The organism is Paucidesulfovibrio longus DSM 6739 (genome assembly GCF_000420485.1).
In the GTDB taxonomy this organism is placed as follows: Bacteria; Desulfobacterota; Desulfovibrionia; order Desulfovibrionales; family Desulfovibrionaceae; genus Paucidesulfovibrio; species Paucidesulfovibrio longus.
Genome location: NZ_ATVA01000017.1, coordinates 1 through 57,671, shown reverse-complemented (window position 1 = coordinate 57,671; position 57,671 = coordinate 1). Strand labels below are relative to the sequence as shown.

The 57,671-nt window shown below is 64.8% G+C and carries 48 protein-coding genes; 25 read left to right on the top strand and 23 right to left on the bottom strand.

Annotation, left to right across the window (positions count from 1 at the left end):
- The first annotated feature begins 114 nt into the window (after nt 1–114).
- From G452_RS0114685 to G452_RS0114675, 3 genes are all read left to right on the top strand, one after another.
- Nucleotides 115–966 (top strand): substrate-binding periplasmic protein, encoded by an 852-nt coding sequence (locus G452_RS0114685; RefSeq protein WP_022663017.1) that lies wholly within the window; start codon nt 115–117, stop codon nt 964–966.
- A 171-nt stretch (nt 967–1,137) separates the two neighbouring features.
- Complete coding sequence (locus tag G452_RS0114680; RefSeq protein ID WP_022663016.1) at nt 1,138–1,965, top strand: substrate-binding periplasmic protein; 828 nt, start codon at nt 1,138–1,140, stop codon at nt 1,963–1,965.
- 443 nt (nt 1,966–2,408) lie between these two features.
- Nucleotides 2,409–3,053 carry a substrate-binding periplasmic protein gene (locus G452_RS0114675; protein ID WP_162141313.1) on the top strand — a complete coding sequence of 215 codons (645 nt, stop codon included), beginning with the start codon at nt 2,409–2,411 and terminating at the stop codon, nt 3,051–3,053.
- On the opposite strand, the gene msrB is transcribed toward G452_RS0114675, so the two are convergent.
- Nucleotides 3,046–4,158 (bottom strand): peptide-methionine (R)-S-oxide reductase MsrB, encoded by a 1,113-nt coding sequence (msrB, locus tag G452_RS0114670; protein WP_022663014.1) that lies wholly within the window; start codon nt 4,156–4,158, stop codon nt 3,046–3,048. The genes G452_RS0114675 and msrB overlap by 8 nt on opposite strands.
- 321 nt (nt 4,159–4,479) lie before the next feature.
- On the opposite strand from msrB, the gene G452_RS0114665 reads away from it, so the two are divergent.
- Nucleotides 4,480–5,100, top strand: a complete 621-nt coding sequence (locus G452_RS0114665; protein ID WP_022663013.1) for a single stranded DNA-binding domain-containing protein — start codon at nt 4,480–4,482, stop codon at nt 5,098–5,100.
- 229 nt (nt 5,101–5,329) lie between these two features.
- Here G452_RS0114665 and G452_RS21570 read toward each other — a convergent pair whose 3' ends face one another.
- From G452_RS21570 to G452_RS20770, 5 genes are all read right to left on the bottom strand, one after another.
- A complete protein-coding gene (locus G452_RS21570; RefSeq protein ID WP_155887760.1) occupies nt 5,330–6,832 on the bottom strand; it encodes a P-loop ATPase, Sll1717 family in 1,503 nt (500 codons plus the stop codon).
- Between the two features lie 30 nt (nt 6,833–6,862).
- The gene (locus tag G452_RS0114655; RefSeq protein WP_022663012.1) at nt 6,863–8,404 is read right to left on the bottom strand and encodes a YifB family Mg chelatase-like AAA ATPase; all 1,542 of its coding nucleotides are present in this window, start codon (nt 8,402–8,404) and stop codon (nt 6,863–6,865) included.
- Nucleotides 8,405–8,520: 116 nt separating this feature from the next.
- Nucleotides 8,521–9,378, bottom strand: coding sequence for a DMT family transporter (locus G452_RS19740; RefSeq protein WP_022663011.1), 858 nt, complete (start codon nt 9,376–9,378; stop codon nt 8,521–8,523).
- Nucleotides 9,379–9,465: 87 nt separating this feature from the next.
- Complete coding sequence (locus G452_RS20775; protein WP_022663010.1) at nt 9,466–10,389, bottom strand: formylglycine-generating enzyme family protein; 924 nt, start codon at nt 10,387–10,389, stop codon at nt 9,466–9,468.
- A gap of 116 nt (nt 10,390–10,505) precedes the next feature.
- A complete protein-coding gene (locus tag G452_RS20770) occupies nt 10,506–11,882 on the bottom strand; it encodes a sensor domain-containing diguanylate cyclase (protein WP_022663009.1) in 1,377 nt (458 codons plus the stop codon).
- A 144-nt stretch (nt 11,883–12,026) separates the two neighbouring features.
- Between G452_RS20770 and G452_RS0114635 the strand changes: the two genes are divergently transcribed.
- Entirely contained in the window at nt 12,027–12,503 is a 477-nt protein-coding gene (locus tag G452_RS0114635; RefSeq protein WP_022663008.1) for an L-2-amino-thiazoline-4-carboxylic acid hydrolase, read from the top strand.
- Between the two features lie 107 nt (nt 12,504–12,610).
- Here G452_RS0114635 and lepB read toward each other — a convergent pair whose 3' ends face one another.
- From lepB to G452_RS0114600, 7 genes are all read right to left on the bottom strand, one after another.
- Nucleotides 12,611–13,240, bottom strand: a complete 630-nt coding sequence (gene lepB, locus G452_RS0114630) for a signal peptidase I (RefSeq protein WP_022663007.1) — start codon at nt 13,238–13,240, stop codon at nt 12,611–12,613.
- A 28-nt stretch (nt 13,241–13,268) separates the two neighbouring features.
- Nucleotides 13,269–15,071, bottom strand: coding sequence for a translation elongation factor 4 (gene lepA / locus G452_RS0114625; RefSeq protein ID WP_022663006.1), 1,803 nt, complete (start codon nt 15,069–15,071; stop codon nt 13,269–13,271).
- A gap of 168 nt (nt 15,072–15,239) precedes the next feature.
- Nucleotides 15,240–15,770: a hypothetical protein gene (locus tag G452_RS0114620; RefSeq protein WP_022663005.1), complete on the bottom strand. Its 531-nt coding sequence runs from the start codon at nt 15,768–15,770 to the stop codon at nt 15,240–15,242.
- A 94-nt stretch (nt 15,771–15,864) separates the two neighbouring features.
- Nucleotides 15,865–18,717, bottom strand: coding sequence for an ATP-binding protein (locus G452_RS20765; RefSeq protein ID WP_022663004.1), 2,853 nt, complete (start codon nt 18,715–18,717; stop codon nt 15,865–15,867).
- Between the two features lie 113 nt (nt 18,718–18,830).
- Nucleotides 18,831–21,020 carry a hybrid sensor histidine kinase/response regulator gene (locus tag G452_RS19720; RefSeq protein WP_022663003.1) on the bottom strand — a complete coding sequence of 730 codons (2,190 nt, stop codon included), beginning with the start codon at nt 21,018–21,020 and terminating at the stop codon, nt 18,831–18,833.
- A gap of 106 nt (nt 21,021–21,126) precedes the next feature.
- Entirely contained in the window at nt 21,127–23,034 is a 1,908-nt protein-coding gene (gene acs / locus G452_RS0114605) for an acetate--CoA ligase (RefSeq protein WP_022663002.1), read from the bottom strand.
- Between the two features lie 144 nt (nt 23,035–23,178).
- Nucleotides 23,179–24,045 (bottom strand): LytR/AlgR family response regulator transcription factor, encoded by an 867-nt coding sequence (locus G452_RS0114600; RefSeq protein ID WP_022663001.1) that lies wholly within the window; start codon nt 24,043–24,045, stop codon nt 23,179–23,181.
- A gap of 251 nt (nt 24,046–24,296) precedes the next feature.
- Between G452_RS0114600 and G452_RS0114595 the strand changes: the two genes are divergently transcribed.
- The 5 genes from G452_RS0114595 to G452_RS0114575 all read left to right on the top strand — a co-directional run bounded on the left by G452_RS0114595 (nt 24,297) and on the right by G452_RS0114575 (nt 32,951).
- A complete protein-coding gene (locus G452_RS0114595; RefSeq protein WP_022663000.1) occupies nt 24,297–25,175 on the top strand; it encodes a methylenetetrahydrofolate reductase in 879 nt (292 codons plus the stop codon).
- Nucleotides 25,176–25,264: 89 nt separating this feature from the next.
- A complete protein-coding gene (locus G452_RS0114590; RefSeq protein ID WP_022662999.1) occupies nt 25,265–26,011 on the top strand; it encodes a metallophosphoesterase family protein in 747 nt (248 codons plus the stop codon).
- Between the two features lie 7 nt (nt 26,012–26,018).
- Nucleotides 26,019–27,419 (top strand): protein kinase domain-containing protein, encoded by a 1,401-nt coding sequence (locus tag G452_RS0114585; protein ID WP_022662998.1) that lies wholly within the window; start codon nt 26,019–26,021, stop codon nt 27,417–27,419.
- Nucleotides 27,420–27,424: 5 nt separating this feature from the next.
- The gene (locus G452_RS19715) at nt 27,425–30,091 is read left to right on the top strand and encodes a cobyric acid synthase (protein WP_022662997.1); all 2,667 of its coding nucleotides are present in this window, start codon (nt 27,425–27,427) and stop codon (nt 30,089–30,091) included.
- 151 nt (nt 30,092–30,242) lie between these two features.
- Complete coding sequence (locus G452_RS0114575; protein WP_022662996.1) at nt 30,243–32,951, top strand: carboxypeptidase-like regulatory domain-containing protein; 2,709 nt, start codon at nt 30,243–30,245, stop codon at nt 32,949–32,951.
- A 97-nt stretch (nt 32,952–33,048) separates the two neighbouring features.
- On the opposite strand, the gene G452_RS19710 is transcribed toward G452_RS0114575, so the two are convergent.
- Both G452_RS19710 and G452_RS0114565 read right to left on the bottom strand, forming a co-directional pair.
- On the bottom strand, nt 33,049–33,831 hold the full coding sequence (locus G452_RS19710; RefSeq protein WP_022662995.1) for a hypothetical protein: 783 nt from the start codon (nt 33,829–33,831) through the stop codon (nt 33,049–33,051).
- Nucleotides 33,832–34,119: 288 nt separating this feature from the next.
- Nucleotides 34,120–34,980: a TatD family hydrolase gene (locus tag G452_RS0114565; RefSeq protein WP_022662994.1), complete on the bottom strand. Its 861-nt coding sequence runs from the start codon at nt 34,978–34,980 to the stop codon at nt 34,120–34,122.
- A 258-nt stretch (nt 34,981–35,238) separates the two neighbouring features.
- On the opposite strand from G452_RS0114565, the gene G452_RS0114560 reads away from it, so the two are divergent.
- From G452_RS0114560 to nhaB, 12 genes are all read left to right on the top strand, one after another.
- Nucleotides 35,239–35,628, top strand: coding sequence for a response regulator (locus G452_RS0114560; protein WP_022662993.1), 390 nt, complete (start codon nt 35,239–35,241; stop codon nt 35,626–35,628).
- Nucleotides 35,618–37,339, top strand: a complete 1,722-nt coding sequence (locus G452_RS0114555; protein WP_022662992.1) for a sensor histidine kinase — start codon at nt 35,618–35,620, stop codon at nt 37,337–37,339. The genes G452_RS0114560 and G452_RS0114555 overlap by 11 nt, the downstream gene beginning before the upstream one ends.
- A gap of 75 nt (nt 37,340–37,414) precedes the next feature.
- Nucleotides 37,415–37,849, top strand: a complete 435-nt coding sequence (locus G452_RS0114550; protein ID WP_022662991.1) for a response regulator — start codon at nt 37,415–37,417, stop codon at nt 37,847–37,849.
- Between the two features lie 28 nt (nt 37,850–37,877).
- The gene (locus G452_RS0114545) at nt 37,878–38,255 is read left to right on the top strand and encodes a response regulator (protein WP_022662990.1); all 378 of its coding nucleotides are present in this window, start codon (nt 37,878–37,880) and stop codon (nt 38,253–38,255) included.
- 7 nt (nt 38,256–38,262) lie between these two features.
- The gene (locus G452_RS0114540; protein ID WP_022662989.1) at nt 38,263–38,709 is read left to right on the top strand and encodes a response regulator; all 447 of its coding nucleotides are present in this window, start codon (nt 38,263–38,265) and stop codon (nt 38,707–38,709) included.
- A gap of 55 nt (nt 38,710–38,764) precedes the next feature.
- On the top strand, nt 38,765–40,021 hold the full coding sequence (locus tag G452_RS0114535; RefSeq protein WP_022662988.1) for a sulfite exporter TauE/SafE family protein: 1,257 nt from the start codon (nt 38,765–38,767) through the stop codon (nt 40,019–40,021).
- A 3-nt stretch (nt 40,022–40,024) separates the two neighbouring features.
- A complete protein-coding gene (locus G452_RS0114530) occupies nt 40,025–40,732 on the top strand; it encodes a hypothetical protein (protein WP_022662987.1) in 708 nt (235 codons plus the stop codon).
- 12 nt (nt 40,733–40,744) lie between these two features.
- On the top strand, nt 40,745–43,372 hold the full coding sequence (locus G452_RS0114525; RefSeq protein WP_022662986.1) for a PEP/pyruvate-binding domain-containing protein: 2,628 nt from the start codon (nt 40,745–40,747) through the stop codon (nt 43,370–43,372).
- 535 nt (nt 43,373–43,907) lie between these two features.
- On the top strand, nt 43,908–44,459 hold the full coding sequence (locus G452_RS0114520; RefSeq protein WP_027189294.1) for a CBS domain-containing protein: 552 nt from the start codon (nt 43,908–43,910) through the stop codon (nt 44,457–44,459).
- A 53-nt stretch (nt 44,460–44,512) separates the two neighbouring features.
- Entirely contained in the window at nt 44,513–46,009 is a 1,497-nt protein-coding gene (locus G452_RS0114515) for an SLC13 family permease (RefSeq protein WP_022662984.1), read from the top strand.
- A gap of 98 nt (nt 46,010–46,107) precedes the next feature.
- Nucleotides 46,108–47,547, top strand: a complete 1,440-nt coding sequence (locus tag G452_RS0114510; protein ID WP_040368749.1) for a transferase — start codon at nt 46,108–46,110, stop codon at nt 47,545–47,547.
- Between the two features lie 151 nt (nt 47,548–47,698).
- Entirely contained in the window at nt 47,699–49,366 is a 1,668-nt protein-coding gene (nhaB, locus tag G452_RS19705) for a sodium/proton antiporter NhaB (RefSeq protein WP_022662982.1), read from the top strand.
- Nucleotides 49,367–49,498: 132 nt separating this feature from the next.
- Here nhaB and G452_RS19700 read toward each other — a convergent pair whose 3' ends face one another.
- The 7 genes from G452_RS19700 to G452_RS21870 all read right to left on the bottom strand — a co-directional run bounded on the left by G452_RS19700 (nt 49,499) and on the right by G452_RS21870 (nt 55,307).
- The gene (locus G452_RS19700) at nt 49,499–49,855 is read right to left on the bottom strand and encodes a DUF4911 domain-containing protein (RefSeq protein WP_022662981.1); all 357 of its coding nucleotides are present in this window, start codon (nt 49,853–49,855) and stop codon (nt 49,499–49,501) included.
- Nucleotides 49,856–51,214: 1,359 nt separating this feature from the next.
- Nucleotides 51,215–52,147 carry a DMT family transporter gene (locus tag G452_RS19695; RefSeq protein ID WP_022662980.1) on the bottom strand — a complete coding sequence of 311 codons (933 nt, stop codon included), beginning with the start codon at nt 52,145–52,147 and terminating at the stop codon, nt 51,215–51,217.
- A gap of 33 nt (nt 52,148–52,180) precedes the next feature.
- Nucleotides 52,181–52,345, bottom strand: coding sequence for a hypothetical protein (locus G452_RS21565; protein ID WP_022662979.1), 165 nt, complete (start codon nt 52,343–52,345; stop codon nt 52,181–52,183).
- Between the two features lie 68 nt (nt 52,346–52,413).
- Nucleotides 52,414–53,292, bottom strand: a complete 879-nt coding sequence (hisG, locus tag G452_RS0114485; protein ID WP_022662978.1) for an ATP phosphoribosyltransferase — start codon at nt 53,290–53,292, stop codon at nt 52,414–52,416.
- Nucleotides 53,289–53,663: a phosphoribosyl-AMP cyclohydrolase gene (gene hisI / locus G452_RS0114480; RefSeq protein ID WP_040368753.1), complete on the bottom strand. Its 375-nt coding sequence runs from the start codon at nt 53,661–53,663 to the stop codon at nt 53,289–53,291. The genes hisG and hisI overlap by 4 nt, the downstream gene beginning before the upstream one ends.
- Before the next feature lie 331 nt (nt 53,664–53,994).
- Nucleotides 53,995–54,735, bottom strand: coding sequence for a peptidoglycan editing factor PgeF (gene pgeF, locus G452_RS0114475; protein WP_022662976.1), 741 nt, complete (start codon nt 54,733–54,735; stop codon nt 53,995–53,997).
- The gene (locus G452_RS21870; RefSeq protein WP_022662975.1) at nt 54,723–55,307 is read right to left on the bottom strand and encodes a 5-formyltetrahydrofolate cyclo-ligase; all 585 of its coding nucleotides are present in this window, start codon (nt 55,305–55,307) and stop codon (nt 54,723–54,725) included. Before G452_RS21870 ends, pgeF begins: the two co-directional genes overlap by 13 nt.
- 117 nt (nt 55,308–55,424) lie before the next feature.
- On the opposite strand from G452_RS21870, the gene G452_RS0114465 reads away from it, so the two are divergent.
- The 3 genes from G452_RS0114465 (at nt 55,425) to G452_RS0114455 (ending at nt 56,856) form a co-directional block, all read left to right on the top strand.
- Nucleotides 55,425–56,096, top strand: a complete 672-nt coding sequence (locus tag G452_RS0114465; protein WP_022662974.1) for a metallophosphoesterase — start codon at nt 55,425–55,427, stop codon at nt 56,094–56,096.
- Between the two features lie 2 nt (nt 56,097–56,098).
- Nucleotides 56,099–56,566, top strand: a complete 468-nt coding sequence (locus G452_RS0114460) for a 23S rRNA (pseudouridine(1915)-N(3))-methyltransferase RlmH (RefSeq protein WP_022662973.1) — start codon at nt 56,099–56,101, stop codon at nt 56,564–56,566.
- A 77-nt stretch (nt 56,567–56,643) separates the two neighbouring features.
- A complete protein-coding gene (locus G452_RS0114455) occupies nt 56,644–56,856 on the top strand; it encodes a hypothetical protein (RefSeq protein WP_022662972.1) in 213 nt (70 codons plus the stop codon).
- Between the two features lie 33 nt (nt 56,857–56,889).
- On the opposite strand, the gene G452_RS0114450 is transcribed toward G452_RS0114455, so the two are convergent.
- Entirely contained in the window at nt 56,890–57,600 is a 711-nt protein-coding gene (locus tag G452_RS0114450; RefSeq protein ID WP_022662971.1) for a DUF6125 family protein, read from the bottom strand.
- Between the last annotated feature and the right edge of the window lie 71 nt (nt 57,601–57,671).

Here is a 57,671-nt window from a genome sequence, read left to right as displayed (position 1 = left end):
TGGTGGCTTCAAAGTCAAGCAGAGAGTATACAGACCGTAGCCGCGATTGCAACCGATGCGGAATTGCCCGGCGGGAGCGGCGGGTACGCTGGGCGAAGACGGAACAGGAGGCGCATGGTGCAAGACGAAGCGGGCGGGCAAACGCCCGGAAGGGTCCGGACAGATGCGGGAGGCGCTGTGCGCCGGCTCGCCAAGGTCTGCATCCTGGCCGTGCTGCTTCTTTTGCCTTGCGCGGCTGTTTCCGCCGCTTCGGACGCCGCCGAAAGCGCTCCCCCGCTCATGGTCTACACCGAGGAAAGCGCCGTCACCCGGCTGGCGGACGGCCGCATTGCCGGGTTTTTCGTCGAGCTGGTGCGCGAGATGCTGCGGCGCGCGCATCTGAACGCGGAAATCCAGGTCGTCCCCTGGAAAAGGGCATATGTCGAAGCCCAGGACCGGCCGAACGTGCTGCTGTTTCCCACGGCCTACATCCCGGAGCGCAAGGATCTGTTTCATTGGCTGGATCCGGTGTTCCGGGTGCGCTGGATCTTCTATTCCAAGCATGGCGACGCGCTCCGCGTCCGATCCCTGGACGACGCCCGGCTGGCGAAGGGCATCGCGGTCTACCGCGAGGATGTCCGCCACCAGTACCTGCGCTGGCTCGGCTTCAGCAACCTCGTGGTGGTGGACAGCACGGCCCAGGGCTGGCGGATGCTGCTCCAGGGGCGCGTGGCCCTGCTCGCGGCCAGCGACGCCTCCGTGAGCGAGACGGACTACGCCGAGCGCCTGGACCGGAGCACCCTCGACCCCGCCCTGACCCTCTCCGAATCCGTGCTGCATCCGGTTCTTTCCCTGGATTCGGACCCCGCCCTGGTCCGGGCCTGCGACAAGGCCCTCAAGTCGATGTTCGCCGACGGCACCTACGAGCGCATCTTCCGGCGCTGGTACGCCGCGCGCGACTACGCCCCCCAGAAGCCGAAGCCATAGCGCGCCGCCGAAGCGGCGAAACCATGCGGACGCGGACGCAACGCTTGTCTGGTTCGCCGCTGCTGTATCAGTTTCGGGTTGATCTGCGCGGAAAAATGTTGCATAGCCCTGGGGCTTCAATGCAGTCCGACGACGCTCCGCCTGTTGCATCAACGCCCCGAGAGGCCATGAATGTTCTTTTTTCGCGCACGGTTCATACGCTTCGTCCCGGAAAACGCCGTTACGCTTCGCTTTGCCGTTTACGCCCTGCTGTGTATCAATTTTGCTGTTCATGTCCCGCTCGCGCGGGCGGAGAGCCTTCCGCGACTGACCGTCTACACCGAGCAGAGCGCCGTGGTGCGGGATGCGAAGGGCGCGCCCTCCGGCTTTCTCGTGGAGCTGATGCGCGAGATGCTGCGCCGGGCGCACGTGGCCGGAAAGGTCGAGGTCGTTCCCTGGAAGCGCGCCTACCAGGTCGCCCTGGAAAAACCGAACGTGCTGCTGTTTCCGACGTCCTTCCTCCGGGACCGGGAAGACCGCTTCCACTGGCTCGCCCCGATCTTCAAGGTCCGCTGGGTGCTCTTCAAGAAACGCGGCTCGCCCCTGGCCATCGAAAGCCTGGACGACGCCCGCCGCGTGGAGCGCATCGCGGTCTATCGCGGGGATGCGCGCCACCAATTCCTGGCGCGGCAGGGCTTCGCCAATCTTGAAGTGGTCAGCAATCCCTGCCTGGGGCGAAACATGCTCGTTTCCGGCCGGGTGGACCTGCTCGTGGGCAGCGATCTGCCTCCCGAGCAGACAGGCTTCGCGGAGCAGGCTGCGCTTGCGGGCGAACTGGAAACCGCCCTGGAACTGCGCACCATCAAGCTCTATCCCGTGCTCTCCAAGGGCACGGATTCCGCCGTGGTCGAAGCCTGCGCCAAAGCCCTGGAGAGCATGCTTTCGGACGGAACCTACGCCGAGCTGTATCGCACGTGGTACGCCTCCCCGGCCTACGCGGCGATTCCCGTGACCCGCTGAGTCCAAGGATCCTTCTTCCGCGTTTCCTCGATGCCGGGCGCATGCCGCTCTGCGGCAGCGCGGGGCGGCTGCGCCCCGGCGTCCGCATCCCTCCTCAGCGTGCCGCGACTTCCTGATGCGATAATATGGAAGGAAGTCGGATGCTTCATCCTTGTCATATGAGCACCGTGGCGTACTGCGGCACGCATGCAGGACGATAAACGTTGTTAATCTTGAAAACGTCGGCTAAAAATACGCGAATGAACCAAAGAGCATTTTCCGGCATGCTTGGCCGGAAACGCGGCATGGCGCGACGTTTTGGCGGCCGATTTCGGGCGGCGGCCCTCTGTTTGGCGCTTTGTCTGGTCCTGCCGGCGGTTTTCGAAGCATCGGGCGCATGGGCCGGGCCTCTGCGTCTTTATACGGAAAAAGGCCGCCCGTTCCAGATCGACGAAACCGGCGCCATGAGCGGGTTCATGGTGGAACTCGTGCAGGAGGCCCTGCGCCGGACCGGGGGCCAGGGGACGATCAAGCTGCTGCCCTGGATACGCGGCTACATGGAAGCGAAAACCGATCCGGATTCCGCGATTTTCCCCGTGTACCGCATTGCCGAGCGCGAGCAGGACTTCCTCTGGAGCGAGCCGCTCCTCAAGGCGAAATGGATTCTCTACAGGCGCAAAGGCTCGCTGATCCGGCTCTCCAGCCTGGAGGACGCCAGGGGCCTCGACAGAATCGCGGTGTCCGGCGGGGACGCGCGCATGGTCTACATGGAAAGCCGGGGCTTCTCCAATCTCCAGGTGGTGCCCGTGGACGTCTTCGGCTGGAAAATGCTGGTGGACGGCCGGGTCGATCTCGTGGCCGGGTCCAACCTCTCCTCCCTTATCCTGGATCCGGAGTATACCGTCCTGATGCCCAAGGTGGAGCCCGCCCTGGTCATGGACGAATACACGCTCAACATCGCCTTCTGCGCCAAGGCGGATCCGGAGCTGGTCCGGTCCTGGAACGCCGTCCTGCGCGGCATGGTCCGGGACGGGACCTATGCCGCGCTCTACCGCCGATATTTCCAAACGGACGAATTCTCGCCCTATCCTCTGCCTCCGGTCAATTGAACAGTTCCAGATACTTGCCGTAGCCCTGCTTTTCCAGCTCCGCCTTGGGCACGAAGCGCAGCGCCGCCGAGTTCATGCAGTAGCGCAGGCCTGTGGGCGCGGGACCGTCGTCGAAGACGTGTCCGAGATGGTTGTCTCCCTGCCTGCTGCGCACCTCGGTGCGCACGGAGAAGAGCTTGCGGTCCTCGCGGGTGACGATGTTGTCCGGTTCCAGGGGCCTCGTGAAGCTCGGCCAGCCCGTGCCGGAGTCGAACTTGTCCGTGGAGCTGAACAGCGGCTCGCCCGAGAGCAGGTCCACGTAGATGCCTTGCTCATGGTTGTCCCAATAGGCGTTGTCAAAGGGCTTTTCCGTGCCTTCCTCCTGCGTGACCCTGTATTGCAGCGGGGTCAGCATCTTGCGCAGTTCAGCCTCGCCCGGCTTGACGTATCCCTCGGAAAGCACCGGGGAGAGGCTGTCCTTGCGGTCGCCCCAGGTCGTGTCCAGGAAGTCGTCCCGCCCGGAACGGTAGCGGTAGAATTCGTACTTCAGGGAGTGCTCCTTGTGGTAGTCCTGGTGGTAGTCCTCGGCTTCGTAGAACGTGCCGAGCGGCAGAATGGGCGTGACCACGGGCTTGGACAATACTCCGGACGCCTCCAGGCGGGCCTTGGATTCCTCGGCCAGGCGCTTCTGCTCCGCATCCGCGTAGAAGATGGCCGAGGCGTACTGCTCGCCCCGGTCCACGAACGATCCTCCGGCGTCCGTGGGATCCACGTGCCGCCAGAACCAGTCCAGCAGGAATTCGTAGCCGACCTTGTCCGGATCATACCAGACCTGGATGGACTCGAGATGTCCCGTGTCGCCGGAGGAGACCTGGCCGTAGCTGGGGTTCTTCACTTGACCGCCGGTGTATCCGGAAATGACCTCGACCACGCCGGGCACCTTTTCGAAATCGGATTCCGTGCACCAGAAGCAGCCTCCGGCGAATACGGCTGTCTTGAGCCTGTCGCGGTTCGGAATCCTGTCGGCGACTCCGGCCATGGCCCGGCCGGTCCGGAAACCGCCGGGAGCCAAGGCTCCTATGGCCAGCGCGCCCAGTGCGAGCGTCAGAATGAGGGTCGTCTTCATGTTCCACCTCCCAGGTGGGGATTGTTTTCTATCCTTAACATAGGAATCATTCTTAGAAAAGTAAAGGGGGAAACAAACAGGACGAAACAAAGGCTTCTTCCGGGGACCGGTCAGAGCATGGAGGGCCTTCCCCGTCCGTCCGCATTGGCAGCATTGCGCAAATATCGTAGTCTGGTTCATCCTCTGCATTATGCGACTTCGGAGAAAGCCATGAATAAAATATCGTTGCCTTTGCTTTTCGTACTCTTGTGCTGTGTTTCCGGCTGCGTTGTTTCCGCAGAATCGAAGTTTTCATATCTCGATTCCACGGCAGCGGAACCGTTGCAACCCGGCGTCGTGGTCCTGGACAACGAAGTCGTGACGCTGCTGGAGACGCCGCAAGGGCTGGAGTACGTCAAGGAGCAATGGCCCGAGGCGCCGAGCCGCGGAAGCTTGCGGACGCTGGACGTCGGCAGCGGCATGTATCTGTTGCAGATGCGGCAGGAGGGAAGGAACGGCTATTGCTTTATGCGTCCGCTGCCCGGCGGGTTCGTTTTTTGCGAAACGCCCCGCAGCAAGTCCCGGCCGTACGAGAAGGCCGTGAAGCGGGCCGAGACGCAGGAGCAGTTCCGGGAGGCCATGCAGGCGCTCATCGATTTCATGCTGCGCGAGGCGCAGGAGGAGTCGGAATACGTGTTCCGCTACGTGGACGAGGAAACGGCGCTGGCGCGGCTGCCCGGCAGGACGCGGCTGGTTTCCTGCCTCTACCGCGGGGAAAGCGTGCTCCGCGACGGCGCGCGCCTGGCCCACGGCCGGGGCGAGGCCTGGCTTCCGGACGGGTCGCGGCGCGTGCTCGGCGAATTCGTGGACGGCGTGGCCGAGGGCGACCGCGTGGAGATTGAAAACGGCGTGGCGCGGGAGTGGCGCGGCGGGGTCGTGACCGTGTACGCGGCCAAGCCGTGATCCGGAGCGCTGTCCTCAGCCGTCGTGGCGGTCCAGGGTCCGGTAGTTGATGGCTTCGGCGAGCTGGGGCGTTGTGGCAAGAAAATAAGATATAACCGCAGCGAATAGGGGGTATTGTGTTTATAAATAAGTTTGAGCGGTAACTATGAAGACATTGAGGACATCGAACTATGACATATTATTGTATAAATCTATAATGGCATAAGGTATACAAAGTGGCATGCTTTTACTAAGCATGGAATCGATCTTTTTGAATATCTAAAAGGAATGAACGAAAAGCAGGGTGAATATCCCACGATAGAGTCTGTTGCAATTGGTTAAGACGGGAACGATTGACTAGGTATGGGTCATCGAAAAAGGTGATGTGATTGTAGCCTCGTGGCATAGAGTTATCTTTGACACGCGGATTAATAAAGCCAGATTCGTGTAAAAGAGCTAATAAAGTAAAAAAGTCATTATCACGATCATTGCCAAGGGTAATTCCTCGTATTGTGAGACTGAATCTGGAGGGCATCGAGGAGAGGTGTTTTTTTAATTTTTCAAAAGGAATAGAGAAGGTATCTAGGTCTGCGAAGGATCTAATCACCTCCATAAAATTGTTACAATCGGTTCCAACTTCGCCAACTAAATATCGTGCAGCCCCAGTGGAATATTGCACCAATGAAGATTCGATCGTTGCATCAGAAATATGTGAGTGTCCAATGCTCAAAGCTGTCTTTGCTAAGAAATGCACAAGCTGTATTGCATCTCTTGGCCTTTGTCTTGCCGATTTGATAATGAAGTTCCCCCATTTTCGGGTTTCCTTACTTTTTGGGAGTGTGACTTCTTTTGTAGAGAAAAAGCAACTCCAAGGGTCTTCAGCATTATATCCTAGCTCTTCTGCTGCAATTTTAATTCTTTTGTATATAATGCTGTGAATGTAATCATCACTGGCTTTGAGGTTGATGACAAGTGGTTGAAAATGATCAACTTGATCCCGTTGCCCCGCATCGTCAGAGACAAGTCGCGTCCATACTTCAGTACGAACAGATATAATACAACGAATTTGTATATTCTGTTGAACAAGTTTCCTGGCAGCAAGGAGTAGGCCCCATATGCGGTTAAGGTTTGCACTGGAGTCAGGCGAAGAAATTTGATCAATGTCATCCAAGAAGAGAAAGAAAAGTTTGTTGGAGGACATTAAGTATTTTTTAACAGAAAGTGCCAAGGCTTCTCCTCCTCGATTCCCTCCAAGATCAAAAGCGAAGCTGTTTGAATTGATTTTTAAAATTTCTGCTCCTATCTTGGGAAGCAAGGAAGCGAGGTTCGTGATCAGATCCGGTTTAGTAAGCCCCTCAGCAATTGCTGTATCATATATTATTTTTTCATCTGCAGAGAGTAATCCTTTTAACTGGGTTCCGATGCATTTGGACACACTGTGTACCAATGAATTATATAATATGCGCTTTATCGTGGCGATGTCATTATTGTTGCCGAGATTGCTATAATTTAGATCGTCTGGAGCCAGTAATAATGTAGGGACGCAGTACTTTTTAGCAATCGAGTTTAAATACGAAAGAAGTGCCGTTTTACCGATGCCTTTGTTTCCGATTAAAAGCCTAGGGCTGCCTGCTGGGATCGAAAGAAGTTCAGCCAACTGCTCAGATGGGACAAAAACTCGATTTAGAAATTGAGAGTCACCTTCGGCAGTACCGCTTAAAAAAAATTGCTGAAGAGTCGTCAGATTTTTCATTCGATGATGTTTCCCCTCAAGAAGAGGATGCTATTTTATTCGGTCTAGTGATCTATAGTTAATAGCTTCTGCTAAGCATGTTGTCAATATCCTCTCCGCGCCGTCCAGGTCCGCTATGGTCCGGGCGATGCGCAGGATGCGGGTGTAGGCCCGCGCCGAAAGCCCCAGGGTCTTCACGGCCTTGCCCAGAAATTCCCGCCCGGCGTCGTCCAGGGCGCAATGCCGCTCCAGGGCCGCGCCGGAAAGCTCGGCATTGGTGCGGATGCGCCGGTTTTCCGGCAGGTCCGCGTAGCGCGCGGCCTGGACCTTGCGCGCGGCCAGCACCCGGTCGCGCATGGTGGCCGAGTCCACGCTGCCGCGCGTGCGGCTGAGGTCTTTCCAGGGCACGGCGGGCACCTCCACCTGAAGGTCGATGCGGTCGAGCAGCGGGCCGGAAAGCCGCGCGCGGTAGTTGTCCACGCTGCGGCGCGAGCAGGAGCACTCGTGCCGTTCGTCGCCCTGGTAGCCGCAGGGGCAGGGGTTCATGGCCGCCACGAGCATGAAGTCCGCCGGGTAGGTCAGGGTCACGAGGGAGCGCGAGATGGACACGCGCCCGTCCTCCAGGGGCTGGCGCAGCACCTCCAGGGCGTGCTTCTTGAATTCCGGCAGCTCGTCGAGGAAGAGCACGCCCCGGTGGGCCATGGAAACCTCGCCGGGCCGGGGGTAATGCCCGCCGCCCACGAGGCCCACGTCCGAGATGGTGTGGTGCGGGCTGCGAAAGGGCCGGGCCACCATCAGCGAGCGCTTGCGCGGCAGCTCCCCGGCGACGGAATAGATTTTGGTCACTTCCAGGGCCTCGTCGAACGCCAGGGGCGGCAGCACCGAGGGGATGCGCTGGGCGAGCATGGTCTTGCCGGAGCCGGGAGGACCGATGAAAAGCAGGTTGTGGCCGCCTGCGGCCGCAATTTCCACGGCGCGCTTGGCGTGCTCCTGTCCCTTGACCTCGCTGAAGTCGAGCAGGCATTCGCTGCGCTCGTCCCAGAGCGCGTCGATGTCCACGGCGGCGGGCTCCAGCGCTTCCTCGCCGTTCAGGAAGCGCACGGCCTGGCCCAGGTCCGCCAGGGGATACACGTCCAGTCCCTGGACCACGGCGGCTTCGCCCGCGTTTTCCATGGGCAGGATCAGCCCCTTGGCTCCGGCGGCCCGCGCCTGCACGGCCATGGGCAGGACTCCGGTCACGGGGCGCAGCTCGCCCGTGAGCGAAAGCTCCCCGGCCATGTACCAGCCTTCGAGCTTTTCCGGGTCGAGCATGCCGGAAGCCGCCACCAGGGCCACGGCCAGGGGCAGGTCGTAGGCGCTGCCCTCCTTGCGCACGTCCGCCGGGGCGAGGTTCACGGTGATGCGCGCGGGCGGCAGCTTGAAGCCCCGGTTGCGCAGCGCGGTGAAGACGCGCTCCTTGGCCTCGCGGACAACGCCGTCCGGCAGGCCCACGAGGGTGAAGGCGGGCAGACCGGACCGGGAGAGGTCCGCTTCCAGGGCGACTTCAAAGGCGTCGATTCCGAGCAGGGCGGCGGCAGTGGCGCGTGCGAGCATGGAGAGGCTCCGGTTCGGGTGTGGCGTTTCCGATAGTTGGTAGGCGGTTTGCCGATTTCTGGCAAGGCCGGTGGACTCTTCCGGCTCCTTTCGGGGCGGCCCGCGTTGCAACCGGATCAGGCCGAGGCTTGCTGCGGGGCGGGCGGCCTGCGCCGGGAACCCAGGATTCCCCGCAGGGTCACGGCCCCCACGACCACGATCCCGCCGAGCACGGCCCAGGGGCCGGGCAGCTCGCCGTAGCCGAGGGCGACCCAGACCGGATTCAGGATCGGTTCCAGGGTCATGATCAGGATGGCCTCCAGCGCGCCGAGCCGCTTGATGGCCCAGACATAGAGCGCCAGGGACACGCCCTGCTGGATTATGCCGAGGTAGACCAGCCCGGCCAGGGCCTCGCCGCCGGGCAGGCCGTGGACCAGAAAGGGCAGGCCCGCCAGGGCCGTGAGCGCGTGGCCCAGGATCACGGATTCCACGGGGGAGGCGTCCTTCTGGGCGCGCATGCAGAGGGTGAACAGGGCGTAGGAAAGGCCCGTGCCCACGGCGACCGCGTTGCCCCAAAGCCCGGCGGGCGAAAGCCTGTCCAGAAAGAAGAGCACCATGCCGCCCAGGGTTGCGGCGATGCAGAACCAGTCCGAGCGGCGGGTCTTCTCGCCCAGGAAGAGCGGCGCGAGCAGGGCCACGTAGATGGGCGCGGTGTAGGCCAGGAGAATGGCGTTGGCCGCGGTGGTCAGCTTGGTGGCGACCACGTTGGTGATCAGCAGGCCCGCGTAGCCCAGGGCCGCGCCCAGCCGCGCCGGAGTCAGGGAAAAACGCAGCCGCCCGCGAAAGAGCGCGAGAAGGGTCAGGGCGGAGAGCGCGCTGCGCGTCCCGGTCAGGGCCATGGGGTGCAGGTCCACGAGCTTGATGACCAGCCCGCCGGAGCTCCAGATCAGGGCCGTCAGGGCCATGAGCAGGGCCGCGCGCGTATTCTGCTGCAAGATTCGCTCTCCGGGTTGAGGGGCGTACCCGGAGGGAATACGCTTTGCCTCGGCCGGGCATCAAGTGGAAAAAGCGTTCCGGCGCCGCTATTTGTCGCGCGCGAGCCGGAAGCCCAGTGTGAAATAGATGCCGTATTCCGGGTTGATCCATTCGCGCTTGGCCGCGCGCACGTCGTCCGTGATGGAGAGGAAGCTGCCGCCGCGGGCCATGTGGCCCAGCTTGGGATCGTCCGGGTTTTCCTCCGCGCACCACTCCTGGGCGTTGCCGAGCATGTCGTAGAGGCCGAAGGCGTTGGGCGCGAAGCTGCCCACGGGCGAGGCGAAGACGTAGCCGTCCTCGCAGGGCGCGGCGGGCGAGGGGTCGCCCGAGAGATTGCCGAAGGCGGCGATGTTGGTCATGTCGCCCACGTTGGCGTTCGCGCAGACGCGCTCGTCGTAGGCGTCGCCCCAGTAGCGGGCGGTGGTGGTCCCGGCGCGGGCCGCGTATTCCCACTCGGCCTCAGTGGGCAGGCGGAAGCGTCCGTTGCCGCGCTTGCTCAGCCACGCGGCCATGGCCTCGGCGTCGTCCCAGTCCATGGTCAGCACGGGCTCGTCGTCGCCCTGCTTGAAGTGCGGCTCCCGCCAGTCCTCGTGGTAGACGTTCATCCAGCGGTATTCCCAGACCCGGATCCAGCCCTGGCGCTCGGCATTGGTCACGTACCCCGCCGTGTCCGCGAATTTGGAAAACTGCGCCCGCGTGACCTCGTAGCGGCCCATCCAGAACGGGTCCACGCAGACCTGCCGGGTTTCTTCGCCGGGTTCGTGGCCGGGTTCGTTCTGCGGACTGCCCATGAGGAAACAGCCGCCCGGCAGGAGCACGAACTCCATGCCGGTGGTCGGGTCGTTCCAGACGGGCAGCTCCGGAGCCTTCGGATCGGGCTTCGCGCTTTCGGCCATGGCCGGGGCGGCGCAGACAAGCAAGAGCGCGGCGAGACAGGCGGCGAGGTGAACGGCGGGGAACAGGGGACGCATGCGCACGCTCCTTGGATGGTGTTGCGGATGTCCGCGGGGCCTGCGGCCCGCAAGCGGATACCGTTTCTGTACCGGGGCGTGGGAAAAACGGCAAGGGCGGAAGGTCGGGAAGAGGCTCAGCCGATCTCGACCCGGTCGCGGCCCAGGCGCTTGGCCCGGTAGAGGGCCTTGTCCGCGCGGGCGATGAGGGCCTCCACGTCGGCCACGGGGCGCTCGGTGGAGGTCACCCCGATGCTCACCGTGACCCGGATGTTGCCTTCGGGGGTGCGGGTTTCCATGTCGCTCATGCCCTCGCGGATGCGCTCGGCCACGGTGCGCGCCCCTTCCAGGTCGGATCCGGGCAGGAGCACGGCGAATTCCTCTCCGCCGAGCCGCCCGAAGATGTCCACTTCGCGCAGCGCGCCGCAGCAGCGCCGGGCAAAGGTCTTGAGCACGGCGTCGCCCGCGCCGTGTCCGAGCTGGTCGTTGACGTCCTTGAAGCGGTCCAGATCGATGAGCAGCAGGCCGCAGTCCCCGCCGTGGCGTTTTCTCCGCTTCAGCTCGCGCGAGGCGAGGTCCAGGAAATGGCGGCGGTTGTGCACGCCCGTGAGGTAATCCGTGCAGGCCAGGGCGCGCAGTTCCTGCTCCTGGGTCTTGATGCGGGTGATGTCGTCCACGGCCCAGAGCACGCCCTTGTTCAGGTCCGCGGGGGCGCCCCGGTCCAGGGCCTGGCCGGAGAGCATGCACCAGACCGGGCTGCCGTCCTTGCGGCGCAGGCGGTACTCGATGTGCAGCAGGGCCTTGTCCGCAAGGGCGTTGTAGTACTTCTCGCCGAAATGCTGGAAGTTTTCCTCGGTCAGGTGCAGCTCGCGCATGCTCCGCCCGATCATCTTTTCGGGAGTGTCGTAGCCGAGGATGTCGGCCAGGGCCTGGTTGGCCTTGGCCAGCCAGCGGCCGCCGCGCAGGAGCATCAGCCCGACCTTGCTGTAGGCGAAGATGATTTCCAGCTCGTTGGCCGCGGTTTGCAGCTCCCGCTCGATCTGCTTGCGCCGGGTGATGTCGCGCATGGCGGAGATGCGCACGGGCTGGCCGTTGAAGACGCCTTTCTTGCCGTGCGCCTCGGCCGGAAACGTCTCCCCATTGCGGCGCAGGCCCATCAGCTCGTAGGCTCGCGTGTCTTCGGTCTGAAACCGCCGGGAGACTTCCTCCCTCGATTCCGGGGCCACGAATTCCAGGACATGTTTGCCCAGCAGCTCGGATTCGCTCTCGTAGCCGAAGAGCCGCAGGGTGGTGGCGTTGGCGGTCACGCAGCGCATGTCCGCGCCGAAAAAGGCGATGGCTTCGTAGGGGGCGTCGGCCAGGGCGCGCAGGCGGGCGTTTTCCTTTTTCAGCTGTTCAAGCTCGGCCTCCAGACGCGCAAGCTCCGTCCCGTTTTCGCGGGATTCGGGCAGAGCGCGCTCCGGTCCGTTTTCGGAGCGCCCGGAAGACGGGTTTGAAGGCTTGCTGGGAGGCATTTCCATCCTCGGAAAGGAACTGGGCATAGTTACTGGGAAGTTGCAAAGGATACTCCAATGCCTGGGCAAGGGCAAGTTGGCGGGCGGCGGGCCAGGCGCGGGCAAGGGGCTTTTTCCCGCCGGCGCGATGTGGTAGCCCAAGGCATGACGAAGATCACCCAGCTCGACCGCCGCGTGTTGGAGGCCCAGGTGCTGCGCCGCGTCTACGACGAAGCCGTGCGCCTGCACGGGCCGGACGAGGCCCTGGAACTCGTGCGCGCCGTCCAGGAACGTTCGGCCTTCGAGGCCGGGCGCGATTTCGCGGCGGCGGCTCCCGAGAAGCCCTGCCTGGACCACTTTCTGACCGTGCTCGACCTCTGGCGGGCGGGCGGGGCCATTGCCGTGGCCGATTTCAAGCGGGACGCGAACAGCGCCTCGTTCCGCGTGCGCCGCTGCCTCTACGTGGAGAGCTACCGCGCCCTGGGCATGCCGGAAGCGCTCTTGCCGCTGCTTTCCTGCGCGCGGGACGAGCCTTTTGCGCGGGGCTATTCGGATCGGCTGCGCATGGAACGGCCCGAAACCATCGCCGCCGGAAACCCGGCCTGCCTGTTCCGGTTCGTCTGGGAGCCCGAAGAGGACTAGCGCCCGGACCGGACTGCGCCGCCAGAGTGCGCCCGCCGGGCGCGGAAGGCCAAAGAAGAAGCCCCGATCCTCGGACCGGGGCTTCTTCTTGTCGGACGGAGCCGGGCTTATTCCACCAGATCGCCGATGCGGTTCCAGCGCACGCTCATGTCCTCGCCGTTCCAGGACCAGTAGAGCACCAGGGCCTTGCCCACGATGGCGTCGCGGCCCACGAAGCCCCAGAAGCGGGAGTCGCGGGAGTCGTCGCGGTTGTCGCCGAGCACGAAGTATTGGCCCTCCGGCACGGTGAAGGTGGCCACGAAGTCGCGGCGGCTGGGCAGGATGCGCGGGTCCGAATGGCGCACGTAGGGCTCGATGAGCGCTTCGCCGTTGCGGTAGACGATCTTGTTCTTGATCTCGATGGTGTCGCCGGGAACGCCGATGACGCGCTTGATGAAATCCTTGGAGGGGTCTTCCGGATATTCGAAGACGATCACGTCGCCGTGCTGCGGGTCGCCCGTGGAGAGGATCGAGATGTCCGTGAACGGCACCTTGAGGTCGTAGGCGAAGCGGCTCACCAGCAGGTGGTCGCCGATCTGGAGCGTTTCCAGCATGGAGCCGGACGGAATCTTGAAGGCCTGGACCACGAAGGAGCGGATGAACAGGGCCAGGACCACGGCGATGAGGATGGCCTCGACCCACTCCCGGAGCTTGGCCACGGGATCGTCGACCGCTGCGGACTGTTTGTTGAACGTCATTGATCTTCCTTTGGTTGGCGTGCCGGCCCTATTCGTCGCCGGCCTTGAGGACGGCCAGGAAGGCCTCCTGCGGAATTTCCACGTTGCCCATGCGGCGCATGCGCTTCTTGCCTTCTTTCTGCTTTTCCAGGAGCTTGCGCTTTCGGGTGATGTCGCCGCCATAGCACTTGGCGGTGACGTCCTTGCGGAAGGGCGCGTTGCGCTCCTTGGCGATGATCTTGCGGCCGATGGCGGCCTGGATGACCACCTCGAACATCTGGCGCGGGATGGAGCGCTTCAGCTTCAGGGCCACGCTGCGGCCCATGCGCGGGGCGTTCTCGCGGTGCACGATGATGGAGAAGGCGTCCACGGGATCGCCGTTGATGAGGATGTCCAGCTTGATCATGTCCGCCTCGCGGTAGTCGATGACCTCGTAGTCCAGGGAGGCGTACCCCTTGGTGGAGGACTTCAGGCGGTCGAAGAAGTCGTACATGATTTCGGCGAAGGGGATCTCGTAGGTGATGATCACCCTGTTCATGCCGGCGTAGTTGATGTTTTTCTGGATGCCGCGCTTTTCCTCGCAGAGCGCGAGCACCGCGCCCACGTAGTCGTTGGGCACGTGGACCTCGAGCCGCACGAAAGGCTCGCGGATCACGTCGATGATTTGCGGGTCGGGCAGCTTGCTCGGGTTGTCGATGCGCAGTTCCGTTCCGTCCGTGGTGCGCACCTGGTAGACCACCGAGGGGGCGGTGGTGATCAGCCGGGCTTCGAACTCCCGCTCCAGGCGCTCCTGGATGATCTCGATGTGCAGGAGGCCCAGGAAGCCGCAGCGGAACCCGAAGCCCAGGGCCTGGGAGGTTTCCGGCTCGTAGGTGAAGGCCGCGTCGTTGAGCTGGAGCTTTTCCAGGGCGGTCTTGAGGGTCTCGTATTCCGCGGGCTCCACCGGGTAGAGCCCGGCGAAGACCATGGGCTTGACCTTCTGGAAGCCGGGATAGGGCTTGTCCGTCGGGTTTTCCGGCGAGGTGATGGTGTCGCCCACGGGCGCGTCGCCCAGTTCCTTCATGGAGGCGCAGAGAAAGCCCACTTCGCCGGGGCCAAGCTCCTTCATGTCCTTGGGGCCGGGCGAGAACACGCCGAGCTTGGTGACCTCGAAATCCCGCTTCGTGGAGAAGATGCGGATCGACTGCCCTTTTTTGAGCGTGCCCTCGAAGATGCGGAAGAGCACGACCACGCCCTGGTAGGAGTCGTACCAGGAGTCGAAGATCAGGGCCTTGAGCGGGGCCGAGCAGTCGCCTCCGGGCGCGGGCAGCTGCTCCACGATCTGCGTAAGCACCTGGTCCACGTTCAGCCCGCTCTTGGCGCTGACGGCCACGGCGCCCGACGCGTCCAGGCCGATGATCTCCTCGATTTCGGCGGCGACCCGCTCCGGGTCGGCGCTGGGCAGGTCCACCTTGTTCAGCACGGGGACCACTTCGAGGTTGTTGTCCAGGGCGAGATAGACGTTGGCCAGGGTCTGGGCCTCGACCCCCTGGGTGGAGTCGACCACGAGGAGCGCGCCCTCGCAGGCCGCGAGCGAGCGCGAGACTTCGTAGCTGAAGTCCACGTGGCCGGGCGTGTCGATGAGGTTGAGCACGTATTTCTGCCCGTCCGGCGCGGTGTAGGGAATGCGCACGGTCTGGGCCTTGATGGTGATGCCGCGCTCTCGCTCAAGCTCCATCCTGTCGAGATACTGCTCCTTTTTGTCGCGCTCGCCGACGAGGCCGGTCAGCTCAAGGATGCGGTCCGCCAACGTCGACTTGCCGTGGTCGATGTGGGCGATGATGCTGAAATTGCGAATCTTCGCGGTGTCCATATGGTGTTGTGGTCCGTAGGTTTCCAGAGTTTGGGTGGAGCCACTTGTAAAGGATTCGGCCGCGCCTGTCCAACAGGCCGGTCGCCTTTGCGCCGGAGGCGTTTTCCCGGCGGAAATCGCCTCCCCGCCCCGGGTCGGGAGTGGCCGCAGTTTGCCTTGCGGGCCAGTTTACATGGTATTGGTGAAGGAATCGATACGTTCCTTGCCCATTTTCCGGGCCGAGGAGCGGTATTTTTCCAGGTCGTCGCGGATGCGCCGCGTCAGGCTGGAGATCAGTCCGTCGCGCCGGGTCCGGGAGATCACCGTGCGGACGGTGCTGCCGTTGTCCAGGGTGAGCACGCACCAGAAGCGCAGCTCGGTGCCGTCCGAGAGCTTTTCGTAGCGGTCCTGCCGTTCGATGTGGATGCGGATCTGCCGCAGGTTGCGGGTTTCCTCGGCGAGCAGGTCGTCCAGGGGGCGCAGCTGTTCCGGGGAGAGGCCGAGGTTCTTGGGTTCGAGCTCGCCGTCGTAGACGACCTTGCGCACGATCCGTTCCTTGTCCGTCATGTTCCGGGACGTGAAGTTGAAGCGCGACTGGCTGCTGAAGAAGATGATCACCAGTCCCACGCCGAGCAGCACCAGCAGCAGGTCGCGGACGTGGCTGTGCGGCTTGCGGCGGGGCGGCTTGGGGTCGAGGTATTTTTTCGTTCGTTCCTGCATGCTTGCGCTCCCGGCCGGAGCATAGCGGCTCCGGCGGCGGCGCGCAATGGAAATCGGATCCGGGCGCGCGGGCATCGCGCGTCGGCTTGCGGCGTCAGTTGGCCAGGACGCTGGCCAGGGATTCGCGCAGCCGGTTCATTTCCACGGGCTTGGAGACGTAGCCGTTCATGCCCGCGGCCAGGAACTTCTCCCGGTCGCCGTCCATGGCGTAGGCGGTCATGGCCACGATGGGGATTGCGGCCTTGTCCTGGAACTGGGCGGAAGTGCGGATGCGCCTGGTGGCCTCCACGCCGTCCATGACGGGCATCTGCACGTCCATGACCACGAGGTCGAAATCCTCGCGGGCGAGCAGATCCAGCGCTTCCAGCCCGTTGCGGGCCGTGACCGGGGCGTAGCCCATTTTCGTGAGCATGCGCTCGACCACCTGGAGGCTGAGTTCGTCGTCCTCGGCCAGGAGCACCCTGCGGCAGCCCTGCGTGAAGCAGGTCGTCTCCTCGTCCCGGTCTTGCGGAAGCGGCCGCTTCCGGGAGGGCAGCTCAAAGGGCAGGGAAAGGTAGATCGTCGTGCCTTCGCCCACGCGGCTGTCGATGGCGATTTCGCCGTGCATCAGGCCCACCAGCCGCCGCACGATGGAAAGGCCGAGTCCGGCCCCCTGGAAGTGGCGGGTGTAGTTGCCCTCGCCCTGGACGAAGGGCTCGAAGATGTTCTCCAGCAGCTCGTCCGAAATGCCGATTCCCGTGTCGCTGACCATGAAGAGCACCCGGGCCGAGTTGTCTCTGGAATAGGGCAGCAGGGAAACATCCACCCGCACGCTCCCTTCGGAGGTGAACTTGATGGCGTTGCCCACGAGGTTGAAGAGAATCTGGCGCAGCCGGACCTCGTCGCCGAGCAGGGCCTTCGGAAGCCGCTCGCCCAGGACGAATTCAAGCCGGAGCCCCTTGTCGCGGGCGGCCAGGTTCTGGAGTTCGAGGATGGACTGGCGCAGGTCGTCGAGGGTGAACCATTCGCGGCTGAGCGAAAGGCGTCCCGCCTCGATGCGGGAGATGTCCAGCAGATCCGAAAGCAGCCGCAGCAGGCGGTGGGCCGATTTGATCGCGGTCTTGGCGTAGTATTCCTGCTCCGGCTCCAGGCGGGAGAGTTCCAGGAGCTGGAGCATGCCCAGCACGCCGTTGAGGGGCGTCCGGATTTCGTGGCTCATGTTCGCCAGGAACTCGGACTTGGCCCTGCTTGCGGATTCGGCCTGCTCCTTGGCCTGGAGCAGGGCTTCCTCGGCCAGCTTGCGGGAGGTCAGGTCGTGGAAGATGCAGGCGAAGAGGCCCGGCGCGGGCCGGAAGGCCGTGACCTTGAAGTATTTGCCGATGGCGCCGGAATAGCCTTCGAAGAACGTGGGCTCGCCGTCCAGGGCCACCTTGCCGTACGTCTCGATCCAGTAGGGCTCGACTTCCGGCAAGACTTCCAGCACGGTCCGGCCCAGGACGTTTTCGGAGCGCAGCCCCGTGAGCTTTTCAAAGGCGGGGTTGATGGCCAGGAAGCGGTAGTCCCGGGGCGTGCCGTTCTCGTCGAGGAGGATCTCGTGCAGGGCGAAGCCGTCGAGCATCTCGCGGAAGAGCGTCTGGTATTCCTGCTCCAGCCTGCGCTGCCGGGTGATGTCGCGGCAGAGGGAAAGCACGGTCTTGACCGCGCCCTGCTCGTCCATCTCCGGGATGAGCCGCCAGTCGAGCACGGCGGTGCCGGACTTGGCCTCAAGAGGGAATTCCGTGTCCATGGACTGCCCGGTCTCGAAGACCTTTTTGATCGTCGCGTCCCAGAGCGCGCATTGCTCTTCCGGAAAGCCCAGCTCGCGGTGCGACTTGCCGATGAAGTCCTGCGGCGGGATGTCCAGCAGCTCTTCGATGTTGTCGGAAATATAAAGATAGCGGGCGTCCGCGTCGTAGCGCACCACGTAGTCGGGCAGCCCGTTGACCAGCGTGCGGTAGAGCTTTTCGCTTTTGCGCAGGTTGGCTGTCTGGCGGCGGACCTCCCGGCGCAGGAAGAGCAGCCCCCCTCCGGCCAGGAGCAGGAGGATCGGCACGACCGTGACGAGGAAATATGTGAGGAGTTGGCGGACGGAAAGGGGCGGTCCCGGCAGGATCGGGCCGAACCACTTGTCGTAGAGCGCGTCGTAGGTGCCGTTGGAGATGACGATGGCCAGCCCCTCGTTCAAATCGGCCAGGAGCTCGCGGTCGCCTTCCTGCACGGCGAAGCAGAATTTCTGCTCGAATCCCTGGAGCGGGCTGCCCATGGGCTTGAGGCTCGTTTCCTCCCGCGCCAGCGCGTCCTTGAGGTTCTCGATGTGCAGCTTCTGGATCAGCTGCCAGCCCACGACCTGCTGCACGAGCACGGCGTCGTGCTCGCCGCTTGAGAGCATGAGCATGGCCTGCTCGTAGTTGTCCGTGAGCACCAGATGGTCGCTGAGCGCGTTGCGCACGGCGTACTCCTCGGCCGTGTCCCCGCGCATGACGATGACTTCCTTGTCCTTGAGATCCTTTTCGCTGCGGATGCTCTCGTTGTCCTCGCGCACGAACACGGTGCCGTGCATGCGCAGGTAGGGCGTGGAAAAGTCGAAATGCCGGTCGCGCTCCTTGGAATAGGAAACCAGGGGCAGCACGTCGAGCTCGCCGTCCATGAGTTTTTGTTTGATCTCGCTCCATGGCCCGACGGCGATGTCGATGTTCAGATTCTTGGCCTGGGCCACGGCCTTGAGCAGGTCCACGGAAAAGCCGTCCGGGCTGCCGTCCGGCAGCACCAGGGCAAAGGGAGGGTAGTCCAGCTCGCTTGCGGAGCGGAGCGCGCCCCGCCCTGCTTCCGCGAAAGCCGTCCCGGATGGAGCCGCGAACGGAAGCAGCGCGCCCAGGGCGAAGGCGGCCAGGAGCAGCGCGGAAAGGGCGGTGCGGGAAGGTCTGCGCATGACGGGTTGCGGACTCCATGAAGAAGGGTTCTATGGACGCTTAAACCCTATCACATTGCAGGGGCAGTGGATAGACATATTGTTTCGAATCCGCTTCGCAGACGGGGAAAGGCTCAGAGCCGGGCTTTGCGCCCCCCCTCGCATATCTCGGCCAGCTTGTCGGCCAGGATGTTCATGTCCACGGGCTTGGGCAGGTAGCCGTCCATGCCCGCGGCCAGGAATTTGTCCTTGTGCCCGGACATGGCGTGGGCCGTGAGCGCGAGGATGGGCACGATGCGCATGGCCCCCAGCTCGGCGTCCTGGCGGATGGCCCGCGTGGCGGCCAGCCCGTCCATGACGGGCATCTGCACGTCCATGAGCACGCAGTCGTACTTGCCCGCGCGCAGCGCTTCCAGGGCCTGGCGGCCGTTGGAGACGCAGGTGGCCTCGTGGCCCAGGCGCTCGACCATCTTGCGCGCCAGGATCTGGTTGACCCGGTCGTCCTCGGCCACGAGAATGCGCAGGGGGCGGTTGATCAGGCAGTGTTCCCGGCGCGCGCTGCTTTCCGGGCGCATGCCGGGTCCGGTGCGCACGAAGGGCAGGCTGACGTAGAAGCTCGTGCCCTTGCCCAGCTCCGAATCCACGGAAACCCCGCCGCCGAGCAGCCGGGTCAGGCGGCGGACGATGCCCAGGCCCAGTCCCGCGCCCTGGAACCGCCGGGCAAAGGAGCCGTCCACCTGGGTGAAGGCCCCGAAAATGTCTTCGAGGCGGTTTTCCGGGATGCCGATGCCCGTGTCCGAAACCACGAAGAGAACCCGGAAAAGCTCGCGCGTGCCGGGAAGCGGCGAGACGCTGAGCCGGACCGACCCCTGCTCCGTGAACTTGAGGGCGTTGCCGATGAGGTTGAAGAGGATCTGGCGGAGCCTGCCGGGGTCGCCCACAAGCACGTTGGGCACGCCGGGGGCCACGTCCAGCTCCAGGCTGAGACCCTTGTCCTTGGTGATGATCGTGAAGTTGCCGATCACGGTGTCCAGGGTTTCGCGCAGGTCGAAAGGCTCGCTGGCCACGTCCATGATCCCGGCGTCGAGCTTGGAGAAATCGAGCACGTCGCCGATGATGGCGAGCAGGCTGCGGCCTGAGGCCAGGGCCGTGTCCACGTATTCGCGCTCCTCGCCTTCCAGGGAGCCCATGGAAAGCAGCTGGAGCATGCCCATGAGTCCGTTCAGCGGGGTGCGCAGCTCGTGGCTCATGTTGGCCAGGAACTCGCTCTTGGCGCGGGAGGCGTTCTCGGCCTGCTCCTTGGCTTCCAGAAGGCGCTGCTGCGTCTGCTTGAGTTCGGTGATGTCCGTGTGCGCGCCTATGAGCCGCAGGGGGCGGCCCGCCTCGTCGCGTTCCACGATGCGCCCGCGGGAATAGATCCAGCGCCAGCCGCCGTCCTCGTGGGGCAGGCGGAACTCCGCGCTGTAGCTCTCGGTGCGCCCGGCGAGGTATTCCTCCAGGGCCGCTCCCGTTCCGGCGCGGTCCTCCGGATGCATCATGAGCATGCATTGGCAGCCCTTGGACGAAACATCCTCGCGGCGCAGACCGAGCATGTCGGCCCAGCGGCTGCTGCACTTAAATTCCTCGGTGTCGAGGCGATAGTCCCAGATGCCGTCGTTGGTGGCTTCCAGGGTCAGCCGGAGCACGCGCTCCTTTTCCTTGAGCTCGCGCTCGGCGCGCTTCAGCTCGGAGAGGTCGATGTCCAGGCAGAACATGATCCGGGAGCCGTCCGTCTGCAAGGACATCAGGTGCGAGGAATAGACTTCCACGGGCGCGCCGCTCTTGCGCAGCAGGGTCAGCTCGCCCGCCGGGATGGCCTCGTCCCGCTCGATCCAGCCCTGCACGGCCTCGATCACGAATGGGCGCATGGCCGGGGGGATGATCAGATCTTCCAGGAGCCGCCCCATGGCCTCGTCTTCGCGGAAACCGTACAGCTGCTCGCTGGCGGCGTTCCAGAGGACCACGCGCCGGTTTTCGTCGTAGCCCTGCACGGCCAGGGGCAGGGCGCGCATCAGTTCCATGACTTTTTCCGCCTGCCTTTCGGCGGTCACGGCGGCGTCGTGGGTGCGGGAGAGCTGGCGGCGGACGAAAACGTAGAGCAGCAGGGCGGTTCCCAGGATGAAGAACCAGCCCTTGTAGGTCTGGACGATGCCCAGGGCGCTCTGGTTGTCGATGAGCAGTTCCGCGGCCCTGTCCGAGAGCAGAATCCAGAGGAAACCGCACGCGGCGTAGACCAGCGCTATGAGCAGGGCGCTTTGGCCGCCGGGTTTTCGAGGCTTGGGCATGTTCGTCGCGTACCCCTTGGAGAGTTGTCCGGAAAAACTCGACTCCCCATTAGCACGGCGCAAGGAAAATGGAAATGTTTCAGCGGCTCGGCGGAGTGGAAAACGATCAGGAATCGTCCCGAATCGGATCCAGGGGGCTGTCCAGCTCCTCGTCGCGCAGGGAGCGGCGCAGGATCTTGCCGCTGCGGGTCTTGGGCAGGCTCTCGCGGAACTCGATGCTGCGGATGGCGGCGATGGGCCCCAGCTCCTCGCGCACGTGGCGCTCCAGGTCGCGCAGCAGCTCGTCCGAGGGATCCTCGTCCGGGGTCAGGACCACGAAGGCCTTGGCGGTGACGCCCTTGATGCGGTCGGGCAGGCCCACCACGGCCACCTCGGCCACGGCGCGGTGCGAGATGAAGGCCTCTTCGATGTCCGCGGTGCCGATGCGGTGCCCGGCGATGAGCAGCACCTCGTCCGAGCGCCCCTTGACCCAGATGTAGCCGTCCTCGTCCAGCCGGGCCAGATCGCCCGCGAAGTAGACGCCGGGCACGCGGCGGAAGCAGGCCCGGTAGCCGTCCTCGTCGTCCAGGATTCCGGTCATCATGGCGGGCCAGGGCTTCCGTATGATCAGGAAGCCGCCTTCGCCGCGCTCCACCGGGCCGCCGTCCAGGTCCACCACGTCGGCCTGCACTCCGGGCAGGGCGCGGGCCACGGACCCCGGCTTGACCACGCTCACGGGCAGCGGCGAGACCATGAACATGCCGGTTTCGGTCTGCCACCAGGTGTCCAGCACGGGGCAGTTCTCGTCGCCGATCTGGCGGTGCAGCCAGGTCCAGGTTTCCGGGTCCAGGGGTTCGCCTGCGGAGCCGAGCAGCCGCAGGCTGGTCAGGTCGCGCTGGCGCGGATACTGCCCGCCGAAGCGCATCAGGGTGCGGATGGTGGTGGGCGTGGAGTAGAAGATGCTCACGCCGTAGCGCTCGATGATGCTCCAGAGGCGGTCCGGCTGCGGGTAGTTGGGGTGGCCCTCGTAGAGCACCGTGGTGGTCCCGGCCAGGAGCGGGCCGTAGATGGCCGCGGTGTGGCCCATGATCCAGCCGGGGTCCGAGGTGCACCAGAAGATGTCCGTGGCCTTGACGTCGAAGACCTGGCTGAAGGTGCGCTGCACGCCGACCATGTAGCCGCCGTGGGAGTGGACCACGGCCTGGGGTCGGCTGGAGGCGCCCGAGGTGTAGAGGTAGAAGAGCGGATCGCCCGCGTCCACGACCTCCACGGAGGCTTCCTTGCGTTCCCGGCGCACCAGTTCCTCGTACCAGAAGTCCCGCCCCTCGCGCATGGTCACGTCGCCGCCCGTGCGCCGGACCACGACGACGGACTCCACGTCCCCGTTCGCGCCGTCCAGGGCCTGGTCGGCCACTTCCTTGAGGCGGTGGACCTTGCCGTTGCGGTAATACCCGTCCGCCGCGACCAGGGCCTTGGCCTTGCAGCCGTTCAGGCGTTGGCGCAGGGCCTTGGCCGAATAGCCGGAAAAGACGAGGGAATGCACCGCGCCGATCTTGGCGCAGGCGAGCATGGCCACCACGGTTTCCGGCAGGGGGGGCATGAACACGGCCACGCAGTCGCCCTTGCGCACGCCCAGGGAGCGCAGCGCGTTGGCGAAGCGGTTGACCTCGCGGTGCAGCTCGAAATAGGTGAATTTGCGGGTGTCGCCCGGCTCCCCTTCCCAGATCAGGGCGAGCTTGTTCTTGTTCGGCGTCTCGATGTGGCGGTCGAGGGCGTTGTGCGCGATGTTGCAGCGCGCGCCCGGGAACCATTTGTAGAAGGGGGCCTGGGACTCGTCCAGCACGGCGTCCCAGCGCCGGAACCATTCCAGCTCCTCGGCGGCCTCCTCCCAGTAGCCGAGCGGGTCGGACTCCGCGCGCTCGCGCAGGGCCTGGACCTGGCCCGGCTTGAGATTGGCCTCGGCCACGAACTGCGGCAGGGGCCGGATCACGCGCTCTTCGCGCAGGAGGTTGTCGAGGGTTTCCCGCTTGTCCATATCTTGCTCCGACAGGGCCGCGAAGGACGCATTGCCCCGAATACGACGCCGATGATTGCAGTTGGGCGCGCGCCCGGCCATATCTATTCGGTCAAAGGCCCGCGCAGCACGGTGAACGGTGCGGGCCGGACCCTGCTTCCCCGGCTAGAAGCCGAGGATCTGTTTCAGCTTGGCGATCCTGCGCCGGGAGATGGGCAGCTCGATGCGCGTCTTGCCCGCCGTGCGGAGCATGAAGTTGCTGCCGGGCAGGCTGGCGATCTCCGTGACCATGTCCAGGTTGACCAGAAATTTGCGGTGCACCCGGAAGAAGCGGTGCGGCTCCAGCCGGTCTTCCAGGTTCTTGAGCCGGTGCGAGGTCAGGAACTTCTGGCCGCTGGTGTGCACGTAGGAATAGTCCTCGAAGGCCTCCACGAAGATGATCTGCGTGTAGGGGATCAGGATGGTCTTGCCGTCCTGGGTCACGGCGAGCTTCTCGATCTCCGGGCTGGACTTGTGGGACGAGTCCCAGGCCTGCTTGAGCGCGGCCAGAAAGCTCTCCTGCTCGTCCTCGTCCAGGGCCAGGCGCAGGGTCTCTTCCGAGGTGGCCTCGCCCGCGTCCGCGTCGCGCCAGTCCGAAGGCTCCGGAACCTCGCGGTAGCGCGCCTTGAAGTCGCGCAGCTTTTCCAGGGTCATCTCCAGGCGTTCCTCGGAAGGAGGCCAGATGATGTAGTCGAGCGCGCCCAGCTCGAAGGCGGCGTAGGCCTTGCTCTCGTCTTCCGAGAGCAGCACCAGGGCGGGCCTGTCCTTGCGGCCGCGCAGCATCTGCGCCAGCTCCATGCCGCTCACGCCCTCGTCCAGGTCGAGGCCCACGAAGAACGCGCCGTAGCCGACGTGCTCCAGCAGCTCCAGGCCCTCGAAGGCCGAGACCGCCTCGCCGAGCACCTGCAGGAAGGGAACGTCCGCGAGCATGCGCCGCAGCTGGGCGCGCACTTCCGGGTCCGGATGCAGGAGCAGGGTCTTGAGCTTGGACATGGCCGCAAATCCTCACGTTTGTATGCCCTTCTAGCGTGAAACCCGGTCCGGGCGCAAGGCGGAGCTGCATCCGCAGCGGCATCCGCGCCGGGCGCAAAAGAGGGGTTTGTTCCTGTACGGACCGTTCCGGCGCTGCGGCCCCGGCGGCGGTCCTCACGCGCTTGACGAAGGCGCGGCAAAGGGGTAGCACTTAAATCAATCAAACCGAATATACAAATATTGTAGGCTGTGCCTGCATCAAGGAGCAAGCCATGCAAGAGCGCATTCCCGATCTGATCGCCAGGAACAAGCGGTTCGTGTCCCTGGAATTCTTCCCCCCGCGCGACCAGGCCGCGCGCGAGCGCATGCTCGAAGTGGCCCGTCGGCTCAAGGCGCTGCGGCCCCTGTTCGTCTCCGTGACCTGCGGGGCCGGCGGCGGCGGGAGCAACACCCTGGAAGCGGCAACGGCCCTGGCCGCGGTCCACGGGCTCACGGTCATGCCCCACCTGACCTGCTGCGGCCTGACCCCGGAGCGGGTGGACAACGCCGTGGCCCAGTTCCAGGCGGGCGGCATCAACAACGTCCTGGCCCTGCGCGGGGACGGCAGCGACGGCACCGGACCCAAGCCCGGCGCGCCCTTCATGCACGCCTCGGACCTCGTGGCCCGCATCCGGCCCCGCTTCCCGGACATCGCCCTGGCAATCGCGGCCTACCCGGAGCCGCACCTGGAATCGCCCAGCGTGGAAGCGGACATCGAGATGCTCAAATTCAAGCTCGACGCCGGAGCGGATTTCGGCGTGACCCAGCTCTTCTTCGACAACCGCCGCTATTTCGACATGGTCGAGCGCCTCGCGCAAAAAGGCTGCACAAAGCCGATCATCCCCGGGGTCATGCCCCTGCGGAGCATGGCCTCGGCCCGGCGCATCCTCTCGCTCTGCGGCGCGGCCATTCCCGGCAACCTCTACGCCGCGCTCGAAGCCGCGCACGCCCAGGGCGGGGACGAGGCCGTGCAGGAGGCGGGCACGCAATACGCCGCGCGGCAGATCAAGGGACTGCTCGACGGCGGCGCGCCCGGCGTGCATCTCTATCCCCTGAACCAGTCCGACCAGGCGCTCGACGTGGCCCGGCGCGCGGGCCTGCTGCCGGATTGACGCATGGAGCGCGTCCGGGGCAGGCGTTCTTCCTGGTCCGCGCCTGCCTCTGCTTGCCCCGGCGCGGTCCGCTGGGGTAAGGCATAAGCATGAGCAAGGACGGCAACGAGCAGCTTCTGGCCGTGATTTCGGACGCGCACGGCAATGTCGAGGCCCTGGACCGCGTGCTGGAGGACATGGACCGGCGCGGGATCAGGGATTGCGTCTGCCTGGGCGACATCGTGGGCTACGGCCCGGAGCCGGAAGCCTGCGTGCGGCGCATCCGCGAGCGCGGCATCCCCTCGGTCCTGGGCAACCACGAGCAGGGGCTGCGCGGCGGCAAGTATCTGCAATGGTTCAATCCCCCGGCGCGCAAAGCCGTGGAGAAAACCCGGACCATGCTTTCGGACGATTCCGTGCAATGGCTGCGCGGCCTGCCCGAAACCCTGGAGTTCCAGGGCATGCTTTGCGTGCACGGCTGCCCGCCCGACTCCGTGAACAAATACCTCTACACGCTGGACGAGGACGAGCTGGCCGGGGTCTTCCGCTCCTACCCGCACCGGTTCGCCTTTGCCGGGCACACCCACGAGCTGAACCTCTACTCGTATGACGGCAGCGCGGCCCGGCGGGAGGAGTTTTGGGACAAGCCCGTGACCCTGGAGCCGGACAGGCGCTACCTCGTCAACGCCGGGGCCGTGGGCCAGCCGCGCGACGGCGACAACCGCGCCAAATACGTGCTGCTCGACCGCGAAAAGAACGTCCTTCAGGCGGTGTTCGTGCCATATGACGTGATGAAGACCGTGAACGCCATGCGCGCGCTGGGCCTGAACGAGGGCTACGTCAAAAGGCTGCTGTAAGGGTTTCATGCACATCGACAAATACAAGATCCTGGGTCGGCTCGGGCGCGGGGGCATGGGCGTCGTCTACAAGGCCGAGCAGCCGCTCACGGGCCGCGTGGTGGCGCTCAAGCTCTGCCGCCCGGTGGAGATCATGCTCGACGTGGCGGGCGCGGACAAGGTCCGGGAGCTGTTCCTGGCCGAGGCGCGGACCATGGGCCGGGTGCGCCACCCGAACGTGGCCGCGGTCCTGGACGCGGGCGAGGCGGAGGTGCCCGGCCTGGGGCGCATGCCCTTCTTCACCATGGAATATTTCTGCAACAATCTCGGCGTGCTCATGGGCGAGGAGTACGACGCGGAAAAACCCTCCCGGCTGTTTTCCGTGCCCCGCGCCCTGCGGTATGCGCGGCAGATTTGCGAAGCGCTGCGGCGGCTGCACCATGAAGGCATCGTCCACCGGGACGTGAAGCCCTTCAATGTGATGATCACGGACGAGGACCGGGCGGTGCTCATCGATTTCGGGCTTTCCCGGCTGCGCGGCGAGACTCCGCCCGCGCAGGACAGGCCGCGCGGCATGGTCGTGGGCTCGCCGTTCTACGCCGCGCCGGAACAGGAGGCCGACCCCGAATCCGCGGACGCGCGCAGCGATCTCTACGCCGTGGGCGTAACCCTCTTTCGTATGCTTACCGGACGCTTGCCCAAGGAGGGCGGCCTGGAACGGGAACCGGGGCGCGACAAGGCGTCGGAAGGGTCGGATGATCCCGCGGCCAGGGAGCTGCGGCCGGAGCTGGGGCCGGAATGGGACGAGTTTTTCCCGCGGGCGCTGGCGCGCGATCCCGGCGGCCGGTTCGCCTCGGCCGGGCGGATGCTGGCGGCCCTGTCCGGGCTGGAGCGCGCCTTTGCGCGGGGGCGCTCCGAAGCCTGCGTGTTTCACGAAGAGCCGGGCGAGGCCGCAAAGCCCGCACTGCCGCGCGCCGCGCCGTTGCGCGTGGCCCTGAAGCGGGCGCCGGAGGTCTTCGGGCTGGACGCGCTCTGGCGGCCCCGGCGCTATACGGCGAACGATTTCGAGCCGCGCGGGGAAATCGTGCTCGACCGGACCACGGGCCTGTTCTGGCAGCGCGGCGGCAGCGAATATCCGCTCGATTTCGAGCAGGCCGCCGAATATGTGGCGATGCTTGATGAATCCGGGTATGCAGGGCGAAGCGGCTGGCGGCTGCCCATGGTGGAGGAGCTTTGCACGCTTTTCGTGGACCGCGCCGCGCCCGGAGCCTTCTGCTTCGAGCCCGCGTTCGGAGCGGACAAGGCCCGGCTCTGGAGCGCGGACCGCAAAGCCTTCACCGCGGCGTGGTACGTGGACGCGGACCTGGGCTTCGTGGGCTGGCAGGACCGCACTTGTTCCTTTTACGTTCGGGCCGTATGCGGTAGTTGAAAAGCATGAAATCACTCATCTGCGGACACCACGAGCCGGGCGACGGCAGGCGTTTCGCGCACGGCGGGGACGTGCGCGCCCTTGCCGAGCGCGCGGGCTGCTCCGTGGAGGAACTGGACGACTTTTCCGCGAGCCTGAACCCGCTCGGCCCGCCGTCCTGGCTGGAGCGCGAATTGGCGCGGGCCGCCCTGGACGCGGCCAGCTATCCGGACGCCGAGAGCCGCGAGGTCTGCCTGGCGGCCTGCGAGCTGTACAAGGTCTGGCCCACCCAGGTCTGCGCGGGCAACGGCGCGTCCGAACTGCTCTTGGCGGCGGCGCGGGCAGCGGCCTATTCCGGCTTCCGCCGGGCCGTGATCCCGGTGCCGTCCTACGTGGATTACGAGCGGGTCTGCGAGGCCGCCGGGCTGGAACCCTCGTTCCTGCCGCTGGACCCGGAGCGGGACTTCGCCCTGGACGACGAGGCCCTGGCCCGCGCCCTGGCGCGCAGCGAAACCTCGCCCGCCGTGGTCTTCCTGTGCAGCCCGAACAATCCCACGGGCACGCTCGCCAGCGCAGGGCGCATCCGCGCGCTGGCCGAGGCGCACCCGCACTGCCGCTTCATCGCGGACGAGAGCTTCGCGGACTTCGTGCCCGGCCTGGACCGGCTCGTGCGCGAGCGGCCCGACAACGTCCTCGTCATCCACTCCCTGACCAAGTTCTACGCCATTCCGGGCCTGCGCCTGGGCCTGGCCTTCGGCGCGCCGGAGCTGATCTTCCAGCTCCGCAAGGCCCAGCCCGAATGGAGCGTGAACGTGGCGGCGCAGCGGGTGGGCGCGCGCGCCCTGCGCGATCTGCCCTACCAGGCCGAAACCCGCGCCGTGGTCCGCCGCCTGCGCGAAAAGCTGGCCCTGGGCCTCGGCTTCGTGCCGGGCATCAAGGTCTTTCCCTCCGAGGCGAATTTTCTGCTCTGCCGCGTGGAGCGGCTCGGCCAGGGCGTGCAGCCGCTCTTCGAGAAGCTCCTCTCCCAGCGCATCGCCATCCGGCCCTGCGGCAACTTCCGGGGTCTGGACGACCGCTATTTCCGCGTGGCCGTGCGCACCCGCGAGCAGAACGAACGGCTCTGCGAGGCCCTGGAGGTCTATTTCGGCCTGCGCAGGCCGCCTCGCGTGCTCAAGGCGCGCAAGAAGCCCGCGATCATGCTCCAGGGCACCAGCTCCAACGCGGGCAAGAGCGTGCTGGCCGCGGCCCTCTGCCGCATCCTGCTCCAGGACGGCCTGTCCGTGGCTCCGTTCAAGGCCCAGAACATGTCCCTGAACTCCTACGTGACCCGCGACGGCCGCGAGATGGGCCGCGCCCAGGTGACCCAGGCCCTGGCCTGCCGCCTGGAGCCGGACGCGCGCATGAACCCCGTGCTGCTCAAACCCGGCAGCGACACCGGCTCCCAGGTCATCGTCATGGGCAAGCCCGTGGGCAACATGAACGTGGCCGAATACGTCCGCTACAAGCCGCGCGCCTTCGAGCAGGTCTGCCGGGCCTACGACTCGCTCGCCGCCGAGCACGACGTCATGGTCATCGAGGGCGCGGGCAGCCCCGCCGAGATCAACCTCAAGGCGCACGACATCGTGAACATGAAAATGGCCGAATACGCGGACGCGCAGGTGCTGCTCGTCAGCGACATCGACCGGGGCGGGGTCTTCGCCTCCCTGGTGGGCACCATGGACCTGCTCGCCGAGTCCGAACGGGCGCGGGTGGCGGGCTACGTGCTCAACCGCTTCCGGGGCGACAAGCGCCTGCTCGACCCGGCCCTCTCGGCCATGGTTTCCATGACCGGACGCCGCGTGCTCGGCGTGGTGCCCCACATCCACAACCTCGGCCTGCCCGAGGAGGATTCCGTCTCCTTCAAGGCCGGGGAACGCGCCATCGACGTGGTCAAGGACGAGGCCGCCGTGGACGTCGCCTGCCTCGACCTGGGACACATCTCCAACTTCAACGACCTCGACCCGCTGATGCAGGAACCGGACGTGAACCTGCGCATCGTGCACAGCCCGCACGAGCTGGGACGGCCCGACGCGGTCATCCTGCCCGGCTCCAAGAACACCGTGGCCGACATGCGCCAGCTCAAGGGCGCGGGCATGCTCGCGGCCCTGCGCGCCCTGCCGGGAAAAACGGTCATCGTGGGCATCTGCGGCGGGTTTCAGATGCTCGGTGCGGAAATAGCCGACCCCCTGGGCCTGGAAACCGACCTGGGCACCGTGGACGGATTCGGGTTCCTGCCCTTGCGCACCACCCTCGCCGCCGAGAAAACCCTCACCCGCGCCCTGGGCACGCACCTGCTTTCGGGTCGGGGCGTGTACGGCTACGAGATCCACCACGGCGTGACCCGGCCGCTCACGGACGAGGCCGTGCCCATCATCGAGGGCCGGGACGGCCCCCTGGGCTACGGCCTGGCCTCGGGCCGCGTCTGGGGAACCTACCTGCACGGCGTGTTCGACGACGACGGCTTCCGGCGCTGGTTCATCAACGAGCTGCGCGCCGCGCGCGGACTCGACCCCCTCGAAGGGGTCGGCGCGTCCTACGGCCTGGAAGCCGCGCTGGACCACCTCGCCAGCGTGGTGCGCGAGAACCTGGACATGGGCGCTGTCTACCGCGCGCTGGGCATGGACGGCCAGGCCCAGGCCAGCCTGCTGCGATAGCCTCCGGCGTTCGCCCTCCTTGGCCGCGTGCGTTGTTTCGCGACGTTTCCGCCGCAGGGAAGCGGACCTGCCCCATAGCGGGTTTTTCTTGCTTGTTCCCTTTTTCCGGGCCAGAATCTCGGCATCGTCCACAAAAGGCCTGGAGGAGCGTATGCGAGGGGCGTTCTTTTCCGTCGGCGTGTATTGGGTGGCGTGCTGCATGGTCGTCTGTGCGGTGGCGGTGTGTGCGCCCGCTTCCGCGTGGGGCGCGAGACTGAGCATTCAGGAACAGGAAGCGCTGCTTTGGCGGGCCGTGGAGAGCGTTTTCGAGCAATCTCCGGAACTGGCCGCGCAGGCGCGGCTGCTGGGAGTGGGCTCCTGGATGAGCGGCACGGCGGGAGCCGCCTCTGACATTGACGTCACCGTGGGCTGCCGGGACGCGGCAACGGAACGCAAACTGGCCGAGCGCATCCGCGCCAGAGTTTCCGAACTCGCGGGCGGGGCCGAACACGAGATCAACGTGACTTGGCGCCGCGACCATCTTTTCGAGGACCGCTTCCGGGGCGAGGTGGGCCAGAAATTCTTCTACGACTATGCGGACAAGTCCGGCGAGTACCGTTCCTGTTACGTCTACGAGGCAGGGGAGGGCGGCCTTTCGCGCCGCCGGGTGCAAACTGAGCGGTTTTGGCTGGATCATGAACTGGCCGTGCCCAAGAACGTGGAAGGTGCGTATCGGTTCGTGGAAGATTCGGTGATCTTCCTGGAGCGGTATTCCACGAAGCCGACGCTGGTGCAGGCGGAAAAGGCCGCAAAATATCTTAACAATTACGAAGGCTTTCTCAAGACCGAACTGCGGCGCGGCGTGGGCTCCCTGGACGGACTGGCCGAACTGCCGCCGGCCATGCGTGAGCGCATGCAGGCTCTGCTCGCCTACAAGGCGGAAGCGGCCACGGACGCGGCCGGGGCGTTGGAGCGGCTGGGCACGCGCCTCGGTGTGGATTCGGAAGTCGCGCTGGAGGCGGAGATGCGCGCCTTTGTGCGCGATACGCGGCGGTACCTGATTACGGCGCGGGACGACGTGGAATTGGTGGAAAAGCTGCATCGTTCCGGACTGCTGGACCGGGCTGGCGGCCCTGCCCGGGCCGTGAAGATGCGCGACGAGCTTCTTTCCCGAATCTTCAAGCAATTGCGGGTGCCCCTGGCCGCGGCCGACGCCTACATGATCCTGAAAGCCTATTACGAAGGCGGGCCTCAGGCGGCGATCATGGAAACGGGAATTTCCCTGGCAGGCTATGCCGTGCCTCCGGCCCTTCTGGCCGGACTCGTGGCTGACTTGGTCAAAGAAGTATTCGTGGCAGGGGTGGAGTGGACCGGAAACGCCTTGGTCTTCGACCCCGTCAACGACAGTTTTCTGCGCGGCAGGGTCTACGCGCCGGATTCCCCGGTCCATATCTTCACTTGGGACCAGAGCCCGTTCAAGGGGTTGACTCGCGAGACGTTGGCCTGCCGCTTCGGCAGTCCGGAAATGCTCCGGGCCGGAGTGAACCGCTACCTGGACCAAGCCAAGGGCTGGAACGCGGGACTTTTCGCCACGGAAGGAGCCGGAGACGTGACGCCGCGCCTGCTGGCGCAGATGTCCGTCGATCTGGAGAAATCACAGGATTGGCTTTCCGCCCGGCAGCAAGAGGGGCTGCTTCTGGCCCTGGGCGACTATGAAGGAGTGCCGCGTCCGCTGGAAGTCGTGGTCAATGGCCGCGAAGCCGGGGAGGGCAGTGTCGGCCTCGCGCGCGTCACCACGGCGGATGACGGCGTGGCTCGCTTCGAGGTGCTGCTCATGGGCGAGTTCGGTTTCGGCAGAATCGTGCCGCCCTCAGCGGGCTACTACGAAAAAATCATCTGCGAACGGGGCTGGGAAAAGGCGGCGCAATGGCTCAAGGCGAACCTGACGGAGCAGTACCGACCGGGATACGACGTGCGCTGCGCGGTGCGCCTGGGCGAAAACACGGGCTGGATTCTGACCGGGCCGTGGCCCGCGGACGGCGCCGCCATCCGGCTCGGTTCGGGGGGCGGGCGTTTTGCCGCGAAGAGTCTTGCGCTGCTGGCGCGGCCAGGAAAGGGCGCGGTCGGCGAGTTCGCCGCGGATTTGACCTTCACGATTACGTATAAGGATGGTTTCGAAGACAGACGCGCCCAGCGGAGCGTTCGTCTGATCGCCGGACTGGATCGGTCCGCTTTGCTTGTCCGCGTGCTGGATGCGGCCACGGGAAGACCGATTCCAGGGGCCGGAGTGGCCGCATCCGGGCCGTCCGGACTGTCCGGCGCAGCGGACGGCGTCGGCGAGGTGCGTTTCGACGCGGTTTCAGCGGGAACGTATTCCGTCCGTGCCGGTGCGCCGGGATACCAAAAAGGCATGGCCAACGCGGAGGTGCGTCCCGGCGATGACGCGGTGGCCGTGGTGCGGCTGACCCCCCTGCCCGAAGACAAGGGGCGCGAAAATAACAAGGGCGTCCTGCCGCGCACGAAGCCGGAATCGATACCGGACAATCCGAAGCCCGCACCCCCCGCCACCAAAGCCCGACCTGTTCAGGAAACCGCACCGTCCAGACCTTCGCCGGAGCAGGCCTGCGCCTGTCTGCATCAATGGAAGATGGGACCGGAACAGCAGGAACTCGTCGAGTCCGCGCGGCGGGCTTATTCTGATTTCTGTGGCGCGGAGATGCGCGCAATCCAGGCCATTCGACTGGAGAACGGGCGTTGCGTGGGAGAATACGAGTTCTGGTCCTGCCGCAAGAGCGCGCAGCCGGACAATTGGTGGATGTCCAGTTCCTGGTCGGGCAGCGTGGGAACCGGGGAAGCAGCCGCTCTCTGCGGAAAGCAGTGAGCTTCGGCAGAGGTCGGTGTCCGTTATTCCGCTCTTCGCGCGAAAGGCGAGGAGCCTCGCGGGCCATCGCACCTTGGCTCCCGGAAAAGGGATGTTGCTACACGCTCATGGACAGCAGAGCCGGACCGGAATCGGCGGAGAGGCCGGACGCGGCAGCGTAGCCGTTTAAAGCCTGGGACGTGCGGGCCTTCGGGGAGAAGCCGGAATCGGCGTTCGAGCTTTCCTGGGCCTTTTGCAGGGCTTCGTCCAGGTCGGCCTTGAGCGAATCGAGGAGCTGCTCCATGCCGCTCGGCGCATCGCTCGCGCCGGAAGAAGAAAGCACGCGGTCCGTCAGGTCGCCCAGGACCGCGCTCTGGCTGAGGCCGGAAGCGTTCTTGGACGGCACGGCCAGGAACAGCTCGTCCCGCCCGTTGTCGAAGAACCCGTTGATGGAATCGTTCAGCCCGCCGTTGAACCTGGCGATGGCCGAATCCCCGGCCGCGATGCCGAAATTGCGGTCCACCATCTTGAGCACATTGGTCAGGCTGTTGCCGAGATTTTCCTCGGTGATGCCGCCGGCCGTGCCCCCCAGAACCATGCCCTCGGCGGCCGTGGCCACGTCGTCGCCGAAATTCTCCCGCAGCCAGTCCATGGCGTCGGTCAGCCCGGCGCTCAGGGTCGAGGCGTCCTTGGGCTGGCCGTTCCCGTCCAGATACGCGCCTGCGCGCCGCGCGATCTCGTTGGCGAAGGTCTCGCTCTCGCCCTGGCCCGGCGTGGCCGTGGCAATGCGCGGCACCACGCCCGAAACGGAACCGGCGGACGTTCCCGAAAGGGATGATCCGCTGTTCCGGCTCCTGTTCTGGAGCATGACGTGGTTCAGGTTCGTGCCGTCGATGCGCATGGTTTCTCCGGTTGGGTACATCCCACCTATCGGACCGGCGCAGGAAAAACTTGAGGCGAAAGACGAAAAAGAATGCCTCCGGCGGCTCAAGGGGCAATGCCCCTTGAGAATCCCATTCGGCGCGGCCCCCTGATGCAAATGCATCAGGGGGCCGCGCGGGTCTGGCTCCGCTGTAGTTTTTTTGGTGAAGCCCGCGTCGCAGCCCCCATGCGCAGCATGGGGGCTGCGGCGCTCAAAGGGGTTCCAAGGGGCCGCGGGCCCCTTGGCCGCCGGAGGCATGCCTTCGTCCTACGAGTTGTCCAGCCTGAAAAAGCGCAGGGCGTTTTGCCCGGTGGCGCGCCAGACTTCTTCGGGCGCGAGGCCCTTGATTTCGGCCACGGCGGCGGCGGTGAAGGCCGCGAGTGCGGGGTGGTTGCGCTTGCCGCGCCAGGGTTCGGGCGCGAGGTAGGGGCTGTCCGTTTCCACGAGCATGCGTTCCAGGGGGATCATGGCCACGGCGGCGCGCAGCTCGTCGTTTTTCCGGTAGGTCACGGGTCCGGGGATGCTCACGGTCCAGCCGCGCGCGAGCACGGCTTCGGCGAGTTCCGGCCCGGCCCCGAAGCAGTGCCAGAGCAGGGCGCGTCCGGCAAAGCCTTCGTCGTCGAGAATGCGCAGGGTTTCGGCTTCGGCGTCGCGGCAGTGGATCACGGGCGGCAGGCCCAGGTCGCGCGCCAGTCCGAGCTGCGCGCGCAGCGCGGGTTCCTGTGCTTCGGGCGGGGCGTCGTCCCAGTAGTAGTCCAGCCCGATTTCGCCCACGGCGCGCAGGCGCGGATCGGCGAGAAAGGCGGCGCGCATTTTTTCCAGGCGTTCGGGCGTGTAGTGGAGCGCGTCTGTGGGGTGGATGCCGAGGATGAAAAAGACTTCGGGATGCGCGGCAAAGAGTCCGCGACCGCGTTCGTAGGCCTCCGGGCCGAGAAAGACGTTGCCCACGCGGGCCACGCCCGCGTTTTTCGCCGCGCGCAGCACTTCTTCCAGATCATCGGGCAGTTCACGCCCGTCCTCGTCCGCTTCCGAATCGCGCATGTCCAGGTGGGCGTGCGAATCCACGCCGCAAAGCGGCAGTTCCAGCGTTTCCGGCCCTGGGCGGGGCTTTTTGTTCTTCTTGCTCATAGCGGGGCAGACGTACCGCGATCGCGCCCTCGGCGCAAGGCGCGCCGCCGGAGCGGGAGCGGACGGATTTTTTACGAGGTGTAAAGGGAGCTGACACCGGAAGCCGTAAAGAACCGATTCGGTGGAGAATTTCGCCGGAATTTATCCTTTGCCGACGGGGGTTTGAAAATGCGTATGGCTTCGTGAAATCTGGCACGTTCATTGCCTTATGGAATGCAGAACGAGGAAGCGAGAGTAACCGTGAACAGGAAAGAGATCATGATCCTCATTGTGGACCGCAACCCGCATGTGCGCGAATTCCTTGGCCGGGAGTTTCGGAATCGCGGCTTCGGCGTGCGCGGGGCGGGCAGCAGCGAGGACATGGAACGCCTGCTCGGTTCGGAAGTTCTTCCGGACCTGCTCATCGTCGATCCTGATCTTCCTTCGCGTGGCGGCGAAGCATTGCTGCGCTTTCTCCGTTCCGAGCATCCGGGCCTGCCGCTCGTGCTGCACGGACATGGAGTCGGCGAACTGGTGCCGCCGGGACCTGCCGTGGTGGAATTGGTGGAAAAGAGCGGGCGCATCGACGCGCTCGGCGTGGCGGTGAGACGCGCGCTCGGGCGCGCGCATCCGGGTTCCGGCGGCGCGGAGGTGGGGCATGACGGATAAGAGCTACTACAGCGGATTGCGCCGGAGCATGATCGGCACCATCGTGGTCGTGTCCCTGACGCCGCTGCTGATCTTGGCCGCGCTGGGCGGCTACCAGTTTCATTCCGCCTACAAGCAGAAGGTGCTCGCGCACATGGAGCAGCTGGTGCTCGGCCACAAGCAGAGCATCGACGCCTTCCTGTTCGGCAAGCTGGCCGAGATCCGGGTGCTGGCGGACGTGACGGACTTCGAGAAGGTCCGGGACGACGACGGCCTGTCCCGGCTGCTCCTGAGCATGCAGGAGCGGTACGGCGGCGTGTTCGTGGACCTGGGTCTGGTCAACGCCCAGGGAACGCAGGTGGCCTATTCCGGCCCGTTCCGCCTGGGCCGCGCGGACTACGGCCACGCGCTCTGGTTCCAGGAAACCATGCAGCGCGAGTTCTATATTTCGGACGTGTTCCTTGGCTTGCGCGGGCTGCCCCATTTCATCGTGGCCGTGAAGCACAGCTGGGGCGGGCAGGAGTACATCCTGCGTTCGACCATTGATTTCGTGGCCTTCAACCGGCTGGTGGAGAACATCCGCATCGGCGAGACCGGACTGGCCTACATCGTCAGCCGGGGCGGCGAATTTCAGACCAAGCCGCGCCGCCAGGTGGCCATGAGCCAATCTTTCCTGAACGAAGTGCTCAGCCCGGAGCAGAACATGGGGCAGAGCCGTTTCGGCGGGCCGGTCCCGGCCCACGTGCATCTGGGCCAGGATCCCGCCACGGGCGAGGACAGCGTCTTCGTCACGGCCGGGCTGAAGAACGGGGACTGGATTCTGGTTTTCCAGCAGACCCAGGAAGACGCCTTCCTGCTCTTCCTGCGCGCGCGCAACTTCGCCCTGGTGGGCGTGCTGCTCAGCACCCTGGCCATCGGTTTCATGGCCATCGTGCTTTCCAAGCGCATCCTGAACACGGTCGTGGAGACGGACCGCCAGAAGGACATGATGAACGAGCAGGTCATCGAGGCGGGCAAGCTGGCCTCCCTGGGCGAGCTGGCCGCGGGCATCGCCCACGAGATCAACAATCCCGTGGCCATCATGGTCGAGGAGGCGGGCTGGATTCAGGATCTGATGGAAGAGGAGGATCTGCGGGCCATGGAGAACTCCCAGGAAGTGCTCCGCGCGCTGGGGCAGATTCGCACCCAGGGCGGGCGCTGCAAGGAGATCACCCACAAGCTGCTTTCCTTTGCCCGCAAGATCGACCCGACCATGAAGACCGTGCACATCAACGAGCTGATCGAGGAGATGGCCGCGCTTTCCGAGCAGCGGGCCCGCTTCGCCAACGTGCACATCGTCACGGAGCTGGCCGAGGCCCTGCCGCCCATCGAGGCCTCCCCCTCGGAACTCCAGCAGGTCTTCCTGAACCTGATCAACAACGCCATCGACGCCATGGACCACGAAGGCGGCCAGCTCAAGGTCACGACCCGGCGCGAGGAGAACCAGGTGGTCATCTCCGTTTCGGACACGGGCCAGGGCATACCCAAGGCCAACCTGCAAAAGATCTTCGATCCGTTCTTCACCACCAAGGCCGTGGGCAAGGGCACGGGCCTGGGACTCTCCATCTGCTACGGCATCATTCAGAAGATGGGCGGCGAGATCAGCGTGTCCAGCGTGCTCGACGTGGGCACCACCTTCCACATCCGCCTGCCACTCCGCAAGGGCGAGGCCGACGACGAAGGCAGGGCGTGATTTTTCGACGGCGTCCGCCGGGCGGTCGCTGTCAGGGGAACTGGAACGGGAAACCGGAAACGAGGAGGGAGGATCATGAGTGTGGCCACCGTGTTGCTGGTGGATGACGAAAAGGCCTTTGTGGAGGCCATGACCCGGCGGCTGACAAAGCGCGACGTGGACGTGCGCGCCGCCTTCAGCGGGCAGGAGTGCCTGGACGCGCTGGCTGCCGCGCCGGACGTGGAAGTGGTGGTGCTGGACGTGAAGATGCCCGGCATCGACGGCGTGGACACGCTCAAGCGCATCAAGGCGGAATACCCGCTGGTGGAGGTGATCATGCTCACGGGGCATGCCACCGTGGAAACCGCCATCGACGGCATGAAGCTCGGCGCCTTCGACTATCTCATGAAGCCGAGCGACATGGACGTGCTCATGGAGAAGATCGATGCGGCCGCCACCAAGAAGCGGCAGCACGAGGAAAAGATCATCGAGGCCCGCGCCCAGAGCATCGCCCTGCGGCGCGGCGACTAGGCCGGAACGGAAACAGGCGGGAGACGGCATGTCCAGCGCGAGGGAAACCATACGGCTGCTGCTCGTGGACGACGAGGCGGGGTTCGTGGACGTCATGCGCAAGCGGCTCGGCAGGCGGGGGGTCCAGGTGACTCCGGCCCTTTCCGGCACCGACGCCATCCGGAAGCTGCGCGGCCAGGACTTCGACGTGGCCGTGGTCGACCTCAAGATGGAGGACATGAACGGCATCGAGGTGCTCAGCATTCTCAAGAAGATGGTCCCGGAACTGCCCGTGATCATGCTGACGGGCCACGGCTCGGAGCAGGCGGCGCGGGACGGCATGGCCCACGGGGCCTTCGATTATCTGCTCAAGCCCTGCGAACTGGATAACCTGCTGGCCAAGATTCGGCAGGCCGTGGGCAAGTGAGGTGCGCATGGAACCCATCAGGCTGCTGCTTGTGGACGACGAGGCCGAGTTTCTGCAGACGCTGGGCAAGCGGCTGCAACGGCGCGGACTCAGGCCGGAAACGGCCCATTCCGGCGAAGCCGCCCTGGAGCAGCTTCACGCCAACCCTGCGGATGTGGTCGTGCTGGACGTGAAAATGCCCGGCATGGGCGGCATCGAGGCCTTGCGGGCGCTCAAGCGCGAGCACCCGCTGACCGAGGTCATCCTGCTCACGGGGCACGCGGACCTGGACGCGGCGGTGCAGGGCATGGAGCTGGGCGCCTTCGACTACCTCATGAAGCCCATGGACATCGACGAACTGCTTTTCAAGATCCAGGACGCCTACACGCGCAAGGATCTGCACGAACGGAAAATACGGGCGACCTCGGACAGGCTTGCGAAACGGGGAACGTCCGGAAACGATGACGACGTTTGAGAATGGACGGGGAAACTTTCTAACGCAACGATCATTGGAGAGGAGTGCAAGACCCATGAGAAAAATCTACGAGCTGATGTGCATGGCGTCCGCAGCCCACGCCCGGTGGGACTATGAGACGTCCATGAATATCCTGAAGAGCAGGAAGCGCCTGCTCATCCTGCTGCTGGTGGCCCTCCCGGCCATCCTGTTCTCCGTGGCCATGGCCGCCGATCCCGGCACGCTGCCCCAGATCCTGGGCGGCAAGAAGGCCTACAGCCCGGCCTTCTACACCCCGGAGATCTTCCTGGTCTCCATCTTCATCGGCGTGGCCGCAGGCCTGATCACGGGCTGCATCGGCGCGGGCGGCGGCTTCATCATCACCCCGGCGCTCATGAGCGCGGGCATCAAGGGCATTCTCGCGGTGGGCACGGACCTGTTCCACATCTTCGCCAAGGCGATCATGGGCACCACCGTGCACAAGAAGCTGGGCAACGTCTCCGTGGGGCTGGCCGTGGCCTTCCTGGCGGGTTCCATCGTGGGCGTGGTCGGCGGCGGGTTCATCAACCACTATCTCTACAACCTCAACCCGGTGCTCTCGGACACGTTCATCTCCTTGGTGTACGTGGTGCTGCTCGGCTTCCTGGGCATCTACGCGCTGCTCGACTTCCTGAAGCTGCGCAAGGCCGGCGGCGACGGCGACGCGCACGGCGGAGGCGGCGATTCCGGCAAGGGCCTGCCCGCGCGGCTCCAGGCCTCCAAGATTCCGCCGCTGCTGACCTTCGACGAAGACCTGGTTCCCGGCGGCAAGAAGATTCCCGCGCTCTACGTGGCCATCTGCGGCGCCATCGTTGGCTTCGTGGCCGCGATCATGGGCGTGGGCGGCGGCTTCCTGACCTTCCCCATGTTCGTCTACATCCTGGGCGTCAGCTCCTTCACCACCGTGGGAACGGACATCCTCCAGATCATCTTCACCGCGGGTTTCGCGGCCATCAGCCAGTACGCCATCTACGGCTTCATCTTCTACACCCTGGCCATGGGCATGCTGCTCGGCTCGCTCCTGGGCATCCAGGTGGGCGCGCTGACCACCAAGCTGGTCAAGGGCATCTACATTCGCGGGTTCTACGCGGTCGCCATCCTGGCGGGCTTCGCCAACCGCCTCTTCGCCCTGCCGGGCAAGCTCGCGGAGATGAAGTTCATCGTCCTGGAGAAGTCCACCGGAATACTGTTGACGCAAATAGGCAACTGGGTCTTCTTCATTGTGGTGGCCATCTTCGGCATCTGGGTCGTGGGCACCTTCATCATGAAGATCGGTCAGCTCAGGGAGGCGTAAGTCATGTTGATTCAGGATAAAAAGCACTTTACGTGGGGCGCGGCCCTGGCCGTGAGCTTCTTTGTGGTTCTCTGGTACATGTTCACCCCCAACTTCGGCGGGCAGAACGCGTTCCACGCCTCGGACGCCCTGTTCAACTCCATCGCCAAGGATTCGACCTACTACATGCCCAAGGTCATGGAGCAGGCCAAGGAATTCGACGGCAATATGATCGCGGTCACGGTGCTTTCCGAAGAAGCGGCCCTGGCAGCGGAAGGAGCGGTGATCCTGGAGCGCAACGGCGCGAGCGTGACCTCCGCCGACGCCGGACTCAGCTACGAGGCGGACCTGGGCAAGCTCCTGGCCGCTGCCCTGGCGGATTCGGACGCCATGTTCTTCAACAAGGGCGAAGAGCTGGAGGCCAAGTACGGCATCGAGGCCAGACGCGTCATGTTCCTCTGGTGGAAGGTCCTCACTGGGACCATCACGGAACTGAACCTGCAAAAGCACTTCAAGCCCGCCCTGTTCATCCAGACGGCCATCGCCAAGGGCGTGGAAGTGGGCTACAACTTCTACGGCATCCAGCCGCAGAGCGCTGCGTCCAAGGCGGGCACCCTGGCCTTCGCCCTGGTCTTCTACGTGATCTATACGCTCTGGTGGGGCTTCGCCATCTTCTTCCTCTCCGAGGGCATCGGCCTGCAGATGAAGAAGGGCAAGAGAACGGAAACCTAGGAAGCATGCGACGTGGGAAGCGGGCCTGACGTGATCGGCATATTGCGGCGCCTTTTCGGGCGCGGAGAACCGGAGGATTCCGGGGACGAACGCCTGGAAACCCTCAAGGCCGAGTTCAAGGCCCGCTACCACAGCTTCAAGCTGCTGCTGAACGCCAATTCGTCGGCACTGGAAATCATGACCGAAATGGAGGAGGCCCTGCGGGGCCTCCGTCCCTTCGGGATGCACTTCATCCGCAGCTCGGCCACCCGCCTGTGCGCCTCGGTCTACAACCTGGTGCGCCACCTCGAAGACCTCGCCCCGGAGCGGCACCCCAGGCTCATGGAGCGTTTCGGGGAAATCCGCACGGAAATCAACATCCGGCTCGGGCTCGTCCCGGAAGACGAGGACGGCCCCCTGACCGTTCGGCTTGCGGACCTGAACCGCGACTCCACGGACCTGGCCGGGGCCAAGATGGCCAACCTGGGAGAAATCGCGTCGGGCCTTGGGCTCGCGGTGCCCGGCGGCTTTGTGGTCACGGCCCATGCCCAGCGGCTTTTCCTGACCCACCTGGGGCTCCAGGAGGAGATCGACGCCATGATCCAGGGCGCGCCGCACGACGAGCCCGACGAATTGCAGCGCCTCAGCTCCGCGATTCAGCAGCGCATCATCCGCGCGCCCCTGCCCGGCGACGTGGAGGACGCCATCCGCATGCGCTGCCGCGAGATGGAGGCCAAGACAGGGCCGGGCCTGCGCCTGGCCATGCGGTCCAGCTCCCTGGGCGAGGACGGGCGCGAGGCTTCCTTTGCCGGGCAGTACCGCACCGTGCTCAACGTCTGCACGGAAAACGCCCCGGACGTGTACCGCGAGGTCGTGGCCTCGAAATACAGCCCCCAGGCCATGGCCTACCGCCTGCACCGGGGCATTCCGGACGAGGCCGCGGGCATGGCCGTGGGCTGCCTGGAAATGGTCCGGACCGTTGCCGGAGGCGTGGCCTACAGCGTGGACCCGCTCGACCCCGGCTCCGACAACGAAATGATCAACGCGGCCTGGGGACTGGCCAGGGCCGTTGTGGACGGGGGCGGGGGCACCGATCTTTTCTACGTGCACCGCCGCGAGGGCCGCATCGTGGGCAGCCGCATCGCGCAGAAGCGCAGCCGCTTCGTCTGCCGCGAGGGCGAGGGCGTGGCCCGCGAGGAGCTGGACCCGGAAACCGGGGCCTTGCCTTCGCTCACCGAGGAGCAGGTGCTCCAGGTGGCCCGGGGGGCCATGTCCCTGGAGCGGCATTTCGGCCAGCCCCAGGACGTGGAATGGGCCTTCGACCACGACGGGCGTCTGCTCGTGCTCCAGAGTCGGCCCCTGACCGGGCTGGAACGGGACGGCGCGCCCAAGCCGCCGCCCGCCGACGTGCAGGGCGCCCCCCTGCTGCTTTCCGGCGGGGTCACGGCCAGTCCGGGCGCGGCCTGCGGACCGGTCCGGGTGATCCAGCGCGACGCGGACGCCCTGGACTTTCCCCTGGGGGCGATCATGGTGCTGCGCCAGCCGCTGCCGCGCCGGGCCGTGCTGCTTTCCCGCGCCGCCGCCGTGGTGGCCGAGGAGGGCGGCGCAGCCGGACATCTGGCCAACGTGGCCCGCGAATTCGGCATTCCCGCGGTCTTCGCCCTGGCGGGGGCGACCTCGACACTGACCTCCGGCCTGGAAGTCACGGTGGACGCGGAGCGCGGCGCGGTCTACGAGGGCCGCTGCGACGTGCTGCTGCGCCGGGCCAGGCCGCGCAAGGCGATCATGGTCGGCACCCAGGTCCACGAGCGGCTCAAGGAAGTGGCCGAGCTGGTCCTGCCCCTGAACCTGCTGGCTCCGGAAAGCGTTGATTTCCGGGTCCGCAACTGCAAGACCCTGCACGACGTGACCCGCTTCTGCCACCAGAAGGCCGTGGAGGAGATGTTCCGCTTCGGCAAGGACGACAACTTCCCGGAACGTTCGGCCAAGCAGCTGGTCACGCCCCAGTCGCCCATGCAGTTCTGGATCATCAACCTGGACGACGGCTTCCGCAAGGAAACCCGCGAGAACACGGTGCGGCTTTCGAACATCACCTCCGTGCCCATGCTCGCGCTCTGGTCGGGCATGACCGCCGTGCCCTGGGACGGGCCTCCCCCGGTCAACGCGCGCGGCTTTCTCTCGGTCATGTTCGAGGCGACCATGAACCCGCACCTGGACCCGGCCTCGGACACCAAATACCTGATCCGCAACTACTTCATGATTTCCAAGCATTTTTGCAGCCTGCAATCGCGCTTCGGCTTCCATTTCTGCCTTGTGGAAGCCTTGGTCAGCGACCGGCATCAGGAAAACTACGTGGCCTTCCGGTTCAAGGGCGGGGCTGCGGACGCGCTCCGGCGCCAGGCCCGGGCCCGGCTCGTGGCCGAGGTGCTGGAGGAATACGACTTCCGCTGCGACATCCGCGAGGACAGCCTGACCGCGCGCGTCAAGGACGCGGGCCGGGAGTTCATGGAGCAGCGGCTCAAGGTGCTCGGCTACATGATCATCCACACGCGGCAGATCGACATGATCATGGCCGACCAGAACGCCGTTCAGCGGGCCAAGGCCAAAATGCTAAATGATTTGCGAACGATTGTTGCCCCGGTCGGGCAAGTTTCGAAATAAAATAAACGCCGCCGTATAGTTAGCAGTCAATTCCCCGCGCTTCCCTGCGCGATATCCGCGTGTTTCCCGGAAATCGCGCAGCCATAACTCGCTTTAATCATTCGCGTTCGAGCTTGTTGCTAAATTTCACAAAGTCTTGACACGATTTTGCCGGGACGATAATCCGGCAGGAATTCCGAGCGTATTCTCTGGGATCGGCGTGCCGTGCGAAGACGGCCGCGGATCCGGGGTGGAGAGGCAAGGCAAGCGCCGCGCCGTTCCAAGGCAGACCCTGGAATCCGTGTCTTCAAGACGCCGCCGGACCGGGAAATGCGCTCAACCATACGAGTACCGACATCCTGATGCGGGGATATTCAGGCTTCCGGGGTGGGGTGTGCGCTTTTGGCGCGCGCCCCCGGCAGACTCAGGCAGTACGTTCCGGCTGACGAAGGACGAGGATCCGACTGCTTCCGCAGCCGCGGGTCTTTTTCCGTTGGCGCTCGTCCGCGTGAATGAAATGAGGGATCTGGATCATTGCAAGGGGGAGGACACCCGAATGAAGTCAATCGCTGTCAAGGAACTGATGGTGCCGTTGTCCGAGTATGTCCGTGTGGACGTGGACGACACCCTTTCCGACTGCTTTCGCGCCCTGGAAGAGGACCGCGAACGGAAGGGGCTTGCCGGGCACGCGCACAGGGATGCGCTCGTCTTCGGCAACGGCGGCGAATTCAAGGGCAAAGTGACCATGCTTGACGTGTTCATGGCCCTGGAACCGAATTACAAGCGCCTCTTCGGCACGGCGAAAGGTGAAAATTCGCTTTCCGCCGACTACGTGGCCAAGCTCTACAAGGACTACGACCTTTGGACCGAGCCCCTGGAAAACCTCTGCCGGGACGGCGCGGAGATCAGGGTCGGCGAAATCATGCACCACTGCGCCCGGACCGAGTTCATGGACGAGGGCGACGATCTCGGCAAGGCCCTGCACCGGTTCGTCATGGGCGTGCATCAGCCGATCATCGTGCGGCGTGGCGAGGAAGTCACGGGCGTTCTGCGCCTTGGTGACGTTTTCGAGAAAATCCGCGAGCTGACCCTGGCCTGCAAACCGTAGTCGGCCCCGCTCGATTGGGGAAACCGAGTGATTTTCGAGGAGGAAATGGACAAATGACGACTGCCGCCATTGATAAAAAGGCCTTCAACTGGAAGCGCCTGTTCTTTTTGCTGCTCGGACCGGCGCTCTTCGCCCTGGTCTACTACTGTCCGCCCTGGCCCGACGCCATCGACCCGCTGGGCGAGCACTTCGTGCTCAGCCGCGAGGGCAAGGGCGCGCTGGCCGTGTTTCTCTGGGCCGGCACCTGGTGGGTTTTCGAGGTCGTGCCCATCGGCATCACCTCGCTGCTCATCGGCGTGCTCCAGACGCTCTGCCACCTGCGCACCAACGCCGAGGGCGTCTGGGACTCCAAGGCCGCGTTCAAGGACTTCATGGATCCGTCCGTGCTGTTCATCTTCGGTTCCATCGTCATCGGCCTGGTCTTCACCAAGACCGGACTGACCAAGCGCCTGGCCTACAAGATGCTCAAGGTCGTGGGCGAGCGCACCAGCATGATCTATCTGGGCGTGTTCGTGGTCACCGCGTTTTTGACCCACTTCATGGCCCACACCGCGGTGGCCGCCACCATCTACCCGCTGCTGCTGGCCATCTACGCGCTCTACGGCGAAGGCAACAAGGTCACCAAGTTCGGCAAGGGCCTGTTCATCGGCATGGCCTACGTGGCGGGCGCGGGCTCCATCATCACCCTGCTCGGCGCGGCGCGCGGCATGGTGGCCCTGGGCTTCTACAAGGAGCTCATGGGCGCGGACATCACCTTCTTCAAGTTCGCCTTCTACAACTTCCCCATCGGCTGGGGCATGGTCTTCCTGCTCTGGGGATTCTTCATGATCTTCTTCAAGCCGGAAAAGAAGGTCATTCCCGGCCTGCGCGAGAAGGTCGCCCGGCTGGACAAGGAAATGGGGCCCATCACCCGCAACGAGGTCATCGCGGCCAGCGTCATCCTCGGCGTGATCGTGTTCATGTCGCTGCAGAGCTTCATCCCCGCGCTCCAGGGCTTCCACAAGTCCGCCGTGCTCCTGGTCACCACCGTGAGCTTCTTCGTGCTCAAGATCCTTGATCTCGACGACCTGGAGTCCGTGCCCTGGAACATCATCCTGCTCTTCGCGGGCGCCATGTCCATCGGCTTCTGCCTCTGGGAAACGGGCGCGGCCAAGTGGCTCGCCGTGAACTGGCTGGCGCTCTTCAAGGAAGCCAACTGGTTCCTGTTCATCATGTCCATCGCCTTCTTCGTGCTGGTCATGACCAACTTCATCATGAACGTGGCCGCCATCGCCATCTCCCTGCCCGTGGCGCTCGTCATCGCGCCGTACCTGGGCGTGGCCGGCGAGGTCGTGCTCTTCGCGTCCCTGGCCTGCGCGGGAATGCCCTTCCTGCTGCTCGTGGGCGCGGCGCCCAACGCCATCGCCTACGATTCCGGGCAGTTCACCAGCGGCGAGTTCTTCAAGTACGGCATTCTGGCGTCCGTGCTGCTCATGGTCGTGCTGGCCCTGTTCGTCGCCGTGATCTGGCCTCTCATGGGCATGGCCGTAACCCTGCCCGCCGGAGGCTAGGAAGCGTGGATCATAACTGATTGTGAACGGGCGCGGTCGGGCATTGCAAGGTGCCCGGCCGCGCCTTTCGCGGAAATAGCTTGAAGAAGGAGCCGCTCATGCAACTGGAGAGACTCATCGAACACATCGTGACCCGCGTGAACCTGAACCTGCGCAATCCGCGCGCGGACGTGCGGCCCTACGTCAGCGGCCTCGTGGCCGAGGACAAGTTCGCGCAGTACTATGCGTTCTACGCGCTCACGCCCCACCACCCGCTCTACTTCCGGTTCCACAGCTCCAGCCTTGCCGGAACCTACTTCCTGGGCAAGTGCGAGGTGGAGAACGCCGTGCTCTACAAGAGCGACATCCGCGGAGACGAGCTGAAAAAGAAAGGAACCGTGATCAAGGTCGGCAACGAGGACGTGCTCGTCTACGCCGACGAGATCATCAGCATCCGCAACTCCATCCTGCTCAAGACCCTGGTGCACAACAATTCCCACGACCCCGAAAGCCTGGAGATCTTCCGCATCCGCAACACCGTGGCCCTGCACTACTCCAACATCCACGGCACCTGCACCGAGGGCCTGCTGCTCAAGCCCTTCGGCACGGTGGACCTCTCCACCCTGCACGACTGCGTGGTCGGCGTGTTCAGCTACGTCCAGGTCACGGAGCTTTCCCACGAGCACATCGGCGACGGCCTGGTCTGGGTCCGCGCGGACGACGCCTTCGAGTTCAAGTACCAGTATCCGGAAAACGCGCTGAAGAAGTACGTGGACTACACTCCCGGCAAGACCCCGCGCGGCGACTTCATGGACTTCCTGGAGAGCCGCAAGGAGGATTTCATGCCGGTCTACGCCTCGGTGGTTCCGGAACTGCCCTCGGACGTTCCCGAGTCCGCCCTGGTCAGCCCGTACGCCGTGGTCAAGGGCGACACCCAGATCGGCGAGAACGTGCTCGTGGCCCAGCGCGCCTACGTGGAGAACTCCCAGCTCGGCAACGGCGCCAACGCCCAGGAAAACTGCTACATCGTCAATTCCGTGCTCGAAGGCATGGACGTCAACGCCCACGGCGGCAAGGTCATCCACTGCCACCTGGGCCAGAAGGTCTTCACCGGGTTCAACTCCTTCCTGCGCGGCAGCGAGGATTGCCCCGTGCGCATCGGCAGCGACAGCATCGTCATGCCCCACACCATCATCGACGCGGAAGAGCCCATCGAGATCCCGGCGGGAAGCCTGGTCTGGGGGCTGGTCAACCGGCAGAGCGATCTGGAAGTGAACAGCATGTCCCTGGAGGCCTTTTCCGAGCTCAAGGGGCAGTTCCGCCTCGGAAACATGACCTTCGAAGGCGCGGGCAAGCTCTTTGTGGAAGGATTCCGCAAGCGCATCGAGCACATCCTGGAGGAGAACGGCGCCTACTTCGACGACGAGGACACCCAGGGCCACGCCCAGAAAACCCAGGGCAGCTCCTACAGCATCCTCCAGCCCTATCCGCAGGGGGATCTCAAGGGCCTTTGCCCCACGGTGACCATCGGCGATTCCTGCCATACGGGGAGATTCTAAAAGCGGAAGCGTTGCCTGCTCGAAAGGAAACGGCTACTGTGCTTCGAATGCCTTAACAGAGCGTGTCGTCCGGGCAGGGGCGGACCGCAATATCGCATCGGCCACCGGGCCGAACGATAGTTTGTCGCCAACGATTAGAAGGAGAACAACTGTGCCGAAAACGATTGCACAAGCCTTACAGAGAAACCTGCTCGGCAATGCGCCGACGTGGTACAAGCTCTGCATCATAGGCTTTCTTATCCTCAACCCCATTCTGTTGCAGGTTGCCGGTCCGTTCGTAACGGGCTGGGTCTTGATCTGCGAATTCATCTTCACCCTGGCCATGGCCCTGAAGTGCTACCCGCTTCCCGCGGGCGGCCTGCTGGCCATCGAGGCCGTGTTCCTGGGCATGACCAGCCCGGAAACCGTCTATCACGAAGCCCTGAACAACTTTCCCGTGATCCTGCTGCTGATCTTCATGGTCGCGGGCATCCACTTCATGAAGGAACTGCTCCAGTTCACCTTCACCAAGCTGCTCGTCAAGATTCAATCCAAGATCGCCATTTCGCTGCTCTTCTGCTTTGCGGGAGCGTTTCTCTCCGCATTTCTCGACGCCCTGACCGTCACCGCCGTTATCATCGCCGTGGCCTACGGCTTTTATAACGTCTACCACCGATACGCTTCCGGAGTCGCGGCCAAGGGCGGGCACGACCTGCTCAACGACGAAGCCGTGAAGGAAATGGCCCGCGAGGATCTCAAGGAATTTCGGGGCTACCTGCGCAACCTCATGATGCACGGCGCCGTGGGCACCGCGCTCGGCGGCGTCTGCACCCTGGTGGGCGAGCCCCAGAACCTGCTCATCGCTTCGGAAATGGGCTGGCACTTCGTCGAGTTCTTCGTCTACGTCGCGCCCATCTCCATGCCCGTGCTCATCGTGGGCCTGCTGACCTGCGTCGCCGTCGAGAAATTCCACATCTTCGGCTACGGCCACTTCCTGCCCGGCAACGTCCGCTCGGTCCTGCTGGAAGAAGCCACCCGCAGCGAGGAGGCCCTTGGCCTGGCCGGCAAGGCCCGCCTGCTCATCCAGGCCTGCGCCGCGATCTGGCTGATTCTGGCCCTGGCCCTGCACCTGGCCGAAGTCGGCATCATCGGCCTGTCCATCATCGTGCTGCTCACCGCCCTCAACGGCGTGATCGAGGAAAACCGCATCGGCAAGGCCTTTGAAGAAGCCCTGCCCTTCACCGCGCTGCTCGTGGTCTTCTTCGCCATCGTGGCCGTGATCCACGACCAGCACCTCTTCAAGGGCATCATCAACTTCGTGCTCAGCCTCCAGGGCAAGCAGCAGCTCGCGGCCTACTACCTGGCCAACGGTCTGCTCTCCATGATCTCGGACAACGTCTTCGTGGCCACGGTGTACATCTCGGAAACCAAGATGCACTTCACCGAGGTCATGGGCGCGGTGCCCGGCGTGACCATGTCCGGACACGACATCATGGCCGGCCTGACCGACTACAAGGTCAACTCGCACGAGTTCCTGGCGCAGTTCCCGCAGGCCGCCGCACAGCAGCTCGTGGCCATCAAGGAGCAGTTCAACGCCCTGGCCGTGGCCATCAACACCGGCACGAACATCCCGTCCGTAGCCACCCCCAACGGACAGGCCGCCTTCCTCTTCCTGCTGACCTCGGCCCTGGCTCCGGTCATCCGCCTGTCCTACATGCGCATGGTCATGCTGGCCCTGCCGTACACCATCACCATGTCCATCGCCGGACTGACCGCCACCTGGTACATGCCCGAAATCGAGCACTGGCTCGTGAGCGTGCTGCACTTCAGCGGCCACTAGGCCGAAGAGAGAGGCCGGAGGAGGAAGAATGCCTCCGGCGGCTCAGGGGCCCGCGGCCCCTGAGAACCCCGAATAAAAGAGCCCGCTCCAAGGAGCGGGCTCTTTCGTTGCGGTCAACCACAATCCGGTCAGCTACAGCTTCATCGGCGGCACAGGCCCGGCGCCCGCTGCGTCCGCTCCCGGCCAGCAGACCGGCTCCACCGCGATTTCCGAGCGGGCCGCCTCCAGGAAAAGGCGCACTTCGCGCTCCTGATGTGCGCTGAACCGGAGCATGAGAATGCCTGCGGCGCGGTCCACCACCGTGAACAGCGCCAGGTTGTCCCAGGCTTCGAGCAGAAAACGGAACAAAGCCACGTCCGAGCGGGCCACGCGCACATACGCGCGCGCGGACCAGTCCGGCGCGGGAAAGACCCGGCCCCGGCGCGGACGAACCCGCTTCGGCTTGCGCGCCTTGCCCTGCGGGGCGGCGTCGTGCGTGGAGTTGGACATGCCCCCCTATGCCCGGTCAGGCAGGGAAGCGTCAAGGCGAAGCAGGCAGAATGGCCCCACTTCTCAGGCCCAGAAACGAGAAAGGCTCCCTGAAGGGGGGAGCCAAAATTTCTCGAAGAAGGAAGGAGTGATGAAGGATAATTCTAATATAGCAACGCTCGTGCCAAAGTTGCAGTTGGCAGGCAGAATATTTTTTTATCCTGATTTTGCAGTGTGTTGCTGATACGAATTGCTTGCCGGGCAGGTCCGAGGGAGTGCGAATGAGTAAAAATTATTGAACGGGCGGTGCCCGGCCCGGATCCGAGTACAAATTCTTGGAACCAGCGTGCTCCGTGCGAAATCGCGGCAAAAACATCCTGTAATCGCAGGATAATTTTCGAGCAAATGCGAGGCGAAACAGCGCAGGCCACAGGGCAGGGCGCAAAAAAGTCCAGGGCGCAGGCCGGGACGGCGACAGCGGAGTTGAAAAAATTGGATTCGGCCCGGTGCGGGGAGAAGAAAGAATGCCTCCGGCGGCCAAGGGGCCCGCGGCCCCTTGGAACCCCGTTCGGCGGCGCTGTCCGATGCTTCGCATCCGGCCAGCGCCGCGCAAGGGATGCGCCAAGGCTGCGAGAGCGCCTGAGAGAACTCCATATCCGGGGAGGCCGTTCGCGTCGAAGCCCGATGCTGCGCCTGCGCAGCATCGGGCTTCGACGCAAAAAGGGAGTCCAGAGGGCCGCGGGCCCTCTGGCCGCCGGAGGCCTCTTCGCTCTTTTCCCAGGGCCTGGAAACGAGAAAGGCTCCCTGAAGGGGGGAGCCTGTAAATTTCTCGTGAAGGAAGGAATTGTGAAGGATAATTCTAATATAGCAACGCTCGTGCCAAAGCCCGCCATAAAAGCAAATAAGAAAATAAATCGCATAAAAACAAGCTGTTGTGTCTTGCTCTGGTTTTGCCCATGCCGGGCTGGCAGAGTTTTTTGGTAAAAAATCTTGAACGTGGGAGCAGAGCGCCTTGTTCAGGTACAAATTTTCGCGCGCCGGGAGCTTGAGTCGTGCAGTCCGGCTATAAGATGCTGTGATATAATAAGAAAAAATGTAAACTTCGGAGCGCGGCCTGCCGTGTCCTGGCTTGGCGGCGGTGATTTCGCGGGGGGTCAGCGTTGCCGGGGGGGCGGTGGTGGGCAAAAAATTTGAATTTCGGGGCAGGCAGGCGGGGGCAGGCAGGCGGGGGCAGGCAGGCGGGGGCAGACAGGCGGGGGCAGACAGGTCGAGCAGGGGCCAAGCTTGCATGCCTGCGGAAAAGCAAAAGGCCGCAGGCGTTGCTGCCGTGCGGCCATATTGCGGCTTTGTCGCGGACGAGTCGCGGACGAGCCGGAGCGGTCAGCGCGCGATAGGCGCGGGGTCCGGCTGGTGCGTTGCGGCCTGGGCGTGCGCGTGGTCGCGGCGGGCCGGGCGGTTGACGAGATACACGCCCGTGAAGATCAGCGCCGCGCCGATGGCCAGGGAGAGGTCCACGGCTTCGCCGAGCAGCAGCCAGCCCATGAGCACGGCGTTGACGGGCACGAGGTTGATGAAGACTCCGGCGCGGCCCGCGCCCAGGGTCTTCACGCCCTGGTAGTACCAGGAGAAGCCCACGCCTGTGCCGAACACGCCCAGGTAGGCCATGCTCGCCCATTCCACGCTGTTGGCGGCGGCGAGGTTGGCGGCCAGCCCCTCGCGCAGGGCCAGGGGGAAGAGATAAAGCATGCCCGCGAGGCAGGACCAGGTCACGGCGGCCACGGGCGAGAGGCCGTTCATGACCTTCTTGCCGAGCACGGTGTAGCTGCTCCAGGCGAAGACGCAGCCGAAGATGAACAGGTCGCCGATCTTGACCTGGCCCATGATCGCGCCCAGCTCGCCGCGCGAGATGACCACCAGCGCGCCGAGGATGGACAGGGCCAGCCCCAGGATCTTGACCCGTCCGAAGGGCTCCTTGAAGAAGATGGCGGCCAGCACCGCGATGAGCGCGGGGTTGCCCGCGATGATCAGGGAGGCCCGGCCCGCGGTGACGGTCTTCAGGCCCGTGAGGAAGAAGATGTTGTAGAGGAAGATGCCGGTGAGTCCGAGGAGCAGCACCGGGACGATCTGGCCGCGCGACAGCCGCGGGGCGCGCCCTTCCAGCCGCCAGCAGAGCGCGAGCATGAACAGCGAGGCCACGGCGAAACGCATCAGCGAGGCCGTGGCCGGGCCGATGTCGGCGAGCAGCCGCCCGGCGATGAAGGTGCCGCCCCAGAGGGTCATGGTGGCCACGAGCCGAAGATAGGTGCCGAGCAAGGGAATCTCCTCGCGTTTAGGAAACCTGGACGGTTAGGAGGTCCGGATGAAGTGGGTGAGAATGGACAGGGCGAGCAGTGCGGCGATGATGCAGAGCAGGACGTTCGTGGTCCGGCTGGGGCGCTCGGACTTTCGGTTGCGGAGCGATCCGATCAGGATAACCAGCAACGCCAGGATAATGGCGATTTTCGTCAGCATTCGCGCTCCTCAAGCCTTGATGGCTGGGGCGCGAAAAACAGTGCGGTCTTTCGCGCCCCGGCCCGAAACTAGATGACCTTGTTCAGCGGGTATTCGATGATGCCTTCTGCGCCCAGCTCCTTGAGCTGGGGAATGATTTCGCGGACGATGGCCTCCTCCACGATGATTTCCACGGAAACCCAGTCCGGGTTCTTCAGCTCGGCCACGGTGGGGGAGGTCAGCGCGGGCAGCGCGCCGTTGGCCTCGGCCAGCTTGGCCTTGGGCATGTTCATCTTCAGGCCGACCATCTTGTCCGCGCGCAGGGCGCCCTGGAGCAGGAGGTTGATGTTCTGGATCTTCTTGCGCTTCCAGGGATCGTTCCAGGCGTCCTTGTTGGCGATGAGCTGGGTGTTGGTCTGCATCAGCTCCGCGATGATCCGCAGCCCGTTGGCCTTGATGGTGGTGCCGGTCTCGGTGATCTCCACGATGGCGTCGCAGAGGCCCTCGACCACCTTGGCCTCGGTGGTGCCCCAGGAGAAGGAGACGTCCACCTTCACGCCCAGGGAGTTGAAATAGTTCTTGGTGAAGCCCACGAGTTCCGTGGCCACCTTGCAGCCGTCCAGATCCTCCGGGCGCTTGAAGGGCGAGTCGCCCTTGACGCAGAGCACCCAGCGGGCCGGGCGGTTGGAGACCTTGGAGTAGATCAGGTCATCGACCACGACCACGTCCGCGTCCCATTCCAGAACCCAGTCTTTGCCCGTCAGGCCCACGTCGAAGGTGCCGTTCTGCACGTAGGTGGCCATTTCCTGAGCGCGGGCCAGGCTGCACTTGATCTCCGGGTCGTTGATGTCCGGAAAGTAGTTGCGCGCATGGGTGCGGATCTGCCAGCCGGCCTTATCGAAAAGCTTGATGGTCGCTTCCTGGAGCGAGCCCTTGGGAACGCCGAGGCGCAGCTTCTTGTCATTCATTTTTTGTAGACCTCCTTGGGGTCGAAGACCACGGGCGAACATTCGGAAACGACGCCGTCCTTCAGCTCGCGGTAGAAGCAGGAGCGATAGCCCTTGTGGCAGGCCGCGCCGCCCAGCTGCTCGACCAGCACCAGGATGGTGTCGTCGTCGCAGTCCAGGCGTATGGAGCGGACCTTCTGCACATGGCCGGACGTGCCGCCCTTGTGCCAGAGCTCCTGGCGGCTGCGGCTCCAATAATGGACCTCGCCGGTCTCCAGCGTCTTGTCCCAGGAGGCCTCGTTCATGTAGGCCATCATCAGGACTTCGCCCGTGTCCGCATCCTGCGCGATGGCAGGCACCAATCCGTTCATTTTCTTGAAGTCGGGTCGCATGGTCTTCCTCATCTGGTGTATCGGGAACCCAATTCCTTAGCCCATCACGCCGCAGCCCGCAAGGGACATACACCAGGGCCTCCCGATGCGGGGAGGGGACGAGGTGACGATCAGGTGAATTCAGGGGGAAGAAGATGCGCCTCCGGCGGCCAAAGGGGCAATGCCCCTTTGGAATCCCATTCGGCGGCGCTGGTCGCGCCGCAAGAAAGAGCCTGCCATAGCCCCTGCTCGCGGCGAAAAGCGGATGCGCAGCATCGCTTTTTGCCGCAGAAAGGGAGTCCAGAGGGCCGCGGGCCCTCTGGCCGCCGGAGGCATTCTTTTCCCAAGAAATCTAAATCGGGCTCTTGATCCAGATGATTCCGGCCTGTCGGCCGGTGGTCTTGTCGCGGCGGTAGGAGAAGAAATCCTCCTCGCGCGACTTGGTGCAGAGGTCCAGGCCGAAGATGCGCTCGGGCGCGAGTCCGGCCTCGGCCAGTTGGTGGCGGGTCAGCTCCCAGAGGTTCATGGTCCGGGTTTCGGGGTTGAACCAGGGCTCGAATCCGGGGCCGAAATCGTCCTCGAAGTTCTGGAATTCGGCCTGGTCCGGGCCGAGGGAGGGGCCGCGCACTGCGAGCAGCTCGGAGGGTTTCAGCCCGTAATGCTCGCAGAAGACGCGCACGCCCGTGGCCGGGAAGTTGATCTTGTTGCCGCGCCAGCCCGCGTGCAGGGCCGCCGCGTATTTTCCGGACTCGTGGGCCAGGAGGATGGGCTGGCAGTCGGCGGTCTTGATCATCAGGCCGATGCCTGGCTCGGCGGTTGTCAGGCCGTCGGCCTCGCAGCGCATGCCGGGCTTCGCGTCCAGGCGCATGTCGTCGCCGTGGACCTGGGTGCAGTCCACGAGCGCCTTGAGCCGGAAGCGGTTTTGCAGGCAGGCCCGGTTTTCGTCCACGTGGTCCGGGTCGTCGCCCACGTCGTAGGAGAGGTTCGCGGAATGGTAGGGGAGCCGGCTGGCTCCGCCCCGGCGCGAGGAAAAGGCGCAGCCTATCCCTGGGATCTCCGGAAATTCGAACGGGATAAAGGCTATCTGTACCACAGTTCCTCCTCGGTGCAGACCGCGTTCACGGGCCTGTCCCAGTCGTCCACGGGGAGCTTGCCTACGACCTGAAAGGAGTAGCAGAGGCCGAATTTGAGCGCGCGTCCCATTTGCGGGCCTTCGAGCATGCGGTCGTAGTAGCCGCCGCCGAAGCCGACGCGGAAACAGTCGCGGTCGAAGCCAACGCCCGGAATGAGGGCGAGGTCGGGCGCGAAGTCTTCGGCCTGGATGTCCACGATGCGGCAGCCCGAACCGGGCTCCATGATCTGATAGGCGCCGGGCGCGAGGTCGGCCTCGCAGCTGACGCAGGCCACGTCCATGACGCCGGGCTGGCCTGGGCGGCATCTCGGCAGGAGCACGCTTGCGCCCCGCTGCCAGAGTTCCACGATGAGCGGCCTGGTGTCCACCTCGTTCTGGGTGGGCCAGTACACCAGGGCCTGTCGCACGTTCTTCCAGGCCAGGGTCTCGCGGATGCGGGCCACGATGGCCGCGCTTTTTTCCGAAACCTCGTCCTGGCCCATGCAACGCCGTTGTTCAATGAGCGTTCGTCGAACCTTGTCCTTCTTGGTCATGTCGTCCTCAAGCCGTTGCGTGCCTCCAGCATCCTGTTTATGCTAACTCCGGACGGACAACAAGCCCCGGCTCGTGCGCTTTCGCTTTGCGGGCGCGGACCGGGCAAGGAGCGGAACATGTTTTGGATTGCCTTCGGCGACGTGCACGAGAGCACGGGCATGATCGAGAGGATCCCCGACCTGGAACAGGCCGAGGGGATCATCGTCAGCGGCGACCTGACCAACCGGGGCGGCGAGCCGCAGATCCGCCGCATCTGGGCGGAGCTGACCCGGCGCAACCCGCGCGTGCTGGCCCAGATCGGCAACATGGACACCCAGGCCGTGCACGACTTCCTGGTGGACAGGAACGCGAACCTGCATCTGAACGTGGTGGACCTGTTTCCGGGACTCGTGGGCCGCAGGATCGGCGCGTTCGGGGTGGGCTTTTCCACGCCCACGCCCTTCGGCACGCCGAGCGAGGTCTCGGACCGCCAGATCGACGCCTGGATTCGCGAGACGCACGCCAAGGCCCGCGATTACGACGAGCTGGTGGCCGTGATCCACACCCCGCCGCTGGACACCCGCGCGGACCGGCTGACCTCCGGCGGGCATGTCGGCAGCGCGGCCGTGCGCGCCTTTCTGGAGGAGACGCAGCCCGCACTCTGCATCAGCGGGCATATTCACGAGTCCGAAGGTGAGGACCGCATCGGCCGCACCAAGGTCATCAATCCGGGCATGCTCGCCCAGGGCGGCTACGTGGTCGTCGAGCCGGACAACGGCGGCGTGACCGGCACGCTCAGGCAGGTCTGACCGTGCGCGTGAAGTGCCTCTTCGTGGGCAAGCTCAAGGAGCCCTTCTTCCGCGACGCGGCAGAACACTACGTCAAAAAGCTCGGCCATTTCCACAAGCTGGAGATCGTGGAGCTGAAGGACGCGCCGAGCAAGCTGCCGCCGGAGGAGAAGCGCCAGCGCGAGGGCCGCGCCCTGCTCGACGCGCTGGACCCCAAGGACATCGCCGTGATCCTCGACGAGCGCGGCAAGGAACTGCCCTCCCGGACCCTGGCCGCGAACCTGCAACGCTGGACCGAGGATCCCGGCCGCACGCCCTGTTTCGTCATCGGCGGGCCGTTCGGCCATACGGACGAGGTCCGCAAGCGTGCGGACCTGCTCTTCGCGCTCGGCAAGGCCACCTGGCCCCACGAACTCTGCCGGGTCATGCTCCTGGAGCAGCTCTACCGCGCCGCGAGCATCAACAGGGGACTGCCGTATCATCACGACTAGGCGCGAGGACGCGGGCAAGCCCGCGCCACGCTGCGTATCCGCGAGCCGTTCAACCCTTCCACCCCTTCGGAGCGACAATGATCTTTTCGGAATATTTGGAGAAAATAGAAAACTACGTCCAGAGCGGCGACCTCGCCTTTGAATTCGACAACGGCGAGGAAGGACAGCGCGTGGAAATACTGGATTTTCTGGAACGGATCATGGACCTGGGCGAAGCCTGCGACGAGCTGGCCACCAAGCTGATCTTCAAGGAATCCTACATGGAAGCGGCAAAGGGCGAGGGCGAATAGCCCGGCCCGCGCCCGCCGCCCGCTTCATTTCGCCTACTTGCCGATCTCGAACCGCCAGGCGCAGACCCATTCCGCCGGATGCTCGTCCGGCGGGCAGGCGATGCATTCGGTCTTGATGCGCGGGTCGATGGTCCGGGCGAAGCTGGTGTATTCCACGCAGCCGCCGGACTTGCAGGGATAGTCGGGCAGGCCCTTGCGCGTGCGGGCGTCCTGCACGCGGCAGCGGGTCATGCGGAAGGTGAAGCCCGCATCGCCCTCGTCCACGATTTCCTGCTCGTTGATGCGCGCGTAGAGGCGGCAGCCCAGGGCCGCCTTGAGCCCCGCCAGCCCGGCCTCATCTTCCAGCTCCAGCAGCGCCTTGATGCGCGCGGCCTCCAGCGGCGAAAAGCGCGACCAGCAGGTGTCGTTGGCGCGCTTGGCGTCGTGCATGCCCGCGCGCGTCTCGATGGCCTGGAACCAGACGCCGTCCGCCGCCAGCCAGTTCACGGCCAGGGTTTCCAGCAGGGCCGTTTTCTTCTGCTCGTCCATGTCGGCCAAAAACGCGGGCAGCCCGTCCTTCATGGGCTGGCCCGTGGTCTTGGCCAGACGCTTGAGCGCGATGGCCAGCCAGCGGTCGCCCGCCTCGCGCTCGGCCTCCAGGGCCAGGGGCAGGCCGACCTGGTGCACGGCCTCGGCGAACCAAAGGCCGTAGTGCGCCATGGTCCGGCGCAGAAAATCAAGAATCAGAGCGTTGTCGTCGAGCATGGCGAATCCTTGGAAGAATCTTCCGGGGGGAACCCTTTCTTGCAGAAAGGGTTCCCCCCGGACCCCCCTCC

Coding starts and splice junctions, on each gene's coding strand:
- G452_RS0114655 (WP_022663012.1), bottom strand. CDS start 8,404: ATGCTCGCACGCGCCACTGCCGCCGCCCTGCTCGGAATCGACGCCTTT.
- G452_RS19720 (WP_022663003.1), bottom strand. CDS start 21,020: ATGCCCAAGCCTCGAAAACCCGGCGGCCAAAGCGCCCTGCTCATAGCG.
- G452_RS0114675 (WP_162141313.1), top strand. CDS start 2,409: ATGAGCGGGTTCATGGTGGAACTCGTGCAGGAGGCCCTGCGCCGGACC.
- msrB (WP_022663014.1), bottom strand. CDS start 4,158: ATGAAGACGACCCTCATTCTGACGCTCGCACTGGGCGCGCTGGCCATA.
- G452_RS0114555 (WP_022662992.1), top strand. CDS start 35,618: ATGACGGATAAGAGCTACTACAGCGGATTGCGCCGGAGCATGATCGGC.
- G452_RS0114620 (WP_022663005.1), bottom strand. CDS start 15,770: ATGCAGGAACGAACGAAAAAATACCTCGACCCCAAGCCGCCCCGCCGC.
- G452_RS0114560 (WP_022662993.1), top strand. CDS start 35,239: ATGATCCTCATTGTGGACCGCAACCCGCATGTGCGCGAATTCCTTGGC.
- G452_RS19715 (WP_022662997.1), top strand. CDS start 27,425: ATGAAATCACTCATCTGCGGACACCACGAGCCGGGCGACGGCAGGCGT.
- G452_RS0114545 (WP_022662990.1), top strand. CDS start 37,878: ATGTCCAGCGCGAGGGAAACCATACGGCTGCTGCTCGTGGACGACGAG.
- G452_RS0114530 (WP_022662987.1), top strand. CDS start 40,025: ATGTTGATTCAGGATAAAAAGCACTTTACGTGGGGCGCGGCCCTGGCC.
- lepA (WP_022663006.1), bottom strand. CDS start 15,071: ATGGACACCGCGAAGATTCGCAATTTCAGCATCATCGCCCACATCGAC.
- G452_RS0114515 (WP_022662984.1), top strand. CDS start 44,513: ATGACGACTGCCGCCATTGATAAAAAGGCCTTCAACTGGAAGCGCCTG.
- G452_RS21570 (WP_155887760.1), bottom strand. CDS start 6,832: ATGAAAAATCTGACGACTCTTCAGCAATTTTTTTTAAGCGGTACTGCC.
- G452_RS0114535 (WP_022662988.1), top strand. CDS start 38,765: ATGAGAAAAATCTACGAGCTGATGTGCATGGCGTCCGCAGCCCACGCC.
- G452_RS0114600 (WP_022663001.1), bottom strand. CDS start 24,045: ATGTCCAAGCTCAAGACCCTGCTCCTGCATCCGGACCCGGAAGTGCGC.
- G452_RS0114575 (WP_022662996.1), top strand. CDS start 30,243: ATGCGAGGGGCGTTCTTTTCCGTCGGCGTGTATTGGGTGGCGTGCTGC.
- G452_RS0114510 (WP_040368749.1), top strand. CDS start 46,108: ATGCAACTGGAGAGACTCATCGAACACATCGTGACCCGCGTGAACCTG.
- G452_RS20765 (WP_022663004.1), bottom strand. CDS start 18,717: ATGCGCAGACCTTCCCGCACCGCCCTTTCCGCGCTGCTCCTGGCCGCC.
- hisI (WP_040368753.1), bottom strand. CDS start 53,663: ATGCGACCCGACTTCAAGAAAATGAACGGATTGGTGCCTGCCATCGCG.
- G452_RS0114685 (WP_022663017.1), top strand. CDS start 115: ATGGTGCAAGACGAAGCGGGCGGGCAAACGCCCGGAAGGGTCCGGACA.
- G452_RS0114465 (WP_022662974.1), top strand. CDS start 55,425: ATGTTTTGGATTGCCTTCGGCGACGTGCACGAGAGCACGGGCATGATC.
- G452_RS0114540 (WP_022662989.1), top strand. CDS start 38,263: ATGGAACCCATCAGGCTGCTGCTTGTGGACGACGAGGCCGAGTTTCTG.
- G452_RS21870 (WP_022662975.1), bottom strand. CDS start 55,307: ATGACCAAGAAGGACAAGGTTCGACGAACGCTCATTGAACAACGGCGT.
- G452_RS0114595 (WP_022663000.1), top strand. CDS start 24,297: ATGCAAGAGCGCATTCCCGATCTGATCGCCAGGAACAAGCGGTTCGTG.
- G452_RS0114635 (WP_022663008.1), top strand. CDS start 12,027: ATGACGAAGATCACCCAGCTCGACCGCCGCGTGTTGGAGGCCCAGGTG.
- G452_RS20775 (WP_022663010.1), bottom strand. CDS start 10,389: ATGCGTCCCCTGTTCCCCGCCGTTCACCTCGCCGCCTGTCTCGCCGCG.
- G452_RS0114550 (WP_022662991.1), top strand. CDS start 37,415: ATGAGTGTGGCCACCGTGTTGCTGGTGGATGACGAAAAGGCCTTTGTG.
- acs (WP_022663002.1), bottom strand. CDS start 23,034: ATGGACAAGCGGGAAACCCTCGACAACCTCCTGCGCGAAGAGCGCGTG.
- G452_RS19710 (WP_022662995.1), bottom strand. CDS start 33,831: ATGCGCATCGACGGCACGAACCTGAACCACGTCATGCTCCAGAACAGG.
- G452_RS0114680 (WP_022663016.1), top strand. CDS start 1,138: ATGTTCTTTTTTCGCGCACGGTTCATACGCTTCGTCCCGGAAAACGCC.
- G452_RS0114520 (WP_027189294.1), top strand. CDS start 43,908: ATGAAGTCAATCGCTGTCAAGGAACTGATGGTGCCGTTGTCCGAGTAT.
- G452_RS19700 (WP_022662981.1), bottom strand. CDS start 49,855: ATGTCCAACTCCACGCACGACGCCGCCCCGCAGGGCAAGGCGCGCAAG.
- G452_RS0114450 (WP_022662971.1), bottom strand. CDS start 57,600: ATGCTCGACGACAACGCTCTGATTCTTGATTTTCTGCGCCGGACCATG.
- G452_RS20770 (WP_022663009.1), bottom strand. CDS start 11,882: ATGCCTCCCAGCAAGCCTTCAAACCCGTCTTCCGGGCGCTCCGAAAAC.
- G452_RS0114585 (WP_022662998.1), top strand. CDS start 26,019: ATGCACATCGACAAATACAAGATCCTGGGTCGGCTCGGGCGCGGGGGC.
- G452_RS0114590 (WP_022662999.1), top strand. CDS start 25,265: ATGAGCAAGGACGGCAACGAGCAGCTTCTGGCCGTGATTTCGGACGCG.
- hisG (WP_022662978.1), bottom strand. CDS start 53,292: ATGAATGACAAGAAGCTGCGCCTCGGCGTTCCCAAGGGCTCGCTCCAG.
- G452_RS0114565 (WP_022662994.1), bottom strand. CDS start 34,980: ATGAGCAAGAAGAACAAAAAGCCCCGCCCAGGGCCGGAAACGCTGGAA.
- lepB (WP_022663007.1), bottom strand. CDS start 13,240: ATGACGTTCAACAAACAGTCCGCAGCGGTCGACGATCCCGTGGCCAAG.
- G452_RS21565 (WP_022662979.1), bottom strand. CDS start 52,345: ATGCTGACGAAAATCGCCATTATCCTGGCGTTGCTGGTTATCCTGATC.
- G452_RS0114455 (WP_022662972.1), top strand. CDS start 56,644: ATGATCTTTTCGGAATATTTGGAGAAAATAGAAAACTACGTCCAGAGC.